General features: G+C 65.0%; 50 protein-coding genes, 1 tRNA gene, 1 pseudogene and 1 riboswitch (1 of these 53 only partly in view). Of the genes and pseudogenes, 33 read left to right on the forward strand and 19 right to left on the reverse strand.

Going from position 1 to position 56,898, the window contains the following annotated elements; genetic code table 11:
- Positions 1-146: 146 nt before the first annotated feature.
- Positions 147-875 carry a FadR/GntR family transcriptional regulator gene (locus ACFVSJ_RS02840; protein ID WP_387434186.1) on the reverse strand — a complete coding sequence of 243 codons (729 nt, stop codon included), beginning with the start codon at positions 873-875 and terminating at the stop codon, positions 147-149.
- A gap of 330 nt (positions 876-1,205) precedes the next feature.
- Between ACFVSJ_RS02840 and ACFVSJ_RS02845 the strand changes: the two genes are divergently transcribed.
- The 7 genes from ACFVSJ_RS02845 to ACFVSJ_RS02875 all read left to right on the forward strand — a co-directional run bounded on the left by ACFVSJ_RS02845 (position 1,206) and on the right by ACFVSJ_RS02875 (position 9,430).
- Positions 1,206-2,828 (forward strand): ABC transporter substrate-binding protein, encoded by a 1,623-nt coding sequence (locus tag ACFVSJ_RS02845; protein ID WP_387434188.1) that lies wholly within the window; start codon positions 1,206-1,208, stop codon positions 2,826-2,828.
- 97 nt (positions 2,829-2,925) lie between these two features.
- A complete protein-coding gene (locus ACFVSJ_RS02850) occupies positions 2,926-3,882 on the forward strand; it encodes an ABC transporter permease (protein ID WP_387434191.1) in 957 nt (318 codons plus the stop codon).
- 3 nt (positions 3,883-3,885) lie between these two features.
- A complete protein-coding gene (locus ACFVSJ_RS02855; RefSeq protein WP_387434193.1) occupies positions 3,886-5,997 on the forward strand; it encodes a dipeptide/oligopeptide/nickel ABC transporter permease/ATP-binding protein in 2,112 nt (703 codons plus the stop codon).
- On the forward strand, positions 5,994-6,791 hold the full coding sequence (locus tag ACFVSJ_RS02860; protein WP_387434196.1) for an ATP-binding cassette domain-containing protein: 798 nt from the start codon (positions 5,994-5,996) through the stop codon (positions 6,789-6,791). The genes ACFVSJ_RS02855 and ACFVSJ_RS02860 overlap by 4 nt, the downstream gene beginning before the upstream one ends.
- Before the next feature lie 38 nt (positions 6,792-6,829).
- Positions 6,830-7,747: a dihydrodipicolinate synthase family protein gene (locus ACFVSJ_RS02865; RefSeq protein ID WP_387434199.1), complete on the forward strand. Its 918-nt coding sequence runs from the start codon at positions 6,830-6,832 to the stop codon at positions 7,745-7,747.
- A gap of 5 nt (positions 7,748-7,752) precedes the next feature.
- Complete coding sequence (locus ACFVSJ_RS02870; protein WP_387434201.1) at positions 7,753-8,733, forward strand: ROK family protein; 981 nt, start codon at positions 7,753-7,755, stop codon at positions 8,731-8,733.
- A 10-nt stretch (positions 8,734-8,743) separates the two neighbouring features.
- Positions 8,744-9,430, forward strand: a complete 687-nt coding sequence (locus ACFVSJ_RS02875) for an N-acetylmannosamine-6-phosphate 2-epimerase (protein WP_387434203.1) — start codon at positions 8,744-8,746, stop codon at positions 9,428-9,430.
- A 20-nt stretch (positions 9,431-9,450) separates the two neighbouring features.
- On the opposite strand, the gene ACFVSJ_RS02880 is transcribed toward ACFVSJ_RS02875, so the two are convergent.
- Complete coding sequence (locus tag ACFVSJ_RS02880) at positions 9,451-10,905, reverse strand: dihydrolipoyl dehydrogenase family protein (protein WP_387434205.1); 1,455 nt, start codon at positions 10,903-10,905, stop codon at positions 9,451-9,453.
- A gap of 114 nt (positions 10,906-11,019) precedes the next feature.
- Between ACFVSJ_RS02880 and ACFVSJ_RS02885 the strand changes: the two genes are divergently transcribed.
- From ACFVSJ_RS02885 to ACFVSJ_RS02900, 4 genes are all read left to right on the forward strand, one after another.
- Positions 11,020-11,829 (forward strand): ABC transporter ATP-binding protein, encoded by an 810-nt coding sequence (locus tag ACFVSJ_RS02885; RefSeq protein ID WP_387434208.1) that lies wholly within the window; start codon positions 11,020-11,022, stop codon positions 11,827-11,829.
- The gene (locus tag ACFVSJ_RS02890) at positions 11,826-13,862 is read left to right on the forward strand and encodes a YhgE/Pip family protein (protein ID WP_387434211.1); all 2,037 of its coding nucleotides are present in this window, start codon (positions 11,826-11,828) and stop codon (positions 13,860-13,862) included. The genes ACFVSJ_RS02885 and ACFVSJ_RS02890 overlap by 4 nt, the downstream gene beginning before the upstream one ends.
- A complete protein-coding gene (locus ACFVSJ_RS02895) occupies positions 13,859-14,509 on the forward strand; it encodes a TetR/AcrR family transcriptional regulator (protein ID WP_387434213.1) in 651 nt (216 codons plus the stop codon). The genes ACFVSJ_RS02890 and ACFVSJ_RS02895 overlap by 4 nt, the downstream gene beginning before the upstream one ends.
- 107 nt (positions 14,510-14,616) lie before the next feature.
- Complete coding sequence (locus ACFVSJ_RS02900; protein WP_387434215.1) at positions 14,617-15,282, forward strand: hypothetical protein; 666 nt, start codon at positions 14,617-14,619, stop codon at positions 15,280-15,282.
- Between the two features lie 162 nt (positions 15,283-15,444).
- Here the strand turns inward: ACFVSJ_RS02900 and ACFVSJ_RS02905 are convergent, their stop codons facing one another.
- The gene (locus ACFVSJ_RS02905) at positions 15,445-16,359 is read right to left on the reverse strand and encodes an EamA family transporter (RefSeq protein ID WP_387434217.1); all 915 of its coding nucleotides are present in this window, start codon (positions 16,357-16,359) and stop codon (positions 15,445-15,447) included.
- Between the two features lie 72 nt (positions 16,360-16,431).
- Here ACFVSJ_RS02905 and ACFVSJ_RS02910 point away from each other — a divergent pair, with 72 nt between their 5' ends.
- Positions 16,432-17,391: a LysR family transcriptional regulator gene (locus ACFVSJ_RS02910; protein WP_387434220.1), complete on the forward strand. Its 960-nt coding sequence runs from the start codon at positions 16,432-16,434 to the stop codon at positions 17,389-17,391.
- Here the strand turns inward: ACFVSJ_RS02910 and ACFVSJ_RS02915 are convergent.
- From ACFVSJ_RS02915 to ACFVSJ_RS02925, 3 genes are all read right to left on the reverse strand, one after another.
- Entirely contained in the window at positions 17,372-17,896 is a 525-nt protein-coding gene (locus tag ACFVSJ_RS02915) for a SixA phosphatase family protein (RefSeq protein WP_387434223.1), read from the reverse strand. The genes ACFVSJ_RS02910 and ACFVSJ_RS02915 overlap by 20 nt on opposite strands.
- An 80-nt stretch (positions 17,897-17,976) precedes the next feature.
- Complete coding sequence (locus ACFVSJ_RS02920) at positions 17,977-18,843, reverse strand: winged helix-turn-helix domain-containing protein (RefSeq protein WP_387434226.1); 867 nt, start codon at positions 18,841-18,843, stop codon at positions 17,977-17,979.
- A gap of 563 nt (positions 18,844-19,406) precedes the next feature.
- Positions 19,407-20,354, reverse strand: a complete 948-nt coding sequence (locus ACFVSJ_RS02925; protein WP_387434228.1) for a hypothetical protein — start codon at positions 20,352-20,354, stop codon at positions 19,407-19,409.
- A 331-nt stretch (positions 20,355-20,685) separates the two neighbouring features.
- Between ACFVSJ_RS02925 and ACFVSJ_RS02930 the strand changes: the two genes are divergently transcribed.
- From ACFVSJ_RS02930 to ACFVSJ_RS02960, 7 genes are all read left to right on the forward strand, one after another.
- Positions 20,686-21,426, forward strand: a complete 741-nt coding sequence (locus ACFVSJ_RS02930) for a response regulator transcription factor (RefSeq protein WP_387434230.1) — start codon at positions 20,686-20,688, stop codon at positions 21,424-21,426.
- A gap of 3 nt (positions 21,427-21,429) precedes the next feature.
- Positions 21,430-22,920: a sensor histidine kinase gene (locus ACFVSJ_RS02935; protein WP_387434232.1), complete on the forward strand. Its 1,491-nt coding sequence runs from the start codon at positions 21,430-21,432 to the stop codon at positions 22,918-22,920.
- Between the two features lie 108 nt (positions 22,921-23,028).
- Positions 23,029-23,210, forward strand: a riboswitch (cyclic di-AMP (ydaO/yuaA leader).
- Positions 23,211-23,213: 3 nt separating this feature from the next.
- Positions 23,214-24,053, forward strand: a complete 840-nt coding sequence (locus ACFVSJ_RS02940; protein ID WP_387434234.1) for a hypothetical protein — start codon at positions 23,214-23,216, stop codon at positions 24,051-24,053.
- A gap of 165 nt (positions 24,054-24,218) precedes the next feature.
- On the forward strand, positions 24,219-25,559 hold the full coding sequence (locus ACFVSJ_RS02945) for a glycosyltransferase (protein ID WP_387434237.1): 1,341 nt from the start codon (positions 24,219-24,221) through the stop codon (positions 25,557-25,559).
- A complete protein-coding gene (locus ACFVSJ_RS02950; protein ID WP_387434239.1) occupies positions 25,556-27,541 on the forward strand; it encodes a glycosyltransferase family 39 protein in 1,986 nt (661 codons plus the stop codon). The genes ACFVSJ_RS02945 and ACFVSJ_RS02950 overlap by 4 nt, the downstream gene beginning before the upstream one ends.
- Entirely contained in the window at positions 27,538-29,562 is a 2,025-nt protein-coding gene (locus ACFVSJ_RS02955; protein WP_387434779.1) for an ArnT family glycosyltransferase, read from the forward strand. Before ACFVSJ_RS02950 ends, ACFVSJ_RS02955 begins: the two co-directional genes overlap by 4 nt.
- A 204-nt stretch (positions 29,563-29,766) precedes the next feature.
- Complete coding sequence (locus ACFVSJ_RS02960; RefSeq protein WP_387434242.1) at positions 29,767-30,510, forward strand: MerR family transcriptional regulator; 744 nt, start codon at positions 29,767-29,769, stop codon at positions 30,508-30,510.
- Positions 30,511-30,643: 133 nt separating this feature from the next.
- Here the strand turns inward: ACFVSJ_RS02960 and ACFVSJ_RS02965 are convergent.
- The 4 genes and pseudogenes from ACFVSJ_RS02965 to upp all read right to left on the reverse strand — a co-directional run bounded on the left by ACFVSJ_RS02965 (position 30,644) and on the right by upp (position 33,893).
- Positions 30,644-32,035 (reverse strand): annotated as a pseudogene (locus ACFVSJ_RS02965) (pyridoxal phosphate-dependent decarboxylase family protein).
- Positions 32,036-32,084: 49 nt separating this feature from the next.
- Entirely contained in the window at positions 32,085-32,777 is a 693-nt protein-coding gene (locus ACFVSJ_RS02970; protein ID WP_387434245.1) for an HAD-IA family hydrolase, read from the reverse strand.
- A 54-nt stretch (positions 32,778-32,831) separates the two neighbouring features.
- The gene (locus tag ACFVSJ_RS02975) at positions 32,832-33,209 is read right to left on the reverse strand and encodes a VOC family protein (RefSeq protein WP_387434247.1); all 378 of its coding nucleotides are present in this window, start codon (positions 33,207-33,209) and stop codon (positions 32,832-32,834) included.
- A 48-nt stretch (positions 33,210-33,257) separates the two neighbouring features.
- Positions 33,258-33,893: a uracil phosphoribosyltransferase gene (gene upp / locus ACFVSJ_RS02980; RefSeq protein WP_387434250.1), complete on the reverse strand. Its 636-nt coding sequence runs from the start codon at positions 33,891-33,893 to the stop codon at positions 33,258-33,260.
- 22 nt (positions 33,894-33,915) lie between these two features.
- Here upp and tadA point away from each other — a divergent pair, with 22 nt between their 5' ends.
- Together tadA and ACFVSJ_RS02990 are read left to right on the forward strand one after the other, a co-directional pair.
- Positions 33,916-34,452: a tRNA adenosine(34) deaminase TadA gene (gene tadA / locus ACFVSJ_RS02985; RefSeq protein WP_387434252.1), complete on the forward strand. Its 537-nt coding sequence runs from the start codon at positions 33,916-33,918 to the stop codon at positions 34,450-34,452.
- Between the two features lie 30 nt (positions 34,453-34,482).
- Entirely contained in the window at positions 34,483-34,863 is a 381-nt protein-coding gene (locus tag ACFVSJ_RS02990; RefSeq protein WP_387434254.1) for a VOC family protein, read from the forward strand.
- Between the two features lie 3 nt (positions 34,864-34,866).
- Here the strand turns inward: ACFVSJ_RS02990 and ACFVSJ_RS02995 are convergent, their stop codons facing one another.
- The 4 genes from ACFVSJ_RS02995 to ACFVSJ_RS03010 form a co-directional block, all read right to left on the reverse strand.
- Positions 34,867-36,081 (reverse strand): DNA glycosylase AlkZ-like family protein, encoded by a 1,215-nt coding sequence (locus tag ACFVSJ_RS02995; RefSeq protein WP_387434256.1) that lies wholly within the window; start codon positions 36,079-36,081, stop codon positions 34,867-34,869.
- Between the two features lie 75 nt (positions 36,082-36,156).
- The gene (locus ACFVSJ_RS03000) at positions 36,157-37,155 is read right to left on the reverse strand and encodes a glycosyltransferase family 4 protein (protein ID WP_387434259.1); all 999 of its coding nucleotides are present in this window, start codon (positions 37,153-37,155) and stop codon (positions 36,157-36,159) included.
- Positions 37,156-37,554: a 6-pyruvoyl tetrahydropterin synthase family protein gene (locus ACFVSJ_RS03005; RefSeq protein WP_387434262.1), complete on the reverse strand. Its 399-nt coding sequence runs from the start codon at positions 37,552-37,554 to the stop codon at positions 37,156-37,158.
- 3 nt (positions 37,555-37,557) lie between these two features.
- Positions 37,558-38,565 carry a zinc-binding alcohol dehydrogenase gene (locus ACFVSJ_RS03010; RefSeq protein WP_387434264.1) on the reverse strand — a complete coding sequence of 336 codons (1,008 nt, stop codon included), beginning with the start codon at positions 38,563-38,565 and terminating at the stop codon, positions 37,558-37,560.
- 116 nt (positions 38,566-38,681) lie between these two features.
- Here ACFVSJ_RS03010 and ACFVSJ_RS03015 point away from each other — a divergent pair.
- Positions 38,682-38,771: transfer RNA gene (locus ACFVSJ_RS03015), tRNA-Ser, on the forward strand.
- Positions 38,772-38,828: 57 nt separating this feature from the next.
- On the opposite strand, the gene ACFVSJ_RS03020 is transcribed toward ACFVSJ_RS03015, so the two are convergent.
- Both ACFVSJ_RS03020 and ACFVSJ_RS03025 read right to left on the reverse strand, forming a co-directional pair.
- Entirely contained in the window at positions 38,829-39,203 is a 375-nt protein-coding gene (locus tag ACFVSJ_RS03020; protein ID WP_387434266.1) for a hypothetical protein, read from the reverse strand.
- A 132-nt stretch (positions 39,204-39,335) separates the two neighbouring features.
- On the reverse strand, positions 39,336-39,746 hold the full coding sequence (locus tag ACFVSJ_RS03025; protein WP_387434268.1) for a peptidoglycan-binding protein: 411 nt from the start codon (positions 39,744-39,746) through the stop codon (positions 39,336-39,338).
- A 217-nt stretch (positions 39,747-39,963) separates the two neighbouring features.
- Between ACFVSJ_RS03025 and ACFVSJ_RS03030 the strand changes: the two genes are divergently transcribed.
- The 7 genes from ACFVSJ_RS03030 (at position 39,964) to ACFVSJ_RS03060 (ending at position 49,765) form a co-directional block, all read left to right on the forward strand.
- Positions 39,964-40,530: an SRPBCC family protein gene (locus tag ACFVSJ_RS03030; protein WP_387434271.1), complete on the forward strand. Its 567-nt coding sequence runs from the start codon at positions 39,964-39,966 to the stop codon at positions 40,528-40,530.
- Positions 40,527-41,699 (forward strand): cation:proton antiporter, encoded by a 1,173-nt coding sequence (locus ACFVSJ_RS03035; RefSeq protein ID WP_387434272.1) that lies wholly within the window; start codon positions 40,527-40,529, stop codon positions 41,697-41,699. Before ACFVSJ_RS03030 ends, ACFVSJ_RS03035 begins: the two co-directional genes overlap by 4 nt.
- 39 nt (positions 41,700-41,738) lie before the next feature.
- Positions 41,739-42,356, forward strand: a complete 618-nt coding sequence (locus ACFVSJ_RS03040) for a hypothetical protein (RefSeq protein ID WP_387434275.1) — start codon at positions 41,739-41,741, stop codon at positions 42,354-42,356.
- A gap of 87 nt (positions 42,357-42,443) precedes the next feature.
- On the forward strand, positions 42,444-43,157 hold the full coding sequence (locus ACFVSJ_RS03045) for a YcnI family protein (protein WP_387434278.1): 714 nt from the start codon (positions 42,444-42,446) through the stop codon (positions 43,155-43,157).
- A gap of 98 nt (positions 43,158-43,255) precedes the next feature.
- Entirely contained in the window at positions 43,256-43,885 is a 630-nt protein-coding gene (locus tag ACFVSJ_RS03050) for a DUF4232 domain-containing protein (RefSeq protein ID WP_387434281.1), read from the forward strand.
- A 56-nt stretch (positions 43,886-43,941) separates the two neighbouring features.
- Positions 43,942-48,894 (forward strand): DEAD/DEAH box helicase, encoded by a 4,953-nt coding sequence (locus ACFVSJ_RS03055; protein ID WP_387434282.1) that lies wholly within the window; start codon positions 43,942-43,944, stop codon positions 48,892-48,894.
- Positions 48,887-49,765 carry a DNA-formamidopyrimidine glycosylase family protein gene (locus ACFVSJ_RS03060; RefSeq protein WP_387434284.1) on the forward strand — a complete coding sequence of 293 codons (879 nt, stop codon included), beginning with the start codon at positions 48,887-48,889 and terminating at the stop codon, positions 49,763-49,765. The genes ACFVSJ_RS03055 and ACFVSJ_RS03060 overlap by 8 nt, the downstream gene beginning before the upstream one ends.
- Here the strand turns inward: ACFVSJ_RS03060 and ACFVSJ_RS03065 are convergent.
- A complete protein-coding gene (locus ACFVSJ_RS03065) occupies positions 49,720-50,763 on the reverse strand; it encodes a LacI family DNA-binding transcriptional regulator (protein WP_387434287.1) in 1,044 nt (347 codons plus the stop codon). The genes ACFVSJ_RS03060 and ACFVSJ_RS03065 overlap by 46 nt on opposite strands.
- A gap of 347 nt (positions 50,764-51,110) precedes the next feature.
- Between ACFVSJ_RS03065 and ACFVSJ_RS03070 the strand changes: the two genes are divergently transcribed.
- From ACFVSJ_RS03070 to ACFVSJ_RS03080, 3 genes are all read left to right on the forward strand, one after another.
- Positions 51,111-52,424, forward strand: a complete 1,314-nt coding sequence (locus ACFVSJ_RS03070) for an ABC transporter substrate-binding protein (RefSeq protein ID WP_387434289.1) — start codon at positions 51,111-51,113, stop codon at positions 52,422-52,424.
- 79 nt (positions 52,425-52,503) lie between these two features.
- A complete protein-coding gene (locus tag ACFVSJ_RS03075) occupies positions 52,504-53,445 on the forward strand; it encodes a carbohydrate ABC transporter permease (RefSeq protein WP_387434291.1) in 942 nt (313 codons plus the stop codon).
- Positions 53,429-54,370 (forward strand): carbohydrate ABC transporter permease, encoded by a 942-nt coding sequence (locus ACFVSJ_RS03080; RefSeq protein WP_387434293.1) that lies wholly within the window; start codon positions 53,429-53,431, stop codon positions 54,368-54,370. Before ACFVSJ_RS03075 ends, ACFVSJ_RS03080 begins: the two co-directional genes overlap by 17 nt.
- Before the next feature lie 46 nt (positions 54,371-54,416).
- Here the strand turns inward: ACFVSJ_RS03080 and ACFVSJ_RS03085 are convergent, their stop codons facing one another.
- Complete coding sequence (locus ACFVSJ_RS03085; protein WP_387434295.1) at positions 54,417-55,046, reverse strand: YitT family protein; 630 nt, start codon at positions 55,044-55,046, stop codon at positions 54,417-54,419.
- Between the two features lie 60 nt (positions 55,047-55,106).
- On the opposite strand from ACFVSJ_RS03085, the gene ACFVSJ_RS03090 reads away from it, so the two are divergent.
- Complete coding sequence (locus ACFVSJ_RS03090; RefSeq protein ID WP_387434297.1) at positions 55,107-56,564, forward strand: PLP-dependent aminotransferase family protein; 1,458 nt, start codon at positions 55,107-55,109, stop codon at positions 56,562-56,564.
- A gap of 119 nt (positions 56,565-56,683) precedes the next feature.
- On the opposite strand, the gene ACFVSJ_RS03095 is transcribed toward ACFVSJ_RS03090, so the two are convergent.
- Positions 56,684-56,898 carry the 3' end of a DUF4188 domain-containing protein gene (locus ACFVSJ_RS03095; RefSeq protein ID WP_387434299.1) on the reverse strand. The gene runs 259 nt beyond the window's last position, so only the last 215 of its 474 coding nucleotides appear in the window; its start codon lies off the right edge, out of view — the gene reads right to left on this strand; the stop codon is at positions 56,684-56,686.

Consider the following 56,898-nt stretch of genomic DNA (forward strand, 5'->3'; position numbering starts at 1 on the left):
GCTTCCGCACTTGGCCTCCCTCACCTCTTGGCTGGGGGCGGCGGCCCCCACCCTTGGTCGGCCCCTGTGGGGGGTTTTTCCCCCCCTCAAAACGCGCACAAATGCGACCCAGTTGGGTGACGACGGCGGCCCTTGCGTTCGGTGCGTTACTCGCCCACAGCCTCGCTGATGCGGCGGCGGATGCCGTCGAAGTGGCGGTTGAGCAGTTCGGCCGCGAGGACCTTGTCCCCCTTGGCGACGGCGGCATAGATGTTGCGGTGGATCGCCGCGGTTTTCACCAGGTCTTCGTTTCCAGCGCCGATCTCCACGTGGATCTTGCGGTAGACCTTCCAGAACACGCCCATGAGGTTGATCAGGAGTTCGTTGTTGAGGGGCTCGAAGAGGCGGCGGTGGAATTCCGCGTCGGCAGCAACGAAGTTCTCCCCGGCCGCGGCAAGCTCTTCCATTTGCTTGACGGACTCTTCGATGGAGGACAACTGCTCGGCCGTCATAACGTCGATGGACGAGCCGATCAATCCGGACTCCAGGGCCTGGCGGACGTCCACCAACTGCAAAGCTTCGAGGCCCTGATGGCGGAGCGAGAGCCGGCCCCTGAAGGTGAGGCCGTCCGCAAGGGCGTCGAAATTGCTGGGAGCGACGAACATGCCAAAGCCGTGGCGGATTTCGATCACACCGAGCGCCTGGAGCACCTTGAGGGATTCGCGGAGGGTATTGCGGCCAACGCCGAGGGCGACGGACAGCTCGCTCTCCGTCGGCAAGGGGTCTCCCGCTTCGAGCTCGCGCTCAAGGATCAGTTCCATAATGTCCGACTGCAAAGCCCGCAGGCGTGCCTGCGCACTGAACCGCGCTTGCGGAACCACACCGGAAGTTGTCATGGCGCTCTCCTTGCCAATGCGTCCGCCGGTACAGCCGGAGGGCGCGGTGTTAATATTGAGGCGAGCTTAGCGCCCACCACAGAATGAGTGACTCGCAACATACAATATCGGATGTCCCACGTCCTTGATAAGTATGTACCGGGAATTCCTTGGATTTCCCGCCAATACTGGCCCGCACCGTCGGTCACGAAGGCGCGGGTGGAGCCCCTGGCACCCTCCCGTGACCTGATTCTCACTTGACGTTCCGTTGTGACCGCCCTTACAGTTTCTCTACGAGCATCGGACGTCCTACATCCGATAACCCACATAACTCGAATGGTGAGGCACCCTATGAGCAAGACGATCAACAGCCTGCCGCTGGTCAACGACGCCAGCCGCCGGAACTTCCTGAAGCTAAGCGGCGCAGTTGGTGCAGCGGCCGCCTTCACGGCAACCCTTTCTGCGTGCGGCGGAGCAGCCAGCACCACCACAAGCAACCAGAGCAACACAGCGGCGGTGAACAAGGACCTCATCATCGAGGCGGGCATCTCCTACGCCCTCTCCACTGGCTTCGATCCGCTGAGCTCCTCCGGCGCAACGCCCATGGCGGCCAACCTGCACATCTTCGAAGGCCTCATCGAACTGCACCCGGCCACGCGCCAGCCATACAACGCCCTCGCTGCGTCCGACCCCAAGAAGGTCAGCGACACAACGTACCAGGTGACCATCCGCGACGGTGCCAAGTTCCACGATGGCTCCCCCGTGACCACCGAAGATGTGGCGTTCTCCTTCACCCGCGTCATGGACCCGGCCAACAAGTCCTTGTTCTCCCAGTTCATCCCGTTCATCCAGGATGTGAAGCCGGTTGATGCCAAGACAGTGGAGTTCACCCTCAAGTACGCTTTCCCGGGCTTCGGACCCCGCATTTCCGTGGTCAAGATCGTCCCGAAGGCACTCGCCACGGACCTCAAGGCCTTCGACGCCAAGCCAGTCGGTTCCGGCCCTTACAAGCTGGTGTCCGCGGTCAAGGACGACAAGATCGTGTTCGAGGCGTTCGCCGACTACAACGGCCCCAAGCCTGCCTTGGCCAAGGGCATGAACTGGCTGCTGCTCTCCGATGCTGCCGCCCGCGTGACCGCAGTCCAGTCCGGCCGTGTCCAGGCCATCGAAGATGTTCCCTACCTGGACGTGGATGGGCTGAAGTCCAAGGTCAAGGTTGAATCAGTCCAGTCCTTCGGCCTGCTGTTCCTCATGTTCAACTGCGCCAAGGCCCCCTTCGACAACAAGCTGGTCCGCCAGGCCCTGCACTACGGCATGGACAAGGAAGCCATCATCAAGAAGGCCCTGTTCGGCAACGCCAAGGCCGCCAGCTCCTACTTCCAGGAAGGCCACCCGGACTACGTCAAGGCCAAGAACGTCTACGGCTACGACGCCTCCAAGGCTGCGGACCTCCTCAAGCAGGCCGGCGTCAGCAACCTCGAATTCGAGCTGCTCACCACGGACACTGCCTGGGTCAAGGACGTTGCACCGTTGATCCTCGAGTCCTGGAACAAGATCCCGGGCGTCAAGGTCACGGTCAAGAACCTGCAGTCCGGTGCCTTGTACAGCGACCGCGTGGGCAAGGGCGACTATACCGTGGTTGCTGCCCCCGGCGATCCTTCCGTCTTCGGCAACGACGCGGACCTGCTCCTGAGCTGGTTCTACTCGGGCGCCACGTGGATGGAGAAGCGTGCCTTCTGGACCACACCGGAACGCACCAAGCTGCAGGACCTCATGAACAAGGGTTCGCAGGCATCCGGCGACGCTGCCAAGAAGACCGTGGGAGAAATCGTGGACCTCGTCTCCGAAGAAGTACCGCTCTACCCGATTTTCCACCGCCAGCTTCCCAGCGCATGGGACGAGAAGAAGCTCAACGGCTTCAAGCCGCTGCCCACCACGGGCCTGTCGTTCGTCGACGTCGGACGTACCGCCTAGGCGGTCCACCAGACCTTGCGGGGCCCGCTTTGCGCGCTAACGCCCCCACTTAACGCGCAGAGCGGGCCACGCAAACCCCTACCAACCGGAGAACACATTGGTCACGATATTGCGTCTGCTCGGCCGCAGACTTGCAGCATTGCCATTAATGATCCTGGGCATTACGTTGCTCGTCTTCCTCGTCCTGCAGGCCGCTCCCGGAGACCAGGCCAGCTCGGCCCTCGGTGACGGCGCCAGTGAAGAAGCCAAGCAGCAGTACCGCCAGGAGAACGGCCTCAACGACCCCATCTTCCTGCAGTACTTCCGTTTCCTGGGCAAGCTCCTGCAGTTCGACCTCGGCGTCACCACTCCACCGGCCAAGTCGGTGGCTTCCATGATCGGCTCGGCGTTCCCCCTGACGTTGCAGCTCACCTTCCTGGGCGTGCTCATCGCGATCGTCCTGTCCCTGGCGTTCGGCATCCTCGGCGCCCTCTACCGCGACAAGTGGCAGGACCAGTTGGTCCGTGTCTTCTCCATCGCCGCGATCGCCACGCCCTCGTTCTGGCTGGGCATCCTGCTCATCCAGTGGTTCGCCCTGGGTGAGAACCCGATGTTCCCCTCCGGCGGTATTGCGACGCCGGAATCCGGTTTTGGCGGTTGGCTCAACTCCATGGCCCTCCCGGCTTTGGCGCTCGGCATTCCGGTGTCAGCCTCGCTGATCCGCGTCGTCCGGACGTCCATGGTGGAAGAACTCGACCGGGATTACGTCCGCACCGCCATCGGCAACGGCGTCCCCTACCGCGAAGTTGTTTCCAGGAACGTCCTCCGCAACGCCCTCGTCACCCCGGTGACCGTGCTGGGACTGCGCGTCGGCTACCTGCTGGGTGGCGCCGTCGTGATTGAAATGATTTTCGCCCTGCCCGGCATGGGCCAACTGATCCTCAACGGCATCACCAACCTGGACGTCAACCTGGTCCAGGGCGTGGTGCTCACCATCTCGGTCACCTTCGTTCTGGTGAACATCGTGGTGGACCTTCTCTACCTGCTCATCAACCCCCGAATCAGGACGGTATAGCTCATGCGCAGCAAGCTCGCAGAACGGCTAAGCGCCCCGGGCCTTCGTTTCAAGGCCCTGCCCTGGGGCTCCCGCATCGCCCTGCTCTTCCTCATCGTGATTGTCCTCGCGGCGGTCTTCGCACCGGTTCTGGCCCCGCACGATCCCCTGGAGACGTTCATCCCCGCCACTCCACCGGGCGCTGAACACTTCTTCGGCACGGACCGTCTTGGCCGCGATATCTTCTCGCGCCTCCTGTTTGGCGCCCAGTCCTCGCTGATGATCGGCCTTGGCGCCGTGGGCCTCGCGATCCTGGTCGGCGCCCTCCTCGGCTCCTTCGCAGCAACGTCCAGCAAGTCCGTCAACGAGATCATCATGCGGATCATGGACATCCTCATGGCGTTCCCGGGTATCGCCCTCGCAGCCGTATTGCTGGCCGCGTTCGGCAACTCGGTTCCCACCATCATCATCGCGATTGCCATCATCTACACGCCGCAACTGGCGCGCGTGGTCCGGGCCAACGTCCTGGCACAGTACGGCGAAGACTATGTCCGCGCCGAGCGCGTCATCGGTGCCGGCCGGTTCTACATCCTGGTCAAGCACATCGTCCGCAACACTGCTGCCCCCGTGCTGGTGTTCGCAACCGTCATGGTGGCCGACGCCATCATCCTGGAAGCCTCGCTGTCCTTCCTGGGCGCCGGCGTGCAGGATCCCGCTCCGTCGTGGGGCAACGTGATCTCCTACGGCCGCAACCTGGTGCTGTCCGGCGGCTGGTGGGCCACCACCTTCGCCGGCCTGACCATCCTGCTGACTGTCCTGTCCCTGAACATCCTGGCCGAGGGCCTCACCGACGCCATGGTCAACCCCAGGCTTCGCCGGGCTCCCGTGGTGAAGGACGACGACGGCTCCTCGGCTTCCGTCGCCGTGGACACCGAGGTTGCCACGTCCGTCGCCCAACCATCGGTGGTTGAGGAACACGAGCTCGACGGCGTCCGCGCGGCATCCGGTGACACGTTTACCGACGCGCTGGGCCAGTCCGCCCTGCTCACCGACGTCCGGACCGCAGCCACCAACCCGCATCTTCTCCTGGACCGTGAACTGGAACTCCTTGCCTCGATCGAAGCGAAGCGCACCGACCGCCTCCCCCAGGTATCGGCCGGCGCACGCAACGTCCTCGAGGTGAAGAACCTGTCTATCCGCTTCCCCGGCCGTTTTGGGGACATCGCGATCGTGGACAACGTCTCCTTCTCCGTCCGCGAAGGCGAAACCATGGGTCTCGTCGGGGAATCCGGTTGCGGCAAGTCCATCACGTCCCTCGCCGTCATGGGCCTGCTGCCGAAGACCGCGAAGATCAGCGGCTCAATCACGTTCGATGGCAAGGAACTCCTGGAGCCGGCCACGGAACACAGCAACCCGAAGGCCTACGTGGGCCTGCGCGGCGAGCAGATCGCCATGGTCTACCAGGATGCGCTCAGCTCGCTGAACCCGTCCATGAAGATCAAGGAACAGATGGAGCAGCTCACCAAGCGTGGCGGTCGAAAGACTCCTGCCGAGTTGCTGGAAATGGTGAAGCTGGACCCCGTCCGGACCCTGGCCAGCTACCCGCACGAGCTCTCCGGTGGCCAGCGCCAACGCGTGCTGATTGCCATGGCACTGTCCCGTTCGCCGAAGATCGTTGTTGCGGATGAGCCCACCACGGCACTGGATGTCACCGTCCAGAAGCAGGTTGTGGACCTCCTCAATGAACTCCGCGAACAGCTCGGCTTCGCCATGGTGTTCGTCAGCCACGACCTCGCGCTGGTGGCTTCCCTGGCGCACCGCATCACGGTTATGTACGCCGGGCAGGTAGTGGAATCAGCACAGGCTTCCGAACTTCTGCAGAACCCCAAGCACGAGTACACCCGGGGCTTGCTCGGCGCGGTGCTCTCCATCGAGGCGGACGCCGCGAGGCTCCACCAGATCCCGGGCACTGTTCCCTCGCCGCGCGATTTCGCCACCGGTGACCGCTTCGCGGCGCGCTCCCTGAGGCCCGACGCCGATCCCAACCAGCAACTGGTCCTCACATCGGTTGCCTCCGCGAACGGGGACGATGCGGACCACTACTGGGCGAGCCATTTGAAGGAGGATGCCAAGTGAGCGCCACTCCAGTGATCGAACTCAAGGACGTCAAGGTCTACCACCAGGCACGGACCGGTGGCCTCTTCCGCCCGAACATCGTCAAAGCGGTGGACGGCGTGGACTTCACCATCAGCCGCGGCGAAACCGTCGGCATCGTCGGTGAGTCCGGCTGCGGCAAGTCCACGCTTGCCTCAGTGCTCGTGGGACTCCAGCCGCCGACGTCGGGCAAGGTCTTGTTCCACGGAAAGCCCGCCATCAAGCGGAACGCGGCCATGCGCAAGCAGTTCGGACGCTCCGTCTCCGTGGTCTTCCAGGATCCGGCAACAGCGCTGAACCCGCGCATGACCATCCAGGACATCCTCACGGATCCGCTGCAGATCCACGGCATCGGCAACGCAGCGTCCCGCGCTGCCAAGGTCAAGGAACTGTTGGCGCTGGTTGGCTTGCCGCAATCGGCAGCCGAAGTGACGCCGTCGCAGGTTTCCGGTGGCCAGCGCCAGCGCGTGGCGATCGCCCGCGCCCTGGCGTTGGACCCGGACATCATCGTGGCGGATGAACCGACGTCGGCACTGGACGTTTCCGTCCGCGCACAGGTGCTGAACCTGCTCTCCGACCTGAAGACCCAGCTGAACCTCGGCATGGTCTTCATCTCGCACGACATCCAGACCGTCCGGTACGTCTCGGACCGCATCTGCGTCATGTACTTCGGCAAGATCGTCGAGCAAGGCACAGCCGCACAGGTCTTCGACAACCCAAGCAACGACTACACCAAGAAGCTGCTGGGCGCCGCACCGAGCCTGCTTCACATCTAGCTTTTTCCTTTCGCAAGTTACCAACAACGGAGATTTCTGTGTCCACTCAATTCCAGGGCGTCATTCCCCCGGTCATCACTCCCCGCCACGCAGACGGCACCATCGACACCTCGTCGCTGAAGAACGTCACCAAGCACCTGATCGACGGCGGTGTGTCCGGCCTGTTCGTCCTGGGCTCCTCCGGCGAAGTCCCCTACCTCACCAACGAAGAGCGCGAGCTGGTGGTCTCCACCATCGCCGACGCCAACGCCGGGGCCGTCCCGCTGATCGTGGGCGCCAACGAGCAGACCACCAACCGCGTTATCGAGGAAGCCCGCAAGGTAGTGGACCTCGGTGCCGACGCGATCGTGGTCACGTCCATGTACTACGCCATTGGCAACGTCGCGGAGACCGAGACCCACTTCCGCAGCATCCACGAAGCCATCCAGAAGCCGATCTTCGCCTACGACGTGCCGGTCCGGACGCACTTCAAGCTGCCTACCGATCTCCTGGTCCGCCTCGGCCGCGACGGCGTCATCGCCGGTGTCAAGGACTCCTCCGGCGATGACGTTTGCTTCCGCCAGCTCCTCCTCGCAGCCAAGGACATCCCCAACTTCGACATCTTCACCGGTCACGAAGTCGTGGTGGACGGCGCCCTCCTGGGCGGCGCTCAAGGTGTTGTTCCGGGCCTGGGCAACGTTGATCCGGCCGGCTACCGCCGTCTCTTCGACGCCGCGCAGGCCGGCGACTGGGCTCTCGCGGCAAGGGAGCAGGATCGTCTGGCCGACGTCTTCGAGATCGTCTACACCCCCAACGGCCGCGTTTCCGGCGGGGCTGCAGGCCTGGGTGCTTTCAAGACTGCCCTGCAGGTGATGGGCGTCATCGAGTCCAACACCATGAGCCCGCCGATGCTTTCGTTGAATGATTCCGAGACTGCCGCGATCCGCGGGATCCTGGAACGGAACGGGCTGGTCTAGCTTCCATGACCCACGTGATCGGCGTTGACCTCGGCGGCACCAAAACCGCCGCCGGGGTGGTTTCCTCCTCTGGCGAGGTGCTGCTGTCGGACACCATTCCGACGCTCAACCGTGCCGGTGGCGAGGCGATCCTCGACGCCACCGCAACGCTGGTTACGGGCTTGGTGGAGCGCGCCGCCGACGCCGGACTGACAGTGTCCGGCGTCGGTGTCGGCTCCGCGGGGGTCATTGATGCTGTTGCCGGGTCTGTGGTTTCCGCGACGGATGCCATCCGTGGCTGGGCCGGGACAGCGCTTGTTTCCGGGCTGTCTGCGCGACTGGGCCTCGGTGTCCGGGCGGTCAACGACGTCCACGCCCACGCCCTCGGCGAAGCCTGGCTTGGCGCGGCTGCCGGTTCCACGAGTTCACTCATGGTTGCCTTCGGGACCGGGGTGGGCGGCAGCTTCGTGCTGGACGGAGCGCCACTTCTTGGCCACCGCTTTGTGGGCGGGCACATGGGACACTTTGCGTCGCCCTACGCTGTGTTCGCCGGTGGACCCTTGGCGTGCGTCTGTGGCTCTTCCGGGCACGTTGAAGCCATTGCTTCCGGGCCCGCCATCCACCACTCGTTCTTACGCTTCGGCGGCTCTGGTTCGGCCGCGGCCGATACGCGGGAGGTGTTCGGGCTCGCGTCCGGAACTCCCGCCAAAGCGCACGACGCCGGTGCTGCCGCAGCCTCCGCGGACGATGTCGCCGCTGCGTGCCGGGCCGTTGAGCTCGGCGCCACCGCAGCCGGGCAGGCCGTGGGCGGACTCATCAACATCCTGGACCCCGAAACCGTAGTGATCTCCGGTGGATTGGCCGACGCCGGTGACCTGTGGTGGAAGCCCATGGAAGCCGCCCTGCGTGAAGAACTCCTCGCTCCCCTGGTGGCTGTTCCCGTTGTCCGGGCAACCCTCGGCAATACCGCGGCCATTGTTGGCGCGGCCAAACTGATCCTCAGTTAAGGAAGAACCCTTGATCCTGACCCCCGAAGCCCTCGAATCCCTGCGTTCGCAGCTGATCGTGTCCTGCCAGGCCTACCCCGGCGAGCCCATGCGCGATCCCCGGACCACTGGCCAGGTGGCTGCATCGGCGGTCATCGGCGGCGCCGCGGCGATCCGGGTGCAAGGGCTGGCCGACGTGCAGTTCACGCGCTCCGCCGTCGAAGTTCCTGTCATTGGCCTCTGGAAGGACGGGCACGACGGCGTCTTCATTACCCCGACACTCCGGCATGCCCTGGCTGTAGCGAATGCAGGTGCACACGTGGTGGCCATCGATGGCACGCGGCGTTCCCGTCCGGATGGCTTGTCCTTGGCTGAGACTGTCACCGGAATCCACGCGGAGTCACATGCACTGGTCATGGCCGATTGCGGTTCGTTCGATGACGCAGTGGTGGCCGTCGAAGCCGGAGCGGACCTGATTGGCACCACGTTGTCCGGGTACACCGGCGAGCGCCCGAAGACCGCCGGCCCGGACCTGGAACTCCTGGAGCAGATCGCATCCGCCGGGCTGGGCAAGCCGTTGATCGCCGAGGGCCGCATCCACACCCCGTCCCAGGCCCGTCAGGCCCTCGATGCTGGTGCCTTTGCCGTGGTTGTTGGAACCGCGATCACGCATCCCGCGACGATCACGGGCTGGTTCAAGGACGCCCTGCAGGCCTAGACCCCCGAGTCGCGCGAGCGTCAGAGCCCGTACTTCTCCAGCAGCCGCAGCCATACCTCGCTGATGGTGGGGTACGACGGCACAGCGTGCCACAGCCGGTCCAAGGGCACCTCGCCAACAATCGCGATGGTGGCCGAATGCAGCAACTCCGCAACACCCGGGCCTACGAAGGTGGCGCCGAGGATTACTTTGCGGTCTTCATCCACCACGATCTGCGCCCAGCCCTTGTAGTCGGACGCGTACAGCTGGGACCCGGAGACGTTGATGGGCAGTTCCACCCCTGTGACGTTCTTCCCCTGCAGCAACGCCTGCTCCAGGGACGGTCCCACCGAAGCGACTTCCGGGTCCGTGAAGACGACGCTGGGGATGGCATGATCGTTGGCCGTGTGGGCCAGGGAGCTCCATGGTTTGGGGGTTCCACGCAGGTGGCCGCGGGCCCGGGCCACGATCGCGTCCCCGGTAGCCCGCGCCTCGTACTTGCCCTGGTGAGTCAGGAGTACCTTGCCCGCGGCATCCCCGGCCGCGTAGAGCCATAGACCGCTGGTGCCATCGCTGGCCGGCCCGTCCACCAAGCCGCTGGGATCCGTGGTGAGCCGGAGCTTTCCATCCTCGGCGGCAATGCCTACGCTCTCCAAGCCCAGATTGGCCAGCGAGGGGTGCCTGCCTGAGGCAACCAGGAGTTGATCGGCGTCGAGCGTCGAGCCGTCGAGCGTTACGGTGACCGAGCCGTCGTCGTTCTTCTCCACTTTCCGGACGTCCGTATGCACGTGGACCGTGACGCCGTCCGCGCGGAGGCCGGCAAGGACGAGGTTCGCGGCTTCTTCCGGGTAACTGCTGAGCAGGCGCCCCCTTGCCACCACGGTTACGTCGGAGCCGAGGCGCGCGAAAGCTTGAGCCAGTTCAACACCGGCAACGCCGCCACCCAACACCACCAGCCGGCGTGGGACCTTCTTCGCGGCGGTTGCGCCCCGGGTGGTCCAGAACGGGACATCGGACAGGCCCTCGATACCCGGGATGGTGGGCGTCGACCCCGTGGCGATTACCACGGCATAGTGGGCCTTGAGCGCATAACTGTTGCCATCGAGTCCGTCCACCTGGACTTCGCGCGGACCCGTAATCCGCCCGCGTCCGCGGATCAATTCGATGCCCGCGCTATCGAGCCACTCCGCCTGGCTCCCGTCCTGCCAGTTGTTCGTGAACCAGTCACGGTGTTTCAGGGCGGCCCCGGCATCTACCACTCCCGTGACGGCTTCAGTGGCACCAGGTACCAGTTGCGCAGCGTGCAGCACCGTTCCGGGCCTGAGCAACGCCTTGGAAGGAATGCACGCCCAGTACGAGCACTCGCCTCCCACCAACTCACTCTCGATGATCACCGCCGACAATCCGCCACGGACCACCCTGTCCGCCACGTTTTCCCCCACGGCACCTGCGCCAATGACGATCACATCGAATTCGCGGGAGTTTTCGGCAGTCATGGGAGAAGCCTACGCCGGGTTGGAGCGGCAAGTGAGAGGACTCTATTTGAACTGACTGGTCAGTTTAGTTAGAATCGATGCAGAACAAGAACCCATCACCCTTGAAGGGATCACATGCTGTCCGTACAGCAACTCCAGATCAACGGCCGCCGGACCGACCTCCTGCCGCCCACCTCCCTCGAAGCCAAACGCGGCGAACTCATACTCGTAGCCGGCGAAGGCCAGGACCAACGCACTGCATTGGCGCTCGCCCTGAGCGGCCGGATGAAGCCCAGCGATGGCATCCTAAGCTGGGACAACACCACCAAGACCAAGAAGATCCGGCTCGCGAGCGCGCTGATCGACTCCCCCGGCGTCAACGAGCCGGAGCAGCACCTGAGCGTGCGGGACCTCGTCACCGAAGACCTCTCCCTGATCCCCCGCCGCTACCGGGGCGCCTTGCTGAGCAAGCCGTGGTTGAAGGTGAACCGTTTCGAGGACATTGCCGCACTCTGGATCGAGCAGCTTTCCGCAAACCGCCGCCTGGAACTCTTGACGTCCCTGGCGTTGGCCGATCCCGCGGTGGACCTCCTGGTTGTCGACTCCCCGGACCGGCACAGCGCCGACCCCGCGGCTTGGTTGCCCCGGCTGCAGGCACTGGCGTCCGACGCCGGGCGGCCGCTTGCCGTCGTCGCCACCGTCAGTGCCGTCCCGGACGAATGGGGCGGACCCGCGGCTGTGATCGGCAACTCGGTGACGCATGTCGCCGAAACCGAGCCTGAGCCTGGCCAAGCAGAGGCCGAGCCCGAAACCGAGCCTGAGCCTGGCCAAGCAGAGGCCGAGCCCGAAACCCAAACGGCACCCGCCGCCGTCGAGCCCGAAACCACTGTTGCCGGAGCCGAAGAATCCCAAGAAGACCGCGACCTCCAAAGGACTGCAAAGTGACTGTGCTGCGGCTTGCCCGCTCCGAACTCAAGCGCATGACCGGCGGGCTCCTGCCCAAGCTGACCATCCTCGCCCTGACCATGGTTCCGCTGCTGTACGGCGCCGTGTACCTCTACGCGAACTGGGATCCATACGGCAACCTGAACCAGATCGATGCCGCGCTGGTGGTCGAAGACACCGGCGCCACGTCGAAGGACGGAACAGAGCTGCAGGCCGGCAAGAAGGTTGCCGACAGCCTGGTGGAAGGCCATGTCTTCAACTGGAAGCAGGTCTCCAGCGCCGAGGCCGCGGACGCCGGGGTGAAGTCCGGCGAGTATGCGTTCGCACTGCGCATTCCCGAGGATTTCTCCGCAAACCTGGTGTCCCCCGGCAACTTCGACGCCGCCAACCAGGCCATGCTGCACGTCACCACCAATGACGCGAACAACTACCTCTTGAGCACCATCGTGGACAAGCTCACCACGGCCGTCCACTCCACGGTGGCCAAGGAAGTGGGCGAGGAAACCGCCAACCAACTCCTCACCGGTTTCGGCACCATCCATGCCTCGATCGTCAAAGCAGCTGATGGTGCCGGGCAGTTGGCGGACGGCGTGGGCAAGCTCAGCGACGGCGCAGCCACCCTGCACGATGGCACGTCGCAACTCGCCACTGGCGCTGACCAGCTCGTTGCCGGACAGACCCAGCTCCGCGACGGCGCCAACCAGCTCAACACGGGCGCGGGCCAACTCAGCTCCGGCCTCACGGAGCTGAAGAACAAGACCGCCACCTTGCCCGCCGATTCGCAAAAACTGGCCGACGGCGCAGCCCAAGTAGCCGCCGGCAACGCTGAGCTGAACGCGAAAGTCCAAAACGTCGTCGGGCAGTTGGAAGCTGCGGACAAGGGCCTGCGGAACCGGGTGGTCGAATCCAACGCGAAGCTCGTAGCCTCGGGCGTTTTGACCCAGGAACAGGCTGACAAGGTCCTGGCCAACTTCGACGCCGCCGCGGCCTCCAGCCCAGTCACGGATGCCAAGGCAAAAATCGCCGGAGACGCGGCAAAGATCCAGCAGCTTTCGGACGGCTCGGCAGCTGTCAGCGCAGGCGCCGCGAAGCTCGCTGGAGCTACACCTGCACTGACTGACGCCATCTCGAAAGCCTCCGCGGGTGCAGGCCAGCTCAGCACCGGCGCGGCTTCGTTGGCGGCCGGCCAGCAGACCGCCCTTGACGGCGCCATCAAGCTCGACGGCGGCGCCCGCCAATTGGACGACGGCGCGGGACAACTTGCCAACGGCGCGGTCACTGCATCGGACGGGGCGCACACGCTCGCTTCGGAACTGGCGAAGGGGGCCGGCGACATCCCGAACCCCAACGATGAACAAAAGAGCAACGTGTCCAAGGTGATCGCGGACCCCGTCGCCGTGGAGAACGTTTCGCAGGCCAAGGCCAACTCCTACGGCGCGGGCCTGGCACCGTTCTTCCTCACGCTTGCCCTCTGGATCGGGGTGTTCATGCTGGTCCAGGCCATGCGTCCCATCACCCAGCGTGCGCTGGCCTCGAATGCCCCCGCGTGGAAGATCGCTGTGGGCGGCTGGCTCCCGTTCTTCGTGGTCTCGGTGCTGCAGGCCACCATCCTGACGGTTGTGGTGAACCTGGGCCTCGGGCTGAACGCAGCGCATCCCATCGGTATGTGGCTGTTCATGCTCGCCGCAGTCATGGCCTTCAGCGCGATCATCCAGGGCATCGTGGCTCTCCTGGGCACGCCCGGCAAGTTCGTGGTGCTGATCCTCCTGGTCCTGCAGCTCGTGTCATCGGGCGGCACGTTCCCCTGGCAGACCACCCCCATGCCGCTGCACGTAGTGCACGAGGTCCTGCCCATGGGCTACGTGGTGACGGGCATGCGCCACCTGATCTATGGCGGCGAACTGTCCATGATCTGGCCAACCGTCCTGGGCCTCCTTGGATACACTTTGCTGGGAGCGGCGCTCTCCACCTTGGCCGTCCGTAAGCACAAGATGTGGACCCTGAAAACGTTGAAGCCGGAGATCGCAGTATGAGTACGCCCGAGCCCGTTGGTTCCAGCGTTGGTTCCAACCTTGGTTCCACCGGGAAGAAGCTCCGCCCGGAACGCACCAACGCCACCAAGCAGCGCTTGTTCGAGGCTTCGATGGAACTCATTGGCGAACGTGGCGCCGCAGGGGTCACCGTGGATGAGATCGCTGCGGCAGCGGGCGTTTCCAAGGGCACGGTCTACTACAACTTCGGCAGCAAGTCGGACCTCATCGCCCAATTGCTGCGGCACGGCGTGGACATCATGCTGGGCAGGCTCCAGGCCATCGAAGGGCAGACCACCGATCCCCTGGAAGCCATGCACAACATGGTGGGCCAGGCGATGGAGTTCATGGACGACTACCCCTCCTTCGCCCGGCTCTGGGTGAGCGAGAACTGGCGTGCTCCCGGTGAGTGGAGTGCCGTGTTTGCCGAGCTTCGCGGAGAGCTCCTGGCCGTCATCGGCTCAGCCGTGGAGGGCGTGGCTTCCTGGTACAAAGTGGACACGTCCATTGCCCGCGGAAGCCTGGAAGCGGCAATCTTCGGGGCGATCTTCGTTGTGGGGCTGGACCGGCAAACCTACAACCCCGAGCGCACGCGCGAACAGAGCGTTGCCGCGGTAATGACCATCATGCACGGGTACGTCATCAAGTAGCCTCCGCGTTGCGGAGATGCATACCAGGCCACACAACGGTACTGAATCGAAATGTACGACGGCGTGGCGTCGCCGATTGGTCGGCGATGATTAACCTCATGCGTCACATGGGGAACAGCGGCAAGCTCGCGATCGTTGCTGCCTTCGTCTCCCTGGGCCTCCTGGTCCTGGCCGCCGCCGTCCTTGAGGAAGTAGTTCTGTACCTGCTCCTGGGTGCGATCCTTACGTGCTATTTGGCTTCCCTGGTCCAGGTCTTCAATCGTCGCCGTTACCTCGTGGTCCTCGTCGCGGCTGCCGGCACCGCCTTGTTCATTGGCTTCGGCATCGCGTTCCTGCGCATGTGGGGCCTGGCGTTCAACCAGGACGCAAACGCCTTGGGAAGCGCGGTCAGCAGCAAGGACTCGGACATCTACTTCTACTTGGCCGCGATTGCCGGGATGGGCACCCTCGTGGTGCTGTTCCTCGGCGCGGTGTGGCCGGCCTTCGGTTCGCGGGCCCCCGTGGTGGCAGCACGGCGTCCGGCCGCCAAGCGTCCGACGGCGGCCAGGCCTGCAGCGGGTCGCGGCCCAACGCAGCGTCCCTCGGGGACGGCTCCCCGCGCCACGCCTGCATCCCGGACCTCGCCGAAGCCCACCGCGACGAAGGCGACGCCCGCGAAGGGCGTTCCTAAGGCAGCATCTGTAAAACGCACCACGCCCGCCAAATCAACAACGCCAGCCAAGCGGCCGCCGTCGAACGTTTCCAGCCAACGCAATCCAACCCCCAAGCGCTAGCCCGACGCCACACCTTGCGAGGCCCGATCTACGCCCTATCTCCTTGGCAGGGCCCACGCCGCCCGGGTTACCTGGCTGAGCGTGCGAAGTTAGGGCGGCGGTGGGGACGTTCAACGGGCCCCACAACGGAAGACCCCCACACTGCGAGGCCCGCTCTGCGCCCTAACCCGGAATCTTGAGGCGTTCAGCGGGCCCCACAACGTGGGGTTTGCGGGGCACGCCCAGCACCGCCGTTGCCACGCCGAGGAGCAGGACCAGGCCGCCAAGGATCTCGGCGGTGGTCGGGACCTCGTTGAGGACCAGCCACGCGGCGGTCATCCCCACCACGGGAACCAGGAGGGTGAACGGCACGACGTCGGAACCCGGGTAGAGCGTCAAGAGCCGGTTCCAGATCCCGTATCCAACAAGCGAGGCGAAAACGGCCGTGTACACCGCGCTCAAGACGGTCGCGGGCTGAAGGTCAACCAACGTCCCAAACACCGCTTCCGGGCCATCCACCGCCAGGGACAGGGCCGCCAATGGCAAAGGCACCACAGCGCCGGACCACACCACCAGGCCCAATCCGGACTTCGCTTTCGAGTGCCGGGCCACCACGTTCCCAACCGCCCAGGACAAAGCTGCCGCCAGCACGATCATGAGCGGCAGCACGGGAGCCACGGCACTGCGACCCAGCGCCACCACCCCCAGCCCGGCAACGCCGAGGATGACGCCCACCATCTGCCGGCGCGTCGGCCGCTCCCCGAGGAAACGCGAGGCGAGCAGGATGGTGAACAGTACCTGCGCCTGCAGGACCAGGGAGGCCAGCCCCGCCGGCATGCCCAACGCCATGCCCAGGTACAGCAGCCCGAATTGGCCAGCACTCATGAAGAGCCCGACGCCGACTATCGCCTTCCAGCCCACGTCCGGTTTGCGGATGAAGAAGATGCAGGGGAAGACAACCAGCAGGAAACGCAGGGCCACGAAGAGCAGCGGCGGGACGTCGTGACCCGCAGGGTGCAGGCCAAGGTCGATGGCCACGAAGTTGATGCCCCAAAGTACGGCAACGAGGACGGCAAGCAGGGAATGACGAAGGTTCACTGGTCCACTCTGACCCGAATCACAATGAAGCACCAGCGTTGAATTCAGCACGAAACAACGTAGATTTGCTTCATGATTGATATTTCCACCCTCCGGGCCTTGGTCGCGGTGGAGCAGCACGGATCCGTGGTTGCCGCGTCCGAGGTCATGGGCTACAGCCCGTCGGCCGTTTCGCAGCAGATCAAGAAGCTCGAGAAGCAGGCCGGAGTCGCCGTACTGGAACGCAATGGGCGCGGCGTACTGCTCACCGAGCGGGGCCTTGCCCTCGCCGGTTATGGACGGCGCATCCTGGGCGAACTCGAGGAACTGCAGGCAACCCTGCTCGCTGACCCGGAGAAGCCGTCCGGCCTCCTCCGGCTCGTTGCTTTCTCCACAGCCTGCCGCGGCCTGGTGGGACCCATGCTGGGCAGGATTGCGGCTGCCGGTTCCGGGTTGGAGGTCAGCGTGCTCGCCGAGGACCCGCGCGAGGCCGTCCAACGCGTCGCGTCCGGGGAAGCCGAGCTCGGGGTGGTCCACAACTGGAATTCCGTGCCGCTGGTGATTCCGGAGAACATGGCCCACGAGGACCTGTGCCTCGACCAGGCCGACGTCCTGCTCAACGCCAGCCATCCACTGGCGGCGAGGACCGCCGTCGAACGTGAAGACCTGCTGGACGAAACCTGGGTGAGCACCCCTGCGGGTGCCATCTGCAACGAAGCCCTCCTGCACATCTTTGCCGGCTTGGGCCGCGTGCCGGATATCCGCGTCTACGATCCCGACTTTTCGACGCACATCGCCATGGTGGAGCAGTCGGTGGCTGTCGCGCTGGTCCCCCGGCTCGGCAGGCCTCCACTTCCAGCCACAGTTATTGCCGTTCCTGTGGTGAACCCCGTCCAGCAGCGCACGGTCGGGATCGTGTACCGCAAGACCATGACGGCGAGCCCCAACATCCGCCATGCCGTGCGCCTGCTCCGTGAGGTGGCCGCGCAGCAGGAACTGCCGCTGCAGGCATCGCCACACCCGGGCGCGGAAGTCAGTGCCGGGGCACCTTGAAATGCGTCAGCCTGGCATCCTGCCCGTCCAGTTCCGCCCACGGTTTCGCTGTCTCCATGACCGTCAACGCACTCGTTGGGTAACGCGTGGCAGCATCCATGTAGGCGTCATGGTCCGAGTCGCGGGACGCCAAATGCATGGCCAGATCCTGGACCCCGGGCATGTGCGAGATGATCATCAACGTTGTGACCGTGTCCGGAACGTGGTTGATCACGGACAACATGCCGGTGGCAGAGGCCGCATACAGGCCATCCTCGAGCTTGGGAGTAGGAGCCTTCTCCCCCAGCTCGTCACAGACCCACGTACACGTTTGCCGGGTCCTGAGGGCCGAGGAACACAGAATGAAGTCCGGCACGATCTTGTGCTTCAGCAGCCACCTGCCGGCCAAGGGGGCCTCGCGGTGGCCCCGCTCCTCCAGGGGCCGTTCATGGTCCGGCACACCAACGGGCCAGTCGGCCTTGGCGTGCCGCATGATCACAAGCCGCTTGATGTGGTGGTCGCTCATGCAACAACCCTATAGCCGCGGACATGGGCAGACACGAAACGCCCGCCTCCTGACCGGAGACGGGCGCTTTCAGCGTGCTGCTAGATGGAGTATTCCGGAGCAGCCCAGACAATGACTTCGGGGTGCTCGTAGAAGCGGTAGCCCTGGCCGCGGACGGTGCGCACCGTGTTGGCGAGGCGGCCCAGCTTGGAGCGGAGGCGACGGATGTGGACGTCGATGGTGCGCTCGTTGGGCACTTCCTCGGCGTTGCGCCACAGGCCTTCCAGGAGCTCGTCACGGCCCACAGTGCGGGTTCCGTTCTCCACGAGGTAGTTGAGGAGTTCGAATTCCTTGAACGTCAGGTTCAGCGATTCGCCGTCGAGGTGGACTTCGCGGCGGGCGAGGTCGATCAGCACGCCGGACGGGCGGGCTTCCTGCTGCGGCGCCGGGCGGGCGGCCTCGGTGCGCTGCCGTGCGGCCACCGTTGGGTCGCCGAAGGTGGAGCGTACGACGTCGAGTGCGGACCCGGGTGCGTTGGCCGGTGCAACCGCGACGGCGGCATAGCTTTCGGCACCGGTGACGAGGGACTGGGCGTAGGCGCGGATTTCCTGGGCCAGCTTGGCAATGGACGTCCCCGCTGCCGCAGCGGTTTCCTCGTCAATTCCCATGTAGAGCACGAATCCGCGGGCCACGGTGTCGTTGGCTACGGGGCGGAGGCGCTCGGTCTGGGCAATCACGGGAGTTGGCGCGGTAATGGGCGCAGGTTCGTTGGTGGGTACTGCGCGCAACTGGCCGTAGGAGTTGGGGTTGTAACCCTGGGGAACGTAACCGGGAGCCTGCTGGGCCCCACCCTGGGAACCGGGAGCGTACCCCGGGCGGTTCCCGAAACCAGGACGAAGGCCGGCATTGGAAGCGGCCTTATTGGCGTTACGGACAGAGATGTGGACGTATCCGGATGCAACTGACATGGAGTGCTTACCTCAAAAGTGAATAGCCGTCATCGCGGCTTCGAATGCTGGTTGTCCCCGCAATGAGTCTGGGGAGGGGCGCCCAACGCTGGGCAAGGGGGCGAATGCCTGAAACTTCTTTGGGGTGGAAAGTTAGGCTTGCATTCGACAACAGCGGGTCTCGTCGCCAGCGGGTGCGCTGGACCAGATTGCTGCGGCTGCAGGTGCTGTTGAGTTCTTGTTCACATTGGAAGTGTGCAACGTAACAAAGGCAACACGCAAGTAACAATGTGCCAGAACGTCCACATCCTGAGACAAGGGGCACTATTGTGCCCCAAATCACAATTCAGCGGGTCCCTAAAATGAACGCCATTCCGTTCGTCTGATGCCCGAAATATTGAACTGGAAATGAACTTTCTTCGACGGATAGTGCATTATGGCCCTCACAATTTTCGAACCCGACTCGGCCGCGGAATCTCACGATCTGAAACAGTTGCTGCCGGGTCGCAACTCGACTCGATCTCGATTTTTGGGACCCTAATCTGCTACAAGCGGTAGAAACGGGCACTGAGGCGGCCGGCAGGTCACGAAGTGGCGCCCGATCCCGGCGTCGAACCCTGCCCCGAGGACGTCGTCGCGGTAGTGAGCCGGACGGACGTAGCCGCGTAAGTGTCGCCATTCTTTGTTGCGGTCACCCTGACCGTGGCGCCCGATTTGATGTCGGCGATCGTCAAGCTGCTGCCGGTGCTGCCGCGCTGCCGAGTCCCCTGGGCCACGGCCGTGTCCTGGTTGAGAACGTAGGTCCTGGTGAATCCATCGCTGCTCTTGACCGTCAAGGAGTTCGACGAAACCTCACTGACCGTTCCGAGCTGATCGGCCATGGTCACGTACTCGTTGTCGCGGAGGATCACATACTCGGAGTGGATGGCCGCGTTCAAGCCACCGGCGATGCCCAGGCCGTCCGGCGACATGCCACCCATTTGGCCAGGCATGCCCATGCCGTTCTGGCCAGTCCCACCCTGCCCGGGAACACCTTGCTGGCCGCCCAGTCCGCCGGATTGGCCCAGCGGAACGTTGGCCGCATCAGCCGAGCCGGCGTTGCCCAAGGAGTAGAAACCAGCGGCCGTTCCCGCCGCCACGACCACCGCAACGCCGGCCACGATCAAGGTCCGCTTGAGTGTCCAGGGGCCCTTCAGGCCTCCCTTGCCCTTTCCGGACTGTGAAGTACCCCAGCCGTTGGTGTTCGACGCCGGAGCACCCCACCCGGCCGACGGCTGCGTTGCGGCTGGCGGGGCTCCTTGGGCCTGTGTGCCGCCGAAGCTCCCGCTGCGTCCATCCTGCTGGCCCGCCTCGCCCCAGGCCCACGAGGAGCCCGGGTTCGGGTTGCTACCCTGCGCGGGCCCGGGCTGTGCGGACTCTTGCCCCGGCCCGGGCTGTGCAGCTTCCTGTCGCGGCCCGGCGCTTCCCTGTGGCGTGCCCTGCGGTGGAAGGGACTTGGACTTGGGGTCTTCGGGGAGCTGCTGCTCATTCATGGTCTTCTCCAGGTGGGTTGTTGGTCCTCTTACGCCCCAGAGTCTGCTGCCCGGCTGTGCGGAAGCTGTGTTGAAGAGTAGTCCCTGCTGTGACCGTCACGACGTGACTCCCACAGGCCCCCAGTGCGCGCCAAAGCCCGTACCGCCAGCACCCACTTTGCCGATCTAAAGGCCAAGAAGTAATCAAAAAAGGTTGTAGTAGGGCTCAAATCAAGTCAATGAGGGTGGTGAAGGCCCGCCGACCGGACTCCCACCTCGCTAGTGTTGATTTCACAGGGTCCTCACAGGACCAGCTAAGCGCCGGCAAACCAGCAGATTGGAGAGTTGTCCCATGGCATCCCCGCACTCCATGCAAAACAACCTTCCCCAGCTCTCCCACCCGGATGGCTCCCCTATCCGTGCCCTGGTGGTCGATGACGAGCCAAGCCTGGCCGAGCTCATGAGCATGGGCCTGCGGATGGCCGGCTGGTCCGTCAGCGTTGCCGCCGATGGCCCCGAGGCCGTGAAGCTCGCCAAGGACTTCCGGCCCGACGTCCTGGTGCTGGACGTGATGCTTCCCGGCTTCGATGGTGTTGAGGTCCTCAACCGGATCCGTGCCTTCGCTCCGGAGGTCCCCGCCCTCTTCCTCACGGCCAAGGACGCAGTTCAGGACCGCATTGTGGGGCTGGCGGCAGGCGGTGACGACTACGTGACCAAGCCGTTCAGCATGGAGGAAGTCCTGCTCCGCCTTCATCGACTGGTGCAGCGCTCGGGCGTTGCCGCCATGGACACCGCCGAACTGGTGGTTGGCGACCTGACCTTGAACGTGGACACCCGCGAAGTAACCCGGGCCGGTGAGGACATCGCCCTGACGGCAACCCAGTTCGAGCTCCTTCGCTACCTCATGGAGAACCCCAAGCGCGTGGTCAGCAAGGCCCAGATCCTGGACCGCGTGTGGGATTACGACTTCGGCGGGCAAGCGAACATCGTGGAACTCTACATCTCCTACCTGCGCAAGAAGATCGAGGCCAACCACCCGCCCATGATCCACACTGTGCGTGGCGCCGGCTACGTCATCAAGCCCGCGGACTAAGCCTTGACCACACTCTCAGGGGTCGCCAGGAACACGCAGCGCAGCTGGTTGGACCCATCCACCTGGCACTTGCGGACGCGGTTGGTCCTCGTTGCCATGGCGCTGCTCGTCGCTATCTGCGGGGCGGTGGGCGTAGTCAGTTATGCCTCCATGGACATGGTGTTCAACCGGCAATTGGACAGGCAGTTGGAGCAGGCCTCCAGCCGGGCCAACACCTTTGGCCGACCGCCTTCGAGTTTCCCCACTGGGAGGCCGGACCCGCTCGAAGCCAGGGGCCAGGCCGCCGGCACCTTGAATGCGCGCATCAGCGGCTCCTCTGTCAGCAGCGCCGGACTCATCGACGCCGCCGGAAACCGCGCCACGCTTTCCGCCGAAGACAACCAGGTCCTGCTGGATCTTCCTTTGGACAACCGGCCCGTGGACCGGTCGCTCTCCATCGGCGATTACCGCTTGGTGGCTGTGAAGACCGCCTACGGCGATGTCATCGTCACTGGCTTGCCCCTGGCCGACAAGCAAGCCACCGAAGCTTCCCTTGTGTGGACCATGGTGTTCGTCTCGCTGGGCGGCTTGGTGCTGATCGGGCTGGCCGGAACCGTCATCATCCGCCGGACCATGCGCCCGCTTGAACAATTGTCGGAGGTCGCAACCAAGGTCTCCCGCTTGCCCCTCGACGCCGGCGAGGTCGCGCTCGCGGTGCGCGTACCGCCGTCGGCCTCCCATCCGGGAACCGAAGTGGGCAGCGTGGGCTACGCCCTCAACCAGATGCTCAACAATGTGGCCAGCGCGCTCGAGGCCCGGCAGGAAAGCGAAACCAAGGTCCGGCAATTCGTTGCTGACGCCTCGCATGAACTGCGCACTCCCCTCACCGCCATCCGGGGTTACACTGAGATGCTGCGGATGACCGAGAACTTCACCGAAGACGGCCGCAAGTCCCTGGCCCGGGTCCAGAGCCAGTCGGAACGGATGAGCACCCTGGTGGAGGACCTGCTGCTCCTGGCGCGGTTGGACGAAGGCCAGCCCCTAAAGGTCACGGAGGTGGACCTGACGCAGTTGGTCATTGAAACCGTTACCGACGAGAAAGTCATGGCGCCGGACCATGTGTGGCAACTCAAACTCCCGGATGAGCCGATCACGGTGCGCGGAGACGCCACGCAACTTCACCAGGTGCTGGCCAACCTGCTCTCCAACGCGCGGAAGCATACCGATCCCGGCACCACCGTTGTCACCGGCGTGATGCTGAGCGCGGACGGGAGCGCAGTGGTCACCGTTACGGACAATGGACCCGGCATTCCCGCGGATTTCCAGGGCCGGATCTTCTCCCGTTTTGCCCGCGCTGACGCGGCGCGGTCGGGTTCGGAAGGGACTTCCGGCCTGGGCCTGTCGATCGTGGAATCGATCGTTGGCGCACACGGTGGGAGCGTCGAAGTGACGTCCAAACCGGGACGCACAGAATTCGCCTTGCGACTCCCTTCCGTGACCAACGAACGCGTATAACGAAACCGGCAAGGCGACGCACCGGCGTCGTGATCTCTGTTACCTAAATGTGACTTAAGCAAGATCCTCCTGTACCGTCGAAAGGGTGGGTCGCCCCAAGAGGCCCACACCCGGGATGCGCCGAGCTCTGCCACTTCCCGGAGTTCCGTTCTCATCGAGGCAGAGACGGGGGACCCAGAGTCTCCGGGCCAGGCATTGCCGGCCCTTGGGGTGAAGCCGCAGCTACACGCGCGGCCGGATGACCTCATCCGAACCCGACAGCTAACTCCGCAGGCGCTGAGAGGTAATCACACATGTCTGAATTCAAGGATCAGGCGCGCCCTTCCGCGCGTCACCGCGACGATCACGATGCTCCGCTGACCAAGTCGCAGGCCGTTCTGAAGAACGCCGCACGCCAGGGCAAGGCCGGCCACCGCATGTCGGTCGTAGCCGGTGTAGTCGCCGCCGCACTCGGTGTCGCATCGCTGGGCCAAGCCGCCAACGCCGCGTTCAACCTCCCGGAACTGAGCCAGACCGCACAGACCCAGGCAGCAGCACAGGTTGACCCGCAGACCCGGGAAAACGCAGTTGCCGAGGCCGCAGCGCAGGCCGACGCCGCCAAGAAGGCCGCTGCCGACAAGGCTGCCGCTGCCCAAGCCGCAGCTGAGAAGGCTGCCGCTGACAAGGCAGCTGCGGACAAGGCTGCAGCCGAGAAGGCCGCCGCCGACCAGGCAGCCGCAGCACAGGCTGCCGCAGAGAAGGCCGCTGCCGACGCCGCCGCCAAGGCTGCAGCCGACAAGGCAGCCGCAGCAGCAGCTGCCGCCGCCGCTGCCCCCAAGGCCGTTGACGATCCTGCCGCCGCAAAGGCCTACGCAGCCAGCATCCTGGCCAGCTACGGTTGGGGCCCGGGCGAGATGACCGCCCTGAACACCCTGTGGGAAAAGGAATCCAACTGGCGCACGACTGCCACGAACGCCTCCAGCGGTGCGTACGGCATTGTCCAGTCGCTGCCAGCTTCCAAGATGGCATCCGCCGGCGCTGACTGGCAGACCAACTACCAGACCCAGATCAAATGGGGCCTGAACTACATCAAGGAACGCTACGGCTCCCCCTCGGCAGCCCTCGCCTTCCACTTGGCCAACAACTGGTACTAAGCCAAGAGACTTTCCCGATAGCCGCTCCCGTTCCGGCCGTCCGCATCACCCCCAACTGATGCGGCCGGCGGGAACCCGGGGGCGGTTTTCGCGTTCCCCCAGTTACACAGTCGCGTCACAGCTTCTGCCTAAAGCCCTCACAATCGGCGGCTCCACTCTGGATGCATGACGCTCATAGATCCCGCCACCAGCGCGTTGCCGAACCCCGCCCATGCGGGGCCTTCCGCCGCTCCTGCCTTGCCCCACCGGCAGTCCCGGCGTTCTCCTGTGGACACCCATTCCACAGTTCCCGTCCTGGACGTCACAGTTCCCGTCCACAACGAAGAAACTGACCTCGAGGAATGCCTGCGCCGCCTGCACGGGCACCTCGTGGATACTTTTCCGCACACGTTCCGCATCACGGTGGCGGACAATGCCAGCACGGACAACACCCTGAAGATCGCCGAGCGACTGGCCCGCGAACTCCCCGAGATTGCCGTCATGCGATTCGAGGAAAAGGGCCGGGGCAACGCCCTTCGGCAAGTCTGGCTCGCGTCGCCTTCTCCCGTGCTGGCCTACATGGACGTGGATCTCTCCACGGACCTCGCTGCCCTGGCACCATTGCTGGCGCCGCTGATCTCCGGCCACTCGGACCTCGCCATCGGCACACGGCTCTCCCGCAACTCCCGGGTGGTCCGCGGCCCAAAGCGCGAATTCGTCTCCCGCAGCTACAACGTCCTCCTGCACACGCTCATGGGCGCACGGTTCTCAGACGCCCAGTGCGGATTCAAGGCCATCCGCGCGGACGTTGCCCACCAGATCCTCCCCCACACCCTGGACAACGCATGGTTCTTCGACACGGAACTGCTGGTCCTTGCCGAGCGCTGCGGCCTCCGCGTCCATGAAGTCCCCGTGGACTGGACCGACGATCCCAACTCGAGCGTCGACGTCGTACGAACCGCTTTGGCGGACCTCCGCGGAATGGCGCGCCTGACGCGCGACCTGGTCACCGGGCGCATCCCTATTCCCGAACTTCGTGCCGCCCTGGCCCGCGGACCACTCCCGGCCTCCTCCCGGACTTCCGAGTCGACGCCGCGCACCAGCCTGTTCGGGCAACTGGTCCGCTTCGGATTCATCGGTGCGGTGTCCACGGTGGCGTACCTTGTGATCTTCTTGTTCTGCAGGGGCTTCATGGACCCGCAGCTCGCCAACTTCCTGGCCCTCATCATCACCGCCGTCGCCAACACTGCGGCTAACCGCCGCTTCACATTCGGCATCCACGGCGGCAGCCACGCGCGGCACCATTTCGAAGGGCTGATTGTGTTCGGCATCGGCTTGGCGCTCACCTCCGGTGCGCTTGCCCTGGTGCATGGAAGCACGACGCCGGACCGCTGGGTTGAGGTGGCAACCGTGGTTGGGGCGAACCTCGCCGCCACTGTGGCCCGGTTCCTGTTGTTCCGGCTGTGGGTCTTCCGCCGCCCAACCGAGACGCGCCCGTCAGAGACCACGGAGGTGGCAGCGAAATGATCACCGCACTCCAACCGGACACTTCCGCCACAGCAGAACCCGTGGCCACCAAGCAAAACCGGTCCCGGATGCAGCGCCTCGCGTTCGGCCGGCAGGCCCGTTGGGTCCGCCCCTCCGCGGCCGGGCTCCTTGTGGCGACGGCATTCCTGTACCTCTGGAACCTCGCTGCGACGGGCTACGGCAATACGTTCTACGCCGCCGCCATCCAGGCCGGCACCAAGGACTGGACCGCACTGTTCTTTGGCTCCCTGGACGCCGGCAACGCCATCACCGTGGACAAGCCACCGGCGTCCCTCTGGATTCCGGCCCTCGCAGGCAGGATCTTCGGATTCTCCCCTACCAGCATGCTGGTTCCGGAGGCACTCATGGGCGTGGCCGCCGTCGGGCTCTTGTACCTGACGGTCAAGCGAGTGGCCGGACCGGCAGCAGGACTCATCGCCGGGGGCGCCTTGGCGCTGACCCCGGTAGCTGCCCTGATGTTCCGGTTCAACAACCCGGATGCCATGCTCACCCTGTGCCTGGTGCTGGCCGCCTACCTGACCACGCGGGCCATCGAGAAAGCCGGCTGGAAGTGGCTGGCCGCGGCGGGTGCCTTGGTGGGACTGGCGTTCCTGGGCAAGATGCTCCAAGGCTTCCTGATCGTTCCCGGCCTGGCGCTCGCGTACCTGTGGGCAGCCCCCACGACCCTCCGGAACAGGATCCTGCACCTCCTCGCGGCCGCCGCGGGAATCGTCGCCGTTGCCGGGACGTACATTGCGATCTTCCAGCTGACCCCCGCCTCCGCCCGCCCCTACATGGCAGGTTCCACCGGCAACAGCTTCCTTGAACTCACGTTCGGCTACAACGGCCTGGGCCGCATCACGGGCTCAGGCGAAGGTGGAGCCGGTGGAGCTATGCCTGGCGGGGGCTTCCCCGGCGGCGGAGGCGCGGGCGGCAACGCCGGCTTCGGTGGGACCGCAGGCCTGGGCCGGATGTTCGGCACCAGCTTCGGCGGTGAAGTCTCCTGGCTGCTGCCAGCCGCGCTGATCCTCCTGGTGGCCGGCCTGTGGTTCACGCGCAGGGAACTCCGGACGTCGCGGAGCCGGGCGGCACTCCTGATGTGGGGCGGGTGGCTGATAGTGACCGCGGGGATTTTCAGCTTCATGAGCGGCATTGTGCATCCGTACTACGCCGTTGCCCTGGCACCGGCCATCACTGCACTGATCGGCATTGGCTGCGTTGAACTGTGGCGTGGCCGCGAATCCTGGGCTGCCCGGACGGTCCTGGCAGCAGTGGTGCTGGGGAGCGCCCTCTGGTCCGCCGTGCTGCTGGGCCGGGACGCCACGTGGCTGCCCTGGCTCCGGATCGTCGTCGTGGTCCTTGGTGTCCTCGCAGCGGCCGCGCTGCTCCTCAGGCTCGATCGGCTGGGCGCCTCCGCGCTCAAGGGCCCTGTCCGACGCCTGCCGGCTGCCGCCGTCGTAGTAGTGTCCTTGCTCGCGGGCGGCCTCGGGACCGGTGCCTGGACCGTAGCCACGGCGGCCACTCCGCACTCGGGCTCCATTCCGACGTCGGGCCCCGCCGGCTCGGCGAGCGGCGGCTTCGGTGCCCGCACGGGAACAGACGGACGGAACCGTGACTTCGGCGAGGCCCAAAGCGGCCCCGGCGGCAGCAGCACCGCGAACGCCGAACTCACGGCACTCCTCAAATCCACCACCACCCAGTGGTCCGCGATCGTCTCGGGGGCCACACAAGCCGCAGACCTGGAACTCGCCACGAACACCAGCGTCATCGCGTTGGGCGGCTGGAACGGCGGCGACCCCTACCCCACCCTGGCCCAGTTCCAGGACATGGTGGACAAGGGCCAGATCAGCTACTTCATCTCCGGCGGCGGCATGGGCGGCGGAGGCGGACGAGGCGGCAACTCCGAGGTCGCGGCCTGGGTGGCAGCCAACTACGAAGCCCAAACCGTGGGCAGTTCCACGGTCTACAAGCTGGTGAACTGACTGTGACCACCTTCTTCAAGCCACGTACGGACGTGGCCCAGCCGGATCCCTCCGCGAGCGCAGTCCCCACCCACCGTGCGAAGGCGTCCCGACGGACGCGAGGACCCCGAAGCCGAGGCCCCGTCCGGCACCACCTTGAACTCGGAGCCGTCCTCCTGGGAACCGCCGTCCTGTACATCTGGGGACTCGGCGCCTCGGGCTGGGCCAACGCGTTCTACTCAGCCGCAGCCCAAGCCGGTTCACAGGACTGGACTGCTTGGTTCTTCGGTTCCTCCGACGCCGCCAACTCCATCACCGTGGACAAACCGCCCGCGGCCCTCTGGATCACGGGCCTGTCCGTTCGCTTGTTTGGCCTGAGTTCTTGGAGCATCCTGGTTCCCCAGGCCCTCATGGGCGTGGCCACGGCGTGGATCCTGTACCTTGCCATCCGACGTGCTGCACTCCCGGCAACGGGCAGCGCACGCTTGGCGCACAGGGCAGGCCTGCTGGCTGCGGCCGTCATGGCGCTCACCCCGGTGGCCACGCTCATGTTCCGGTTCAACAACCCGGACGCCTTGCTGGTGCTGCTCATGACCGCCGCGGGTTACGCCGTGGTCAGGTCCATCCAGGAGCAAAAGCTGCGGTGGCTCGTCTTCGCTGGTGTCTTCCTCGGCTTCGGATTCCTGGCCAAGCAGCTCCAGGTCCTCTTGGTGGTACCGGGCTTCGCACTGGCATACCTTGTCTCGGCCCACCCCAAGCCCGGCCGACGCGTACTCCATCTCCTCGCCGCGGGAGGCGCCATGGTGGCGTCCGCCGGGTGGTGGATTGCCGCCGTCGAGCTTGTCCCCGCCAACCTGCGGCCCTACATCGGAGGCTCGCAGAATAACTCGATCCTGGAACTGACCTTCGGCTACAACGGCCTGGGCCGCCTGAACGGCGACGAGACCGGCAGCGTGGGCGGCGGTGGCAACGGTTGGGGTACGCCGGGGCTGCTGCGCATGTTCGGCACGGAGTTCGGCAGCCAGATCGCGTGGTTGATCCCGTCGGCCCTCATCCTCGGTGGTGCGTTGCTGTGGCTTGGCCGACGCGCGCCACGAACCGATTCCGTCCGGGCTTCAGTGATGGTTTGGGGATCGTGGCTGTTGGTGACCGGGCTGGTGTTCAGCTACATGCAGGGCATCATCCATCCCTATTATTCGGTGGCGTTGGCTCCCGGGATTGCAGGGTTGGTGGGCTTGGGCGGCGTGCTGTTGTGGCAACGTCGTGCCCAGATGCCAGTAGCGCTTTTGCTCGGTGCGGCCGTCTTCGTTGCCGGAGCCACGGCGTTCAGCCTCCTTGGCCGCACTCCGACGTTCCTGCCGTGGCTGCGCTGGGTTGTCCTGGTGGGGGCTGTCCTGCTGGCTGCCGCCGTAGCGCTCAGCGGCCGCTGGACTCCGGCCTGGTTGACGCGCACGACGGCGGGACTCGCCGTCGCGGTGTCGCTGGCGGGACCGCTGGCCTACTCGGTGGCCACCGCCGCCCAACCCCACACGGGCGCGATCGTGAGTGCTGGTCCGGCTGCGACCGCGGGATTCGGGCCGGGCTTTGGCAGGAACGCGGTGCCTCAGGGTCTGCGCAGGCCGACGGCGCAGCAGGGTGCCGGCGGCCAGGGCTTTGCCGGTGGCGGCGCACAGGGCGGTGGCATGGGTGGGCTGCTGGGTGCCACCACGCCATCGTCCGAGTTGGTGAGCGCCCTGAGAGCCGACGCCAGCGACTACACCTGGGCCGCCGCCGTCGTGGGTTCCAACAACGCAGCGGGCTACCAACTGGCCACCGGTCTTCCGGTCATGCCGGTGGGCGGTTTCAACGGGACTGATCCCTCACCAACCCTGGCGCAGTTCCAGCAACTCGTGGCCGACGGCAAGATCCACTACTTCATCGGTGGCCGCCTGATGCAGGGCAACGGCGGCTCGGACGCCTCAAGTGAGATCGCAGCGTGGGTTGCCGCGAATTACCAAGCACAGACGATTGGTGGAACTACGGTGTACGAGTTGCCGGGTTAGGGGCTTGCACCTGCCATCGCACCCGTTGTCGCCTTGCGCACCTGCCATCGCCAGCGCACCCATTGCCGCCTTGCGCGCCCGTGGTCCGGGGTGCATCTAGCGGCAAAGGGTGCGGCCATCGGGAACAAGTTGCGCGCCAGGCGGGAAGGGGTGCGTACACACGGGCTTGCACCTGACGCAACGTCAGGATTTACCGTGGTTTCCATGACGGGAACAGAGGGCGACGGGCCCTGGAGCATTGGTGAACTGGCTGCGGCCTGCGGTGTCAGCGTCCGCACGCTCCACCATTACGACCGGATCGGGCTGTTGGCCGCGAGTGAACGGACACCGGCAGGACACCGGCGCTATGGCGGAGACGACGTTCGGCGGCTGTACCGGATCAAGGCGTTGCAGATGTTGGGCCTCCCGTTGGCTTCCATTGCGGATGCTTTGGACAGCCCCGGGGCCTCCCTCCACGGGCTCCTGTCCCGGCAGCTTGAGCACGTGCAGCAGCACGCCCGGCAAGTCAGGTTGCTTGAGGATCGTTTGGGCGACTTGCTGGCGCGGATGGAGGGACCCGTCGTGCCCACCACAGAACAACTCATGACGACATTGGAGATGATCACCGTGTTGCAGAACCACTTCACAGCTGAACAGCGCGAGCAATTGGCCCAGAACCGCGAAGACCTTGGAGCCGAAAGGATTGAGGCCGCCAAACAACAGTGGGCCGGGCTGGTCGAGAAAGGGTTGGCCTTCGTGTCCGCTGATACGCCGGTTTCAGATCCCGAGGTTCGGCAATGGGTGCAGGACTGGGACAGCATCGGATCGATGTTTCATTCGGGCGAAGACACCAAGGCGGCGGCGAGGGCTGTATGGAAGGAAAACAGCCATGCAATCAGCGCGGACTTGCCTTGGAACGCGGAGCAAATGGCAGGCCTCGTGGGTTATCTGCAGAAAGCCCGTGGCTGACCTTAGCCGTCGCACCCGTTGTCGCCGCGCGCACCCGTAGTCTGGGGTGCATCAGGCGGGAAAGGGTGCGGCACTTAGGAGTAACGGTGCGTCAGGCGGGAACGGGTGCGTAGCCTCGCGGTCGAGCCAGAGACTAGCCCTCCGGCTCGTGCTCCAGTGCCCGGCGGACGGCTTCCACGGACGTCGCGACATCGTCCGAATCCGTGGACCAGTTACTAACGGAGATACGGAGGATGTCCCTCCCCCGCCAGGAGGATCCGGACATCCACACAGCCCCCTCGGCCATCAGACGCTGGGTGACGCGGCGCGTTCGGTCGTCGCTTCCGAAGCTCACGGACACCTGGGTGAAGACCACATCGTTCAGGACCTCGACGCCGGGAATCGCCGCGAGCCCCTCGGACAACGCCCGTGCATTCGCGGCCAGTTGCTCCACCATGGCAATGACCCCGGCGCGGCCGAGTTGCCGCAAAGCAGCCCACACGGGGATGCCGCGTGCCCGGCGGGACATCTCCGGCACCTTCTCCAGAGGGTCGCCCAGGCTCTTGTCCGTGGCGATCAGGTAGCTCGTATGGACACTGAACGCCCGCCGCAAGGACTCGGGACGGGAAACAATGGCAAGGCCGCAGTCGTAGGGGACGTTGAGCGTCTTGTGGGCATCGGTGGCCCAGGAATCCGCCAACTCCACTCCGGCAAGCCGCTCGCGCAGCACCGGGCTTATGGCGGCCCACAGGCCAAAAGCACCGTCAACGTGTACCCAGGCACCGCGGTCGTGGGCCACGTTGATGGCCTCGGTCATGGGATCAAAAGCGCCCGAATGCAGGTTCCCTGCCTGCAGGCTCACCAAGGACGGACCCGGTTGCTGGTCCATGGCGTCGGCCAAGGCATCCGGCAGGATCCGGCCTTGTTCATCCGCGTCCACCGGCACGCACGAGCCCAAGCCGAGGTACCGGAGGGCAAGGTCCACGGCCGCATGCCGTTCCCGCCCGGCGAAGGTGGTGATCCGGGGAGCGCCGGAGAGTCCCAGTCCTTCCAAATCCCAGCCGGCCTCGTCCATCAGGTACTGACGTCCTGCCGCGAGTCCCACGAAATTCGCCGTGGTGGCTCCGGTGGTGAAGCCAACATCGGCGGTATCAGGAAGATGGAGCAGGTCCAACAACCAGGCCGCCGCTGATTCCTAGATCGCGGCTGCGGCTGGAGTGGCAAAGCGCAGTCCGGTGTTCTGGTCCCATGCGGAGACCAACCAGTCGGCGGCCATGGCGGCGGGAAGCGTGCCGCCCATGACCCAGCCGAAGAAGCGTCCGGACTGGATGGCCATCAGCCCGGGCTCAGCCAACGCTGCCAGTTCGTCCACCACAGCCGATGCTTCGGTGGCTTCGTCAGGGAGGCGCGGCAGGAGGCTCGAGGCGACCTGGTCGGCGTCGTACTGGGGACGGACTGGACGTGTTGGCACCGAGGCGAGCCAATCGGTAGCGTGCACCATGGCACGCTCCAAGGCCGCACCGTATGCCTCCGGCAACGCAGACATGCGCACAGCCTACTCCCGCTTCAGCGGTCGGAACAGCGCGCTGACCTGGCTACAGCGTGAGCGTGATGAGGTGGTCGCCGTCGTCGTCCTTAATTGCCTTGACGGTCACCGCCGAATAGTGCGGAATCCGCCACATTCCCGGCTCCAGTTCCCCGCCGGCGTCGCCGACCACCACGGTGCGCATACCTGCGGCGCGGGCTGCCGCGATGCCTGCTGGGGCGTCTTCGAAAACCACGACGTCGGCCGGTTCCGCGCCCAGCAACTCCGCAGCTTTGAGGTATCCCTCCGGATGCGGCTTGCCGCGCGTGACAGCTTCGGCGGTAACCGCCGTCGTGGGCATGGTCAGCCCGGCAGCCTGCATGCGGATATCCGCCAGGATGCGGTCGGCTGAGGTGACCAGCGCGATGGCGTCGTCCGGGAGGGCTTCCAGGAGGGTTTCGGCGCCGGGAAGGGCGATAATGCCGTCCGTGCGGTTGCGTTCCATCTCACCCAACTCCGCGGTGAGGGCGACGACGTCGGATCCGTCCGGAGCGTAGCGGCGCACCGTGTCACCAGCCTGGACGCCATGGGAAGTCCGCAGGATCTCCTGGTAGTCCAGCCCGTAGCGCTCCGCGAATTCAAGCCAGACTTGCTCCACGATCGCGGTTGAATCCACCAGTGTGCCGTCCATGTCGAAGAGAACGGCACGGACCGTGAGGGTCCGCGGCTGGGTTGGCAAAGACTGTGCGGCAGGAAGGCTCATGCTTCCATCCTGCCGCACAGTGCGCTCTACGTGACCTGTTCGTTGGGACAGTGACTAGCCATTCGGACGGTGCGGGATGTACTGCACCGCCCACTTATTGCCGTCGGGGTCCGCGAAGTACACAAAGTGGCCCCAGTCCTGGACATCGATATCGCTGACGTCCACGCCGTTGGCCTTGAGCTGTTCGTGGGCTTTGTTGATGTCGCTGACCACAATCTGGAGCGACGGCGCACTGCCCGCGGGCGCGTCGGACAAGCCCTCCCCGATCGCGATGGAACATGCCGAGCCGGGTGGAGTGAGTTGGACAAAGCGGATGTCGTCGGTTGGACGCTCATCGAAGTCGGCGTTGAAACCGACCTTGTTGACGTAGAAATCCTTCGCGCGATCCACGTCGGACACAGGGACAAACACCAGTTCAAGTTTCCAGTCCATGCGCCACAGGCTAACGGGGCCCGGTGGAAAGCGGTAGGGGTGGCGCAGCTAGCCCGCGATACCGTACAGGCGGTCGCCGGCGTCGCCCAGGCCAGGAACGATGTACGACTTCTCGTTGAGCTTCTCGTCAATGGAAGCCAGGACGATCTTCACGTTCTTGTCCGCGAGTTCCTCTTCCAGCTTGGACAGGCCCTCGGGAGCGGCCAGCAGGCAGATGCACGTGACGTCCGAGGCGCCGCGCTTGAAAAGGAACTTGATGGCTTCGCGCAGCGTGCCACCGGTAGCGAGCATCGGGTCCAGGACGAACACCTGGCGGCCGGTGAGGTCCTCGGGGAGGCGCTCGGCGTAGGTGATGATGTCCAGGGTTTCCTCGTCACGGGCCATGCCCAGGAAGCCAACCTCGGCCGTGGGAACCAACTTGGTCATGCCCTCAAGCATGCCCAGGCCGGCACGGAGGATGGGGACCACCAAAGGAGTGGGCTTGGTGAAGGCCGTGCCGATGGTCCTGGTAACCGGGGTCTCAATTTCCACCGGCTGGGTCTTGACCTCGCGGGTGGCCTCGTAGGCCAGCAGCGTGACGAGTTCTTCGGTAAGTTGCCGGAAGACCGGTGAAGGGGTGTTCTTGTCCCGCAGTACGGTGAGCTTGTGAGCGACCAGCGGGTGGTCCACGACGAGTGTGCGCATCCCCCAAAACTATCATTGAGACATGAGCCCTACCGAGCCGTATCACGCAGAACACAGTGCTTGGATGGGCCTTGCCCTGGATGAGGCCCGGCTGGCGTTGGAAACGGACGACGTGCCCATCGGGGCCGTGGTTTTAGGGCCCGACGGCGGCGTGCTGGGTTCGGGTCGCAACGAACGGGAAGCGCACGGAGACCCCACGGCGCACGCCGAAATCGTCGCGATCCGCCAGGCTGCCGCTGCGCTGCAACGGCATGCGCTCGAACTGGGCGAAGGCGGTGACGGGTGGCGTTTGGAAGACTGCACCCTTGTTGTCACGCTGGAACCGTGCGCCATGTGTGCCGGGGCGATCGTCCTGGCCCGGATCCCGCGCGTCGTGTTTGGGGCGTGGGACGAGAAAGCCGGGGCTGTTGGTTCCGTCTTCGACATCCTCCGCGAGCGCCGCCTCAACCATTGGGTGGAGGTCTACACGGGCGTGCGCGAGGACGAATGCGCCGGGTTGCTGAAGGACTTCTTCAAAGCCCATCGCGTACCCGCGGGGGAGCACCGCTCCCCCGCCTGAGTTGTTTGCCGCATCCTTTGGGAGCAAGCCATGGCCGTCAGTTTCAACCACACCATCGTCTACGCCACGGACAAGCACCGGTCCGCGGCGTTCCTGGCCCACATCTTCGGGCTTCCCTCGCCGCAGCCCATGTGGTCCTTCGTCACGGTTGCTTTGGAAAACGGCGTGACGCTGGACTTCCTTGGCGCCGAGGGAAAGGTGGTGCCGCAGCACTACGCGTTCCTGGTCAGCGAGAAGGAGTTCGACCAGATTTTCCTGCGGATCACGGCTGAACACGTCGACTATTGGGCCGACCCCTCCAGGACACGCGCGCACCAGATCAACCACAACGACGGCGGCCGGGGGATCTACTTCCAGGATCCCGACGGGCACCTCCTCGAGGCCATCACCCGGCCGTACGGCTCCGGGTAGGGCTTAGCGCCCGGCAGCCTCGTCCAACGCATCGATCCGGATTTGCCGCGACGCCGGGGAATCCAGGCTGAAGGACCGGAAATCACCGAGTTCGTCGCGGATCCACGCCTCCACCTCGGCGATCCGTTGCGTCACGGCAGCGGTCGGTTCGGCGAAGGTCCATGCCGCGATACGTGCCTTGCCGGGATCGTATTGCCACAGCCCGATGATCCGCCCTCGGTCCAGGATGGGGTGGTCCGGGAGATCAGCCTGGAGCGCCAACGTCGTGTCCAGGACCTTCTTTCCCTTGTCCTGGTCGGCGAACATGTCCGCTGAGTTGCGCCTGTGGAGGACCAGTGAGTCCGTGCCGGCGAGCAGTTGGATCTGCTCCTCGCGTTGTTCGTCGAAGTCGCCCAAGCGTTCGACGTCGGCAGGCAGCATCCAGAGCACGTCGCCGCCCGCCGTGGTCACCTCGGAGGCCCCGACGGCGGCAAGCGCAGCCTTCGTCTGGGCGACGGTAAAAGCCGTGAACCACTGACTCTGTTTCAGCGTCGCTCCGCCAGTCCAGCGCAAGTAGCGTTCGAGCAGCAGGCGGCGCGCGCCGTCGTCGTCCATTCCGCTGGGCGGCAGGTTCCACGAGGTATAGGCGTAGCGCTGCTGGTCCAGGCGGCCATTGACGGGGACTCGGCGGATGCGGCCGTCCGCCTGGAGGAGGCCAAGGGCCGTGGGCAGCGTGGTGGCGGCACCCTTCTTCTTGCCCTCCTCGCCAAGGCTGCGGACGGAGTCGCCGAGCTCGTCCTTGAGTTGCTTGGGGTCCAACGGAGCGCCCGCTTCCTTGAGGAGGTGTTCCACTTCGTCTTCGAGAAGGGTGATCTCGCCGCGCTCCACGCCCAACCGGGCCAGCACCTTGAACGAGGCCAAAGCGGAGTCGCGGCCCACTTGGAGGCCCCAGCCGTAGTCGCTTTGGCCCAGGACATATGTGCAGCCCCGGGCAACCGGGAGTTCGTGGATCCTCAGCGCTTTGACGTCCCGGTCGGCCTGCTCACGGCTGATGCCTGCCCGGGCGAAGAGGCCCAGGTACGGGTTGGCGCCGCCCACCGAACGCGCCCAGCCGGCGTGGTGCAGGACTTCCTCGGAGGACTTGCCATGGAGGGAACCGTCGAGACCCTGTTTGTGCCAGGCCCACGCGCGGAGTCGTTCGGGCGTGAGCGTGGCAGCGGCGGGCACTGAGGGTGTCATGGCCCCATTGTGCACCGTCGATCCCGCGAGTTGGCACTTAACGACAGTCGCAGCCCTTGGGACTGTCGTTAAGTGTCAACTCGGTGGAACTGCGAGGGCGTTCAAGATCGTCGCGGCAGTAGTGTCCCAGCCGGGAAGGCCGCGTCGGGCATGGTGGGCCGCAGTCCGCCACGCATCCTGGAGGGCAGGGTCCGTGAGCCATCTGCGGAGGGTCCGCGCCAAGGCTGCGGGGCTACCTTCGACGGCTGCCCCCGCACCCCAGCTACCCAGCGCCTCCACGGCACCGGTCCCTTGCCGCACCAGCACCGGCACCCCATGGGCCAACGACTCCACCACCACCATGCCGAACGCCTCCGACCGCGAGACAAGGACGCTCACGTCGGCAGCGTGCCACTGGTCCTCGAGGGCCCGCCCGCTGAGCTCGCCGGTAAGTGCGATGCGACCGTCCAGCCCATGATTCACGACGGCGGCCCTCACCTCGGCGGCGTAAGCCGGGTCGGCGTCGGGTGAGCCAATAAGCGCGGCACTCCATGGCAGGTCGCGGAGTTGGCTCAACGTTTCCACGAGCATTTTTTGTTGTTTGTTGGGCAGGAGTGCGGCCACAGCAACGATGCGCGGGGGTTCCGAACCGACGGCCACGTCCCCAGGCTCGACGCCGGGCCGAGCCACCACGGCGTCCACGTGTCCGTACTTCGCCTGCAGTTCCGCGACGGCGTGCTCACTGGGACAAATGACGCCCGTAGCCGCAGCCAACGCCTTTGCTTCAAGCGCCGGGTGATCGGCGAGCGCCATGTGCGAGAGGATCCACACTTTTGTACCTCGGCCTACTGCTGCCGCCACCTCGTCGGGCGACCCACTGGCCACCAGGCCGTCGGCAATCACGGTTGTGCCGCCGTCGAGCGCGTCCGCGAACCGTTTCCTGTCCACGGCGCTGCCCACCGGCCAATCGCCGTCGACCGTTACTGTCTCAACATCGGCACCCAGGGCACCCAAGTGCCCCGCCAGGTTTGCGTTGTACTTGTTGCCTCCCGAACCGTGCCGGACATTCCCCGGGACAATAAGCCGGACGTCCACCTAGGTGCCCGGGAGCTCCAGCGAAAAGCCCGCCCAAGCGTCGGGGTTCTCCCGGAGGACGACGTCGATGCCGGCGAGCGCCCTGCCGTCGGGGGTTTCGGTGATCCGGGCCGCAACTGCCCCGGCGATGTGCTGGGCGAGGGCCTCGGTGGTGGAAAGCTTGCCCGCGAAAGCGGCGTGCTCGTCCAGGTTCTTGTAGTTCAGGTCTGCCAGGACATCCTCGAGGATGCGGCCGGCCACGCCGATGTCCAGGACTATCGAATCGCCGTTGAGAGTTGGGCGGCGAAAGCTGACCTCAGCCACGAACGTGGCTCCGTGCAGGCCCTGTGCCGGGCCGAATGCCTCGCGGGGAAGACTGTGGGCAATCATGAAATAGCGTCGGACGGTCAGGCTGAACATGTCTTACTCCTCCGGCTTGGGGTAGGCGACCACGTGGCAGAAGCCGCCGGGCCGTTCCAACAGGGTAGCGAGCGTGGCGGGCAGGTTACGGAACAGGCATTCGCTGGTGAGGAACGTGTCGAACAACGGGTCCTTGAGGGCTTCTGCTGCGGTTTCGAGTCTCTGCGCGGTGGTCCGCCTGTGCCTTCTGGGGAGGGCGACGGCGCCTACTTGGCTGGAGCGGATGCTCAGCCGACGGGCGTGAAAGTCCTCCCCGAGCGGCAGCGTGACCTCCTTGTCCGCGAACCAGGAAAGCTCGATGACGTCCGAATCATCCCCTGCCAATTGCAGGCTGAGTTTGAGGCCTTCGTCGGTGGCGGAGCAGTGGAAGACGATGTCGCAGTCGTTCTGGGCGTTTTCCGGAAGGGCGAAGTCGATGCCGAGTGTTTGCGCCAGCTTTTCCTTCTCCGGGTCGGCGTCCACGAGCTGGAGCCGGCCGAGCGGGAACTTTCGCAGGAGCGTCGCCAAGGCGCCGCCCACCAAACCACCTCCGACGACGGCGACCCGGTCACCCAGCCGCGGCCCGGCTTCCCAGAGTGCGTTGACGGCCACCTCCACGATGCCGGTAAGGACAGCCCGGCGGGCCGGGACGTTCTTGGGGATCTCGGTGAGTTGGCTGGTGGGAACCACGTAGTAATCCTGGTGCGGGTGCAGGCTGAACACAGTCCTGCCCACCCACTCCGTTGGTCCCTGTTCCACGACGCCGACGTTCAGGTAGCCATACTTCACCGGTCCCGGGAAGTCCCCCTCCTGGTGCGGGGCATGCATGCGTTCGGCGACCCTCTGCGGGACGTGTCCGCCGTGGACTACACGTTCCGTGCCGCGGCTGACCCCTGAGTAGAGGGTTCTTACAAGGGCTTCGCTTTCGCGTGGGACCGGGAGCTCTTCGCGACGCAGTTCACCGTGGCCGTTTGCGGTGATCCAGTAGGCCTCGGCTTCGTTGGGTGCGGCACGTTCTTCGGAGATCGTCATGATACTTACGAATCTATCCTCAGGGTTTGCTTGGACGGAAGTTGCTTTGTGTCCCCCACCACGATTGTCGGCCCGTTTTGGGGAACTGCGCCCACCTCCGGTACCCTATTTCAGTTGGTGACGTGTCCGAGCGGCCGAAGGTGCAACACTCGAAATGTTGTTTGGTGTAAAAGCCAACGTGGGTTCAAATCCCACCGTCACCGCCACGTAGAAAGGCCCTGGTTCCCTGCTTTTGCAAAGGGAACCGGGGTCTTTCGCTTTGGCTAGAACTTGTATTCAAAGCCGCCGGAAAGGGCCGGCCTGAGGATCAGCGTTCCCGAGCTTGCGGGTACGTCCAAGACAATCATGCCCCGTGCCTTCTCACCCGGACCCATCCCGGCGACAGGGAAGGTCTCGGAATCGTCAAGGCACGAATAGGTTGCAGAGCCACCGAGGGAACCGTTGAAGGTCTTGCCATCCGAACCGATGAACTTGAAGTCGTAGCCGCTCAAGTCGAACTTCGGAATCACAGCATTGGCCAACTCAGGCGTAGTTTCCGCACTAATGTCAACGGCCAGGAGTTTGCCGTTCTCTGCAGCACGGGCATACGGCCTGGTGCAGGTGACCGGCTTGGTCATGTTTGGCTGATCGTGGCTCATGGAATTCCTTTCGACGCATGCAGGGATGCGCCAAAGCAGGGACGGGGTGACGCCTAATCTGCCGGGAGTTCCGTCAAAGCGCGAAACCGCTTTCCGTCGCCTGTGGATAACATCTACCACTTAAAGCAGCAATCAGATGTTGCACCCCGAAGCCCGTGCAGCCGAGTACGGGTACCAGCTGATCGGGCCGGGCCCCATCTGCGGCGCACAAAGAATGTTCCACGTTCGCGGGCCTACGATGCCATCCGCCTGCAGACCCCAGTAGCGCTGGAATCCGATGACCGCGTTGCGGGTTGCCGGTCCGTAGGCGTTGTCCACGGCAAGGGTTCCGTACGGCGAACCGATGCGTGTGCGGAAGGCATTCAACAGGGTCTGGATATTGCCCACGCAGCTGGAGTAGCCGCCATAGCTGTAGTTGTAGTCGACGCATCGTCCGGCCGCCTGGGCCGGTGCAGGAGCAGCAACACTGAGCGTGCCGCCGAGGACAAGGCTGGCCGCAACAGACGTGAGTGCCAAAGTGATGCGTCGTGTTGTTTTACGCATGAGTAAATCCTTTCGATGGAGAATTTCGGTCCATGCTAACCCGCGCGGTTGCGGTGCAGGGATGGGCAGCGCTCCCCATGCCCCCACCGAGGAGTGAGGTCCCAGCCCTATGCCCGGGCTAATACCCCGGGATCTAACCCCTCGCGCCGCCCGGCGGTACATTAATCACGGATGCCACAAGGACACCCTCGGAGCCGCACGGACGGTGGAGGCAACAATGGCCGGGTCGACCAGCAAGACAGTCAAGAGCACCGACTACGAGTTCGTCACCGTGTGGCGCGTGGCCGGAACGCTCCAGGAAGTGGTGGATGTCCTGGGAGATGCGGGGACGCTGAAACAGTGGTGGCCTGCCGTCTACCTGGACGTGACGCCCGTAAGCACCGGAAACCCAGGTGGGACGGGCAACTCGTTCGATCTCCATACCAAGGGCTGGCTCCCCTACACGCTGCGTTGGAGGCTGACGGTCACGGAGCCGGTGACGCTCCACGGATTTGCGCTCACGGCCAAGGGCGACCTCAACGGAACCGGCCGCTGGACCTTCGAGACGGACGGCCCTGAGGTTGTGATCACCTATGACTGGCGAGTCAGCACGGCAAAACCCCTGCTGCGCAGATTGAGTTGGCTCCTCAAACCGGCTTTCTCGGCGAACCACCACTGGGCCATGGTCCAAGGCGAGGAGAGCCTGAAACTTGAGCTCCGCCGTCGTCGGTCCACCACCGATCCTGCCCGTGTGCCCGCACCACCGGGACCAACGTTCACCCGCCTGCCTGAACGAAACCGTTGACGTTCCTTCAGCTTTCCCTGATTTCGGCGGTGGCCCTGTTGGGCCCACTCCTGGCGTTGCCCAGGAAGTGGCATTTGCCGGTGGTTCTCGGCCAGCTCCTGGCGGGAGTCCTCATAGGCCGAACCGGATTGCATCTGGTGGACCCCGGCGACCCGACCTTCACGCTGATTGCCGACGTAGGCTTCGCGCTGATCATGTTCGTTGCCGGAACACACGTTCCCGTCCGTGACAAGGCCATCCGGGCAGCCTTGGGCAGTGGGGCCGCCAGGGCCGGAGCGGCAGCTGTCCTGGCCGTCGCCACAGGAATTGGAACAGCGGCCGTCTTCGGCACGGGGCATGCACCGCTGTACATCGTGTTGCTGGCATCGTCTTCCGCGGCTTTGGTACTCCCGATCGTCGACTCCTTAAAGCTCCACGGGCCCAAAGTCCTGACCATGACAGCCCAAGTGGCCATCGCGGACATTGCCTGCATTGTCGCGCTGCCACTGGCCGTCGATCCACCCAATGCCGGGCGGGCGGCACTGGGTGCCACGGCGGTGGCCGTCAGTGCGCTCGTCCTCTTCTTCGTGCTCCGTGCGTTGGAACGCAGCGGCACGCGAGGCCGCCTGCACGACGTTTCCGAAGACCGTAAGTTTGCCCTTGAGCTTCGGATCCAGTTGGCCTTGTTGTTCGCGTTGGCCGGGTTGGCAGTCCTGGGCCATGTGTCCGTGATGCTGGCGGGCTTCTCCTTTGGCCTGGCCGTGGCGGCGGTGGGCGAACCACGACGCCTGGCCCACCAGCTTTTCGCCGTCAGCGACGGCTTCCTGGGGCCGGTCTTCTTCGTGTGGCTCGGGGCTTCCCTGAACCTGAATGACCTCGCAGCCAACCCACAAATGATCCTCCTGGGCGTTTGCCTCGGAACAGGCACGCTCCTGGTCCACTCCGCGATGCGCGTGCTCGGGCAGCCGTTCCCCTTAGCCGTGCTGTCGGCATCGCAACTGGGTGTTCCCGTGGCAGCGGCAACCATCGGCTCGCAACTGCACCTCCTGCAGCCGGGCGAAGGAGCAGCCATGATCCTCGGCGCACTCATCACCATCGCCGCAAGCGCCGCGACTGGGCCCCGGGCGGTCGCCGCGTCGGAGTCGGTCACGAAGCCATCCAAGGACGGCCGGGCAACGAACTCCCGATAGAATCGAAGCCGCAGCCGCGCCAACAAGAGGGAGGACTCCGTGCGCACTTCGCAGCCCCGGTCGCCCTTCCACGCCGTGCGGTCCGCCGCCATCGCGCTCGTCATCGTGCTCCTTGCGTCCGGCGCCCACGTTTTCGGCGGAGGGTCGCTCCCCACGGCTCCGGTCCTGCTGGCGCTCCTCGCCTTGACGGGCCTGGCCACCACGCTCGCCACCCGGTTCAAACTCAACTTCGTGGCGATGGCAACGCTCCTGGGTACCAGCCAACTCATGCTCCACGAGGCTTTCACTGCCCTGGCTCCGATCGATGTGGCCGCATCCAACGGTAGCCACCACCTTGGGACAGAATCGCTGACGCCTGTCTTGGATCCGGCCACCCACCTCCACGAGCTTGGCACCACCGCCGGTGCCCTCATGTTCATCGCGCACGTCCTGGCGACCATCGCGTCCGCGGCCGTATTGGCAAAGGGCGAGGACGCCCTCTGGCAGCTCGCCGCGTGGTTGCGGCCGCTGGTGGCGCTCCCGTCCTTGCTTTTCAAGCCCGACGCCGGTGCCGCACCGCTCGCCGTCGGCGCACCCAACGTCTTCATCCCCCGCCCCTGGCGGAACCTCAGGCAAGACAGCCGCCGCGGCCCGCCCGCCACCGTCGTACTTCCGTAGTTCCGCCCGGCACCGCCTTTCCAGGTGACGGGCTCCAAACCCGTACCCCCGCGCCACCCATGAGGCGCACCTTGAAAGGCATATCCCGTGAAGAACTCCGCCCTCCGCCGCAGCCTGTCCGCAACCGCCGTAGCCGGTGGTACCGCCGCCCTGATGATGGCGGGCCTCGCCGGGGCATCAGCCCACGTCGGTGCCACTCCGGACAAGACCGCCGCAAACTCCTACGCACTGGTGACCTTCGGCATTCCGCACGGCTGCGACACTTCCCCCACAACCAAAGTGGCCATCACCCTGCCGCAGGAACTGACCGATGCCCAGCCCACGGTCAACCCGAACTGGACCGTGGAAAAGGTGACGGAGACGCTCGCCGAGCCCAAGAAGCTCGACGACGGCACCTCCATCACCAAGCGGACCAGCCAGATCGTCTACACTGCCAAGACTCCCCTGGACCCGCACCTGCGCGATGCCTTGGTCCTGTCCGTGAAGCTGCCGGACGCAGCGGGCAAGACCATCTATTTCCCCACGCTGCAGACGTGTGAACAGGGCCAGACAAACTGGTCGGAAATAGCCAAGGACGGCCAGAACGAGCACGACCTGAAGTCCCCGGCACCTTCGGTGACCATCACCGCGCCCGATGCAGAAGGTGACCACCACGCAGCTGCCACGGTGTCCACGGAACAGGCTTCCTCCGTGACCGATGATGGCTCCACGGCCCGCAGCTGGGCAGGCATGCTGGCCGGTATCGCTGGTCTGGTCCTGGGTGCGGCGGCGTTCTTCCGCCGTTCCAAAGCAACGAAGTAGCTGGTCAGGCGCCCGAAAGATCACGATCCGGGCGCCAATCCCCCGTCGGGGCCGTGGCTCGATTGACTCGCGCCACGGCCCCGGCAAGGCTGGTGCCCATGTGGACTCAGCGCATCAAAACCGGACTTATAACGACGACGGCGGTCGCCTCGCTGCTGCTCATTGCCGCCTGCGGACCCAGCCCCAGTCCTGCGGGAAGCAGCAGCGCCCCGCCCACCTCGGCAACCCCCTCGCCCTCGTCGACGTCGGCTTCGCCCTCCGCTTCCACGTCGCCTTCGGCGCCGGCAACGTCCGCGGCTCCGGCAGGTCCGGCCCTGTGCAAGGCTTCCTCGCTGACGGTCGCCACCGACTCAACCGGCGGCGGCGCTGCGGGCAGCATCTACGAGAAGCTGATCCTGACCAACTCGGGCTCCGCACCCTGCATCCTGGAGGGCTTCGCCGGTGTTTCGCTGACGGCCGACGCCAACGGTGCACCTATCGGCGAGCCTGCCACGCGTGAGACCACGGTTCCGGTGACCAAGATCGAGCTGGCCCCTGGCAAGGCTGCCTGGGCCGAACTCCGCTACACCCAGGCCGGAAATTACGGCGACTGCACCAAGGTTGCCGCCGCTGGCTACCGGATCTACCCGCCGGAAGACACAGCATCGCTCTTTGTCGCAGAACCGCATGACGCCTGCAGCAATGCCGGCATCAAGCTCCTGACCATTACCGCCTTCCAGGCCGTCTGACCATCGCCCCACGGTCCGGACCTTATTCTGTCGGGGCCGTGGGGCATGATGGAGGAATGCAGGAGCAGCAGGCGCCTACTGGCGCCATGAGCCGGTTCAGCCAGGCAACCAGGGAATGGTTCCTCGGCGCATTTTCCGTGCCCACGCCTGCCCAGGACGGGGCCTGGAACGCGATCTCCTCGGGATCCCACGCCTTGGTGGTGGCTCCAACAGGTTCAGGCAAGACGCTCGCTGCGTTCCTGTGGGCTTTGGACCGCTTGCATTCCTCGCCAACGGACACCCTGCCCGGCCTTGAAGACGTTCCGGACCCAGTCGGCGGCAAGCGTGCCAAAAAGCCCAAGACCAAGACCCGGGTCCTCTACATCTCGCCGCTGAAAGCCCTCGGCGTCGACGTGGAACGCAATCTTCGCTCTCCGCTGATCGGAATCACCCAAACCGCCAAGCGTTTGGGGCTGCCCGCACCGCTTGTGACCGTCGGCGTCCGCTCCGGAGATACGACGGCGGCAGACCGCCGCACGCTGTTGACCAACCCGCCGGACATCCTCATCACCACCCCCGAATCCTTGTTCCTTATGCTGACCTCCCGTGCCCGGGAAACGCTCAGCGAAGTGGACACGGTGATCATTGACGAAGTCCACGCCGTGGCCGGCACCAAGCGTGGCGCCCACCTTGCTGTGTCCTTGGAACGGCTCGATGCGCTCTTGCCAAAGCCTGCCCAGCGCATCGGACTGTCGGCCACCGTGCAACCGCGGGAACTCGTGGCGCAGTTCCTGGCGGGTCAGGCTCCGGTGGAGATCGTGGCTCCGCCGTCCAAGAAGAATTGGAACCTCACGGTCACCGTGCCTGTGGAGGACATGTCCGACCTCCAGGGTGCTGCCGGGGCCTTCGACTCCGGTCCCGCGTCAGGACTGCAGCCGCAAGCCTCCATCTGGCCGCATGTAGAGGAACAGATCGTGGATCTTGTCCTCTCCAAGCAATCCACCATCGTGTTCGCCAACTCCCGTCGCCTGGCGGAACGCCTGACGGCCCGGCTCAACGAGATCTACGCGGAGCGGCAGCTGATGGCCGAATCCGGATCGGTTTGGGATACCCCTGCCAAGGTCCCGGTCTCCACCGCGACTCCCGCGCACATGATGGCCCAGGCCGGAAGCACCACCGGTGCCGACCCCGTGCTGGCGAGGGCCCACCACGGCTCAGTGTCCAAGGACCAGCGAGCCATGATCGAGGATGATTTGAAATCCGGCAGGCTGCGCTGCGTCGTTGCCACGTCATCCTTGGAACTCGGCATCGATATGGGCGCCGTGGACCTGGTCATCCAGGTTGAATCGCCGCCTTCCGTTGCCAGCGGCCTGCAACGCGTGGGCCGTGCGGGACACCAGGTGGGCGAGATCTCCGAAGGCGTCCTGTTCCCGAAGCACCGGGCGGACCTGCTGCACACGAGTGTCACCGTGGAACGGATGCTCAGCGGCCAGATTGAGCGGCTCAGCATTCCCACCAACCCGCTGGACATCCTGGCGCAACAGACCGTGGCGGCTACGGCTTTGGGCAGCATCGACGTCGAAGAGTGGTTCAGCACCGTCCGCAGATCCGCGCCCTTTGCCAGCCTGCCCCGCTCCGCGTTCGAGGCAACGTTGGACCTCCTGGCGGGCCGGTACCCCTCCGACGAATTCGCCGAGCTCCGGCCGCGCATCGTGTGGGACCGGCATGCAGGAACCATCGAAGGCAGGCCCGGCTCCCAGCGCCTGGCGGTCACCTCGGGCGGAACCATCCCGGACAGGGGTTTGTTCGGCGTCTACATCATCGGCACCGAGGTGGAGGGAACAGGCACAACCGGCGACGCGGACGGTCCCAGTGCCTCAACCCGGGCGGCCAAGGGCGGCCGGCGGGTGGGCGAACTCGACGAGGAAATGGTCTACGAGTCCCGGGTGGGAGACATCTTCGCGCTCGGGGCCACCAGTTGGAAAATCGAGGACATCACCCACGACCGCGTGCTGGTTTCCCCCGCTTTCGGCCAGCCCGGGAAACTGCCGTTCTGGAAGGGCGATTCCTTGGGTCGACCCGTGGATCTTGGCCGCGCCCTCGGTGCGTTCATCCGCGAGCTATCGGCTGCCGATCCCGCTCCGGCGATGGAGCGGTGCCAGGCCAGCGGATTGGACGCGTTCGCTGCCGGCAACCTGCTGCAATACCTGGAGGAGCAAAAGCAAGCCACCGAAGTCGTCCCAAGCGACCGCACCTTGGTGGTTGAACGCTTCCACGATGAACTGGGCGACTGGCGGGTGGTCCTGCACAGCCCGTTCGGTATGCCGGTCCACGCGCCCTGGGCCCTCGCAGTAGGCCAGCGCCTCCAGCAACGGTACGGCCTGGATGGTTCCGCCATGGCAGCTGACGACGGCATCGTGCTCCGCGTCCCCATGATGGAGGACGAGCCGCCGGGTGCTGAGCTTTTCCTTTTTGATCCCGAAGAGCTCGAACAAATCGTCACCGCCGAAGTGGGCGGCAGTGCCTTGTTCGCGTCCCGGTTCCGCGAATGTGCCGCCCGCGCTTTGCTGTTGCCGCGCCAGAATCCCACCAAGCGCCAACCCCTGTGGCAGCAGCGCCAACGGTCGGCCCAATTGCTGGACGTCGCCAAGAAGTACCCGGCGTTTCCCATCGTGCTCGAAACCGTGCGGGAGTGCCTGCAGGATGTGTACGACCTCCCTGCGTTGAAGGACATCGCCGCATCGGTTGAACGCCGTGAGCTGAGGATCGTCCAGACCACTACCCAGCAGCCCTCCCCTTTCGCAAAGTCATTGTTGTTTGGCTACGTGGCCCAGTTCCTCTACGAGGGCGATTCTCCACTTGCCGAGCGGCGTGCCGCTGCCCTGGCCTTGGACTCCACGCTCCTGAATGAACTGCTGGGGCGCGTGGAACTTCGCGAACTCCTGGACGCCCAGGTCATCCACACCACCGAGCGCGAGTTGCAAAGGCTGGTTCCAGACCGCCGCGCGCGCGGAATGGAGGGGGTCGCAGACCTGCTGCGTTTGCTTGGTCCTTTGGCGATCGAAGAAGTGGCCGAACGCCTCCAAGCAACAGACCAAGGTGAAGCCATCCGGATCCAGGAATCGCCCGGGCTGGAGAGTCCGGCGGAGACTGCGCCGTTGAACGACTCGGCGGACCAACTGGAGCCCCATGGCAGCGCCGCCGACGCCGAATCACACCTCCTGGCACTCCAAAAAGCCAACCGCGCGCTCAAGGTGACCATTGGCGGCGTCGAACGTTTCGCCGCGGTGGAAGACGCCGCCCGGCTGCGCGACGCCATCGGTGTCCCCTTGCCCATGGGTGTTCCGTTGGCCTTCATCGAGCCGGTCAACGATCCCCTGGGTGACCTCGTTTCCAGGCATGCCCGGACCCACGGGCCGTTCACTGCAGCTGAGGCGGCCACCCGCTTGGGACTGGGAGTCGCCGTCGTCAATACAGCCCTGAAACGGTTGGCTGCCGACGGCCGGGTAGTGGAGGGCGAGTTCCGCCCGCACGCCACTGCGCCCGCCACACAAGCACCCGACGCGGAGGTGATGGGCGTCGAAGCCCCGCCCTCCAGCGAGTGGTGCGATGCCGAGGTCCTTCGGAAGCTCCGTCGCCGTTCGCTCGCGGCGCTGCGGGCCGAAGTGGAGCCCGTCGACGCCGCGGCTTACGGCCGATTTCTTCCCGCGTGGCAAAACGTCACTGCACCCGGCAAGTCCCGCAGCCAGGCGCTCCGCGGACTGGATGGCATCATCACTGCGGTTGACCAGCTGTCAGGAGTTCCGGTTCCCGCATCGGCGTGGGAGCCACTGGTGCTGGCCAGCCGTGTGGCCGACTACAAACCTGCCATGCTCGACGAACTCATGGCAGCAGGCGAACTGCTCTGGTCAGGCGCGGGATCCCTGCCCGGAAATGATGGGTGGATCAGCCTGCACGTGGCCGATTCTGCCGAGCTCACGCTCAACCCGTCCCCGGACTTTGAACCCGGCGACGCGCAGCAACGTCTGCTGGAGTATCTGGGGGCGGGCGGCGGCTATTTCTTCCGGCAGCTCACGGAAGTTGCCGGTGGAATGGATGCCGTGCTGAGTGACGATGCCGTGGTTTCCGCCCTATGGGACCTCGTGTGGGCCGGCCGGGTCACGGGAGATACCTTCGCCCCTGTCCGTGCCATGATCGCGGGCGGACGGACGGCACACCGACAGGTCGCCAAGGCACCGAGGGCCCGCGCTCCCCGCATGAGCCGCCTCGGACGCCACGGCGCAGGACTCCTCGGATCGCCCGGACTGACCGGCGGCCGCTACGGATCCGTGGCCACGCAGGCACCCACGCCGCCACTCGCCGTCGGACGCTGGTCCGCGCTGCCCATGCCCGAACTGGACCCAACCATCCACGCCCGCGGCACAGCCGAACTCCTCCTGGACCGCTACGGGGTAGTCACCCGCGGTTCTGTCATGGCCGAGAACATCCTGGGCGGGTTCGGGCTGATGTACAAGGTCCTCGCACGGCTCGAGGAAGCCGGGCGTTGCCGCCGCGGATACTTCATTGAGCACCTCGGCGCGGCCCAGTTTGCGGTACCTGCCACCGTAGACCGGCTGCGTTCCTTCACGGAGGACTCCCGCATCGCCAAGGCGGAACCGTCGGCACTGGCCCTGGCGGCCACCGACCCCGCCAACCCGTATGGCGCTGCCCTCCCTTGGCCTTCGGTGGCCGGCGACGCCGGTTCGGGGCACCGGCCAGGCAGGAAGGCGGGAGCGTTGGTAGTGATGGTCGACGGCGCGTTGGTCCTTTACGTCGAACGCGGCGGAAAGACGCTGCTCACCTTCAGCCACGACGACGCGGCACTGACGGTCGCAGCAGAGGCGTTGGTGGGCGTGGTCCGTCGAGGCGCCGTGGACAAGCTGTTCATGGAGAAAGTCAACGGACACGACCTCCTCGAAACGCCCATAGCCGCAGCCTTGGCCGCTGCGGGAGCCTACTCGACGCCGAAGGGATTGCGGATCCGTGCCTGAGGGAGATTCCGTTTGGCGTGCCGCCCATAAGCTGAACCAGGCCCTGGCCGGGCAGGTGATCACGGCCTCGGACTTCCGCGTGCCCCGCTTCGCAACGCTGAACCTGGCGGGGTGGACCATGACCGAGGTGGTGCCCCGGGGAAAGCATCTGCTGATGCGCCTGGTGGGACCTGAAGACACGGAACCGGGCGCCAGCAGGAAACCTCGTGCCCTCACCATCCACTCGCATTTGAAAATGGAGGGTTCGTGGATGGTCTACGAACCCGGTGGACGGTGGACCAAGCCGGGCCATACGGCGCGGTGCGTGCTGCGGACCGCCGTTGCGGATGCGGTGGGGTTTTCGCTGGGCATCCTCGAAGTGGTGCCCACGGGGGAAGAGGACAAGGTGGTTGGCCATCTGGGCCCGGACTTGCTGGGGCCGGATTGGGACGAAGAAGAAGCCTTGCGCAGGCTCCTTGCTGAACCCAACGTTCCCATCGGTTATGCCCTGCTGGATCAGCGGAATCTTGCCGGGATCGGCAACATCTACCGCTGCGATTCCTGTTTCCTGTCCGGCGTGCATCCGGGCGTACCGGTGGGCCAGGTTCCGGACCTTTCGAAGATCGTCAATGATGCCAGGCGGCTCCTCGGCGAGAACCTCGGTCCAGGCCGGCGATCCACCCTTGGCCCGCGTGCCACCCGGCCCGGGTACTGGGTCTACGGAAGAACCCGCCAACCCTGCCGGCGGTGCGCTACGCCCATCCAGCACGGCTTGCTGGCGGCGCCGGACGGCAGCCAGGAAAGGGATATCTACTTCTGTCCGCGGTGCCAGCCTGCGCCCGGTGCTCAGGCCCCCGGCTCACCGCCCCCGAAGCCCGTCGACTCGCGCTGAACGATCCTGAATCCGGCTTTGACCGTCCGCGGAGCCGGTCCGCCGCGACCATCCTGAATCCGGTCCATCAACAGTCCCACAGCTGTCTCAGCGATCTCCGCCCTGCCCGGATCAACGCTGCTCAGCGATGGCAAGGAGTACCGGCCCTCGTCGAGGTTGTCGAAACCCATCAGGGCGATGTCATCCGGGATACGCAATCCTGCTTGTGCCAGGGCCCTCAGGGCGCCGAGGGCCAGGGTGTCATTCAGGGCAAAAATCGCGTCGAACTCCACGCACGATGCAAGGAGCTGCTGCACGGCGTGCACACCCGTTTCCCTGCCCCAGACTCCACCCCGCACTATGAGGGAAGGATCGGGTTTGATGCCGTGTTGCTCCAAGGCCTGCACGTATCCACGTTCGCGGAGGCTCGCCGAACTGGCGTCGTCCTCCGTGGCGGCCGCGGCGCCGACCAGGGCAATCCGGGTCCGGCCAATAGCCAGCAAATGCTCGACGGCGGCCCTGGCCGATGAAGTGTTGTGCATGGTCACGTGGTCCGTGGGACCACCGAAGATGCGTTCGCCGAGGAGGATCAGGGGATCGGAAGTATCCAGCACATGGACATCATGCTGGCCCAGCGCAGCCGGGCTGAACAACAACCCGTCGATGAAACGAAGTTGGCCACCAGAGAGGACAGAGAGTTCCTGCTGGCGGTCTCCGTTGGTCTGCTCGATCAGTACACGGAGGCCGCGCTTGGCTGCCGCGCGGATAACGTCGTCTGCGAGTTCGGCGAAGTAGGACTCGCGGAGCGACGGAACGGCCAGGCCGATTACCCCGGTCTTGCCGGATCGCAGACCGCGCGCAGACAAGTTGGGCCGGTATCCCATCTCGGACATCAGGCGCTGCACCCGCTCGCGGGTGACAGGTCCCACCTTGGGGCTGTCATTCAGAACGTTCGACACCGTCTTGATGGAAACGCCGGCCGCCCGCGCCACATCGTGAAGCGTCGGGTTCGAAGTCATGTGGGCCCTCCCTACCCCGGCAGCATCTCCGATCAGGGCGTTGCGTAGATCATAGCTTCACAATCCCGTCTCCACAGGATTTCCTTGACGGTACTCTTCCTGCGCCTTTAGCATTAGGTTCAACGTTGTACCTAGCCACTCGGTTGGAGTTTCCTGAGCGCACCCTTGGAGCATTGACCCTCCATGAGCGCCTCAAACCAGCGCCACATTCTCCACCCACAAGATCCGGAGAACCACCCCATTCCTTGGCTCACAGGTACGGTTTTGTCATCTTGTACAACGTTGTAAAACGCCGGGACCATCCCGGATTCCGCAACAGACGCTCATCGACGACGAAGGAGTAAACAATGCTGAAAAGGAGCCTCGTAGCTGCAGCGACCATCATCGCTTCAGCCATTGCCCTGAGCGGGTGCTCAGGAGGGGCGGCACCATCCGCTGACAAGAGTATTCCCACTGACAAGCCCATCACGCTCACCGTGTGGAGCTGGGACGGCACCGTGAAGGAAGCCGTACCGGGGTTCCAGAAGCTCCACCCAAACGTCACCGTGAAGGTTGTGAATGCCGGCTCATCCACCGATGAGTACACCGCCTTGGACAACGCAATCCAGGCGGGCTCGGGCGTGCCAGATATCGCAATGTTCGAATACTTCTCCCTGCCGCTTTTCGCCATCCCCGGGAAGCTCACCGACCTCTCGGAATTTGGCGCCAAGGATCTGGCCAAGGACTACGTCGAGGCGGCGTGGGGCAACGTGACAATCGACGGCAAGCCGTATGGGCTTCCCTCCGACTACGGCCCCGCCGCCATGTTCTACAACCAGGCAGTCCTGGAACAAGCGGGCGTCACCAAGCCGCCAGCCACCTGGGACGAATATTATGACGCCGCCAAAAAGGTCCGCGCCCTCGGCGGCGACCATTACATCACCAACGACTCGGCCGACATCTTCATGCTGATGTCGCTCATGTGGGAAGGCGGCGGCCGGCCGTTCAAGGTAGACGGAACCAGCGTCACCATTGATTTCAAGGACGCCGGCAGCAGCCGGGCGGTCGCATACTGGCAAAAGCTCATCGACGAGGACCTGGTCAACACGAAGGTGACCGGATGGTCGGACGACTGGAACCGGGGCCTCAACGAGGGCACTCTCGCCACCCAGCTCATTGGCGGCTGGTTCACCTCCACCCTGCCAGAACGTGCTCCCGACGCGGCAGGAAACTTCCGCATTGCCCAGCTGCCCCAGTGGAACGCAGGAGAAACGTCCGGCGCCGAGAACGGTGGAAGTGCCATGGCAATACCGGCTGCCGCCCAGAACAAGGAGGCTGCTTATGCCTTCCTTGAGTACTTCACCCACGGAGATGGGCTGCAGTCCCGTATTGACGCTGGAGCGTTCGTGCCCAACCTGTCCAACCTCAACAACGACGCCTTCCTGAACACCACCAACAAATTCTTCGGAGACCAGAAGTACAACCAGGTCCTGGCGGAGGCCTCCAAGAATGTCGGCACCGGCTGGCAGTACCCGCCGTTCTTCGGCTGGGCCCGTTCGAACTACGAGGATGTGGCAGCGCCGCTGTACGACAGCAGGACCGGCACGCTCGCCGACGTGCTCGAAACCTGGAAACAACGCAGCATCGCTTACGGCAACGAACAGGGATTCACCGTCCGGTAGCGGCACCGTTGCCGTGCGGCACGCTGTCCGCACGGCAACGGCTCCTGTTCTCTCGATGAATCATGAAAGAAGGTTTCCCATGAGTCGCCAGATGCTCGCGAGCAGCACATCGGAGCCAACCGTGTCACCGGATCACACCGTCTTTCGACGGCCGAAACGACGTAAAGCCGGTTTGTTCTTCATCGCCCCCTTCGGCGTGCTGTTCCTGTTCGTCTTCATCATCCCGATCTGCTATTCCGCCTACACCAGCCTGTTCCAAAACAAGCTGATCGGCGGGAAGGTCTTCATCGGTTTGGACAACTACGTCAAGCTGTTCCAGGACAGCCAGTTCTACGACGGCGCCATCCGGGTTGTGTTGTTTACCGCAATACAGGTGCCCGTCATGCTTTTCTGTGCCATTGCGTTGGCCCTGGCACTGGACTCCCTTAAGCTGCACGGGGCCCGGTTCTTCCGCATCGTAGTCTTCCTGCCTTATGCCATCCCCGCCATCGTCTCCATCCTGATGTGGGGTTTCATGCTGGGCATCAAGTACGGGCTGTTGGGGAGCCTGAACCAGGCCACGGGGACCTCCTTCAACCCTTTCGCACCTGAAACCACCATGGCTTCCATAGGAATCATGGTCACGTGGGGGTTCACGGGCTACAACATGCTGATCTTCTATGCGGCGCTCCGCGCAGTTCCCAGGGAACTTTACGAGGCCGCCGCCATCGATGGAGCTACCGAGTGGCAGATCGTCCGGCACATCAAACTGCCCGCGTTGCGCTCGTCCCTGGTGGTCACGGTCATCTTCTCCATCATCGGCACTTTCCAGCTGTTCAATGAACCGAACATCCTGGCCACGCTGGTATCCAACAGCGGAATCACCTCGTACTACACACCCAACATGTACGCCTACAGCCTTGCTTTCAATGGATCGCAGCAAGGGTACGCTGCAGCGCTGGCCTTGGTCATGGCGGTCTTTACCATCGCCATCGCGTACATCGTGCAAATCAAGGGAATGAAGAATGTCCTCAGCAAGTAGCCAGGTCGCCTCCCCCGCGCCTCCCCGTCAATTGCCTGGGCCAGGCCAAGGGCGGCGCCGGCAGCTGTACACCATGATGAACCCCAAGAAGAGCGTGGGCGTCACCGTCCTCACTGGGATCTTCGCACTCTACTGCCTGGTGCCCATGGTGTGGCTCCTCATCAACGCCACAAAGACCCAAGGCGATTTCGTTTCATCGTTCGGGCTGGGCTTCGGCAAAGAGTTCGCCCTCTGGGACAACGTCGTGCAGGTGTTCACCTTCCAGGAAGGCATCTTCACGCGCTGGCTCCTGAACACCGTGCTCTACGTGATCGTCGGAGCCGTTGTGTCCACGTTCCTTGCAGCCCTCGGTGGTTACGCCCTGGCAAAGCACGACTTCGTGGGCCGGCGTTCCTTCCTGCTCGTCGTGCTGGGTTCCATCTCGGTGCCTGGAATCGCGTTGGCCATCCCCCAGTTCCTGCTCTTCGCACAGCTGGGCATCACCAACACCCCCTGGGCCGTGCTCATCCCATCGTTCATCAATCCTTTTGGCCTCTACCTCATGTGGGTCTTTGCGGACCAGGCGGTACCCAATGCCCTGATCGAGGCAGCACGGATCGATGGAGCGGGTGAATTCCGGATTTTCCTGCGCATTGCCATGCCGATGCTGGCGCCAGCAACGGTGACGGTCCTGTTGTTCTCCTTTGTGTCCATCTGGAACAACTACTTCCTGCCACTCATCATGCTCAAGGATCCGGCATGGTATCCGCTGACCATCGGAATCAACCAGTGGAACAAACTCGGTTCCACGGCGGGCAACGGCGAACTGATCCAAAACCTGGTCATCACCGGTTCGTTGTTGATGATCATTCCGCTGATTGTCGCGTTCCTCAGCCTGCAACGGTACTGGCAATCCGGCCTGTCGCTCGGGGCCGTCAAGGATTAGGCCAAGAGGGCCCGGCAGCGAATGCCGGGCCCCTCTTATGGAACTCCTAGGCGGCCCGGGCGGTTTCCACGGATTCGTTCGAAACGGCGGCTTCAACCCGCTCCGGCACCATGAACCTGGGCAGCAGCAACTGCACGATCGGGCCGATAGCCAGCGCATAGACCACCGTTCCTACGCCCACGGACCCGCCCAGCAACCAACCCACAGCCAGGACCACAACCTCGATTCCCGTGCGGACCAGCCGCACCGACCAGCCGGTGCGGCGCACCAGCCCCGTCATCAAACCGTCACGCGCACCAGGCCCCAGCCGAGCACCGATGTAGCAAGCGGAGGCAATGCCGTTCAGGACCACGGCGCCGGCCAGCATCGCGATCTGGCCACCGAGGTGCGAGAAGGCGGGAATCAGCCACAGGCCAAGATCGGCGAAGAGCCCCACCAAGACGGCGTTTGCGAGCGTTCCGATCCCGGGCATCTGCCGCAGCGGGATCCAGAGGAGCAGCACCAGGAAACTGACGCCGATGACCACCACACCAATACTGAATCCGGTCTTTTGGGACACGCCCTGGTGGAACACGTCCCACGGGTCCAGGCCAAGTCCGGCGCGGATGAACATGGCCAAGGAAATGCCGTACATCGCGAGGCCGATCAGGAGTTGGGTGATTCTTCGGGTCATCATGAATCCATGATCGCGGGAAACTGGCCTTGTATTCCATAGCCAGTTTGAAATACTGGACTCATGTCCGGCTCATTGAACCCCACGGCACTGACCCGCCTCCTTGGCTCCTGGAATTCCGGCGCCCTGCCCGCCTACCGCGAGCTGGCCGACGTCGTGCGTTTGCTGGTGATGGACGGACGGATCCCGCTGGACGTGGCGCTGCCGAGCGAAAGGGCGCTGGCCCAGGCATTGGGCCTCAGCAGGACCACGGTGACGGCCGCGTACTCCAGCCTGCGGGAACAGGGATTCCTGACCGCCGGCCAGGGCAGCAGGGGACGCACGTGCATCCCCCACCGCAACTCGCCGGTCACCATGCCCGGGCTGGCCGCGCCGGAAGGACTGCTGGACTTGGCCTACGCTTCCCTCCCGGCCGCGGGCGAGGTGGTCCACCGGGCCTTCGCTGATGCCCTGACCGAACTCCCCGCCCTCCTGCCCGGCTTCGGCTACGACGCAATGGGAGTGCCTGCGCTCCGGCAAGCCATTGCGGACAAGTACTCGGCCGAGGGCGTGCCCACCACCGCCCGGCAGATCCTGGTAACGTCCGGGGCCCAGCATGCGTTGAACATTGTCCTGAAGACCTTGGCCGGGAAGCAGGACAAGGTCCTGATTGAACACCCGTCATACCCGAACGCCCTTGACGCCATTCGGGCCGCCGGTTGCCGCCCTCTTCCGGTAGCGCTTCCCGACGCCGGAGCTGCGGCGGGTTGGGACATCGACGCCATGGTGGCCACCATGAACCAGCAGCGCCCGGCCATGGCCTACCTCGTCCCGGACTTCCACAACCCCACCGGCCGCATCATGCCCGAGCCGCAGCGCCGCCGCCTGGCGCGCGCTGCGGCTTCCGCCGGGACGGTCCTGGTGGTGGATGAGACACTGCGCGGCCTGAACCTCGACGACGTCACGGTGGCTCCGATGGCAAGGTTCAGTCCCGCCGTGGTTTCCATCGGTTCGCTGAGCAAGTCCCACTGGGCAGGCCTCAGGACGGGTTGGATCCGGGCCGACGAGGCGTTGATCAACCGCATGGTGACCACCAGGACCACCATGGATCTGGGTGGTCCCGTGGTGGAGCAGTTGGCCGCGGCCCGCTTGGTTGGCGCCTACTCCGAGCCGATGGACGCGCGGCTGGCCGAACTCCGGCACAACCGGGACGCGCTCCTGGAACTGCTGGCGGGGCACCTCCCGGAGTGGGACGTGGAGCGGCCCCGGGGCGGGCTTACTGTGTGGTGCAGGCTTCCCAGTCCGTGCAGCACGGCATTGACGGTCCTCGCCCCGGATTTTGGTGTCCGTCTGGCTGCCGGCCCAAGGTTCGGGGTGGGCGGCGCGTTCGAACGCTACATGCGGGTGCCGTATACGCTACCGCCGGCGCAATTGGAGGCGGCCGTCCGCGCACTCCGGGCGGCGCAGGACAGGCTCGACTCCTCGCCCCAACTCAGGCGCAGCCTCACCACCGAGCGGCCGGCCGCCGTCGGAGTCGCCTGAGTGCCGCCCGCCGGGTCCGCCCGGGCAACCCAACTGAGTCGCAGTTAAGCGCGTTTTGAGGCCTCAAAACGCGCACTGCTGCTACTTAGTTGGGTGCGCAGCTCAGTTGGGCGCGCAGCCTAGCCCATCCGCTGCCTGGCTGTGTTGCTGCCCGGCCCAACGGGAACGTGTGAGGTTGCCTTGGCAAGGCCGAACAAGGGCATCCCGTTGTAGACCACTTCAATCCCGGTGGCCGGGACCTGGTAGGTCTCATGCCAGACGCCGATGTCACCGCTACCGGCAATCTCCTTCATGAACTTGCGCCACGGCCCCAAGTGGGGCGATTCGCGGTCCG

Origin of the sequence: Paenarthrobacter sp. NPDC058040, assembly GCF_042885775.1 — a bacterium.
In the GTDB taxonomy this organism is placed as follows: domain Bacteria; phylum Actinomycetota; class Actinomycetes; order Actinomycetales; family Micrococcaceae; genus Arthrobacter.

Bases quoted from the DNA above. Each gene is read 5' to 3' on its own strand.
- ACFVSJ_RS02910 (WP_387434220.1), top strand. From the start codon at position 16,432: ATGATTGATATTTCCACCCTCCGGGCCTTGGTCGCGGTGGAGCAGCAC.
- ACFVSJ_RS02870 (WP_387434201.1), top strand. From the start codon at position 7,753: ATGACCCACGTGATCGGCGTTGACCTCGGCGGCACCAAAACCGCCGCC.
- ACFVSJ_RS03005 (WP_387434262.1), bottom strand. From the start codon at position 37,554: ATGTTCAGCCTGACCGTCCGACGCTATTTCATGATTGCCCACAGTCTT.
- ACFVSJ_RS03010 (WP_387434264.1), bottom strand. From the start codon at position 38,565: ATGACGATCTCCGAAGAACGTGCCGCACCCAACGAAGCCGAGGCCTAC.
- ACFVSJ_RS03030 (WP_387434271.1), top strand. From the start codon at position 39,964: ATGGCCGGGTCGACCAGCAAGACAGTCAAGAGCACCGACTACGAGTTC.
- ACFVSJ_RS02920 (WP_387434226.1), bottom strand. From the start codon at position 18,843: ATGTCAGTTGCATCCGGATACGTCCACATCTCTGTCCGTAACGCCAAT.
- upp (WP_387434250.1), bottom strand. From the start codon at position 33,893: ATGCGCACACTCGTCGTGGACCACCCGCTGGTCGCTCACAAGCTCACC.
- ACFVSJ_RS02940 (WP_387434234.1), top strand. From the start codon at position 23,214: ATGTCTGAATTCAAGGATCAGGCGCGCCCTTCCGCGCGTCACCGCGAC.
- ACFVSJ_RS02925 (WP_387434228.1), bottom strand. From the start codon at position 20,354: ATGAATGAGCAGCAGCTCCCCGAAGACCCCAAGTCCAAGTCCCTTCCA.
- ACFVSJ_RS02895 (WP_387434213.1), top strand. From the start codon at position 13,859: ATGAGTACGCCCGAGCCCGTTGGTTCCAGCGTTGGTTCCAACCTTGGT.
- ACFVSJ_RS03065 (WP_387434287.1), bottom strand. From the start codon at position 50,763: ATGACTTCGAACCCGACGCTTCACGATGTGGCGCGGGCGGCCGGCGTT.
- ACFVSJ_RS03050 (WP_387434281.1), top strand. From the start codon at position 43,256: ATGTGGACTCAGCGCATCAAAACCGGACTTATAACGACGACGGCGGTC.
- ACFVSJ_RS03080 (WP_387434293.1), top strand. From the start codon at position 53,429: ATGTCCTCAGCAAGTAGCCAGGTCGCCTCCCCCGCGCCTCCCCGTCAA.
- ACFVSJ_RS03070 (WP_387434289.1), top strand. From the start codon at position 51,111: ATGCTGAAAAGGAGCCTCGTAGCTGCAGCGACCATCATCGCTTCAGCC.
- ACFVSJ_RS02970 (WP_387434245.1), bottom strand. From the start codon at position 32,777: ATGAGCCTTCCTGCCGCACAGTCTTTGCCAACCCAGCCGCGGACCCTC.
- ACFVSJ_RS03085 (WP_387434295.1), bottom strand. From the start codon at position 55,046: ATGATGACCCGAAGAATCACCCAACTCCTGATCGGCCTCGCGATGTAC.
- ACFVSJ_RS02855 (WP_387434193.1), top strand. From the start codon at position 3,886: ATGCGCAGCAAGCTCGCAGAACGGCTAAGCGCCCCGGGCCTTCGTTTC.
- ACFVSJ_RS02840 (WP_387434186.1), bottom strand. From the start codon at position 875: ATGACAACTTCCGGTGTGGTTCCGCAAGCGCGGTTCAGTGCGCAGGCA.
- ACFVSJ_RS02945 (WP_387434237.1), top strand. From the start codon at position 24,219: ATGACGCTCATAGATCCCGCCACCAGCGCGTTGCCGAACCCCGCCCAT.
- ACFVSJ_RS03090 (WP_387434297.1), top strand. From the start codon at position 55,107: ATGTCCGGCTCATTGAACCCCACGGCACTGACCCGCCTCCTTGGCTCC.
- ACFVSJ_RS02845 (WP_387434188.1), top strand. From the start codon at position 1,206: ATGAGCAAGACGATCAACAGCCTGCCGCTGGTCAACGACGCCAGCCGC.
- ACFVSJ_RS03075 (WP_387434291.1), top strand. From the start codon at position 52,504: ATGAGTCGCCAGATGCTCGCGAGCAGCACATCGGAGCCAACCGTGTCA.
- ACFVSJ_RS02950 (WP_387434239.1), top strand. From the start codon at position 25,556: ATGATCACCGCACTCCAACCGGACACTTCCGCCACAGCAGAACCCGTG.
- ACFVSJ_RS02880 (WP_387434205.1), bottom strand. From the start codon at position 10,905: ATGACTGCCGAAAACTCCCGCGAATTCGATGTGATCGTCATTGGCGCA.
- ACFVSJ_RS02885 (WP_387434208.1), top strand. From the start codon at position 11,020: ATGCTGTCCGTACAGCAACTCCAGATCAACGGCCGCCGGACCGACCTC.
- ACFVSJ_RS02915 (WP_387434223.1), bottom strand. From the start codon at position 17,896: ATGAGCGACCACCACATCAAGCGGCTTGTGATCATGCGGCACGCCAAG.
- ACFVSJ_RS03055 (WP_387434282.1), top strand. From the start codon at position 43,942: ATGCAGGAGCAGCAGGCGCCTACTGGCGCCATGAGCCGGTTCAGCCAG.
- ACFVSJ_RS03025 (WP_387434268.1), bottom strand. From the start codon at position 39,746: ATGCGTAAAACAACACGACGCATCACTTTGGCACTCACGTCTGTTGCG.
- tadA (WP_387434252.1), top strand. From the start codon at position 33,916: ATGAGCCCTACCGAGCCGTATCACGCAGAACACAGTGCTTGGATGGGC.
- ACFVSJ_RS02900 (WP_387434215.1), top strand. From the start codon at position 14,617: ATGGGGAACAGCGGCAAGCTCGCGATCGTTGCTGCCTTCGTCTCCCTG.
- ACFVSJ_RS02960 (WP_387434242.1), top strand. From the start codon at position 29,767: ATGACGGGAACAGAGGGCGACGGGCCCTGGAGCATTGGTGAACTGGCT.
- ACFVSJ_RS02995 (WP_387434256.1), bottom strand. From the start codon at position 36,081: ATGACACCCTCAGTGCCCGCCGCTGCCACGCTCACGCCCGAACGACTC.
- ACFVSJ_RS02975 (WP_387434247.1), bottom strand. From the start codon at position 33,209: ATGGACTGGAAACTTGAACTGGTGTTTGTCCCTGTGTCCGACGTGGAT.
- ACFVSJ_RS03020 (WP_387434266.1), bottom strand. From the start codon at position 39,203: ATGAGCCACGATCAGCCAAACATGACCAAGCCGGTCACCTGCACCAGG.
- ACFVSJ_RS02990 (WP_387434254.1), top strand. From the start codon at position 34,483: ATGGCCGTCAGTTTCAACCACACCATCGTCTACGCCACGGACAAGCAC.
- ACFVSJ_RS02930 (WP_387434230.1), top strand. From the start codon at position 20,686: ATGGCATCCCCGCACTCCATGCAAAACAACCTTCCCCAGCTCTCCCAC.